This is a genomic window from Clostridium muellerianum (assembly GCF_012926525.1).
GTDB lineage: Bacteria > Bacillota > Clostridia > Clostridiales > Clostridiaceae > Clostridium_AM > Clostridium_AM muellerianum.
In genome coordinates, this window is the sequence record NZ_JABBNI010000015.1 from 57672 (window position 1) to 103158 (window position 45487).

33 protein-coding genes (1 of these 33 running past the window's edge) are annotated in these 45487 nt (G+C 29.9%); 24 read left to right on the forward strand and 9 right to left on the reverse strand.

Annotated features, from left to right (window positions below; genetic code table 11):
- The 7 genes from kce to kamE all read left to right on the forward strand — a co-directional run.
- Window positions 1-653 carry the 3' portion of a 3-keto-5-aminohexanoate cleavage enzyme gene (gene kce, locus HBE96_RS09340; protein WP_169297506.1) on the forward strand. The gene continues 163 nt to the left of window position 1, outside the view, so 653 of the gene's 816 nt are visible here — the last part of the coding sequence; its start codon lies beyond the left edge, outside the window; the stop codon is at window positions 651-653.
- 123 nt (window positions 654-776) lie between these two features.
- Complete coding sequence (kdd, locus tag HBE96_RS09345) at window positions 777-1811, forward strand: L-erythro-3,5-diaminohexanoate dehydrogenase (RefSeq protein WP_169297507.1); 1035 nt, start codon at window positions 777-779, stop codon at window positions 1809-1811.
- A 399-nt stretch (window positions 1812-2210) separates the two neighbouring features.
- Window positions 2211-3464: a lysine 2,3-aminomutase gene (kamA, locus tag HBE96_RS09350; RefSeq protein ID WP_169297508.1), complete on the forward strand. Its 1254-nt coding sequence runs from the start codon at window positions 2211-2213 to the stop codon at window positions 3462-3464.
- Window positions 3465-3499: 35 nt separating this feature from the next.
- A complete protein-coding gene (kamB, locus tag HBE96_RS09355; RefSeq protein ID WP_169297509.1) occupies window positions 3500-4531 on the forward strand; it encodes a lysine 5,6-aminomutase reactivase subunit KamB in 1032 nt (343 codons plus the stop codon).
- Window positions 4524-6002: a lysine 5,6-aminomutase reactivase ATPase KamC gene (gene kamC, locus HBE96_RS09360; protein ID WP_342590167.1), complete on the forward strand. Its 1479-nt coding sequence runs from the start codon at window positions 4524-4526 to the stop codon at window positions 6000-6002. Before kamB ends, kamC begins: the two co-directional genes overlap by 8 nt.
- Window positions 6003-6025: 23 nt before the next feature.
- Window positions 6026-7582, forward strand: a complete 1557-nt coding sequence (gene kamD, locus HBE96_RS09365; protein WP_169297510.1) for a lysine 5,6-aminomutase subunit alpha — start codon at window positions 6026-6028, stop codon at window positions 7580-7582.
- Complete coding sequence (gene kamE / locus HBE96_RS09370; RefSeq protein WP_169297511.1) at window positions 7582-8370, forward strand: lysine 5,6-aminomutase subunit beta; 789 nt, start codon at window positions 7582-7584, stop codon at window positions 8368-8370. The genes kamD and kamE overlap by 1 nt, the downstream gene beginning before the upstream one ends.
- A gap of 909 nt (window positions 8371-9279) precedes the next feature.
- Here the strand turns inward: kamE and HBE96_RS09375 are convergent.
- Together HBE96_RS09375 and HBE96_RS09380 are read right to left on the reverse strand one after the other, a co-directional pair.
- Window positions 9280-9804, reverse strand: coding sequence for a chromate transporter (locus HBE96_RS09375; protein ID WP_169297512.1), 525 nt, complete (start codon window positions 9802-9804; stop codon window positions 9280-9282).
- Entirely contained in the window at window positions 9805-10347 is a 543-nt protein-coding gene (locus HBE96_RS09380) for a chromate transporter (protein WP_206154874.1), read from the reverse strand. It lies immediately after the preceding gene.
- A gap of 164 nt (window positions 10348-10511) precedes the next feature.
- On the opposite strand from HBE96_RS09380, the gene HBE96_RS09385 reads away from it, so the two are divergent.
- Together HBE96_RS09385 and HBE96_RS09390 are read left to right on the forward strand one after the other, a co-directional pair.
- Window positions 10512-12425: an NAD(+) synthase gene (locus tag HBE96_RS09385; RefSeq protein WP_169297538.1), complete on the forward strand. Its 1914-nt coding sequence runs from the start codon at window positions 10512-10514 to the stop codon at window positions 12423-12425.
- A gap of 128 nt (window positions 12426-12553) precedes the next feature.
- Window positions 12554-13528, forward strand: coding sequence for a 3D domain-containing protein (locus HBE96_RS09390; RefSeq protein WP_169297513.1), 975 nt, complete (start codon window positions 12554-12556; stop codon window positions 13526-13528).
- Window positions 13529-13679: 151 nt separating this feature from the next.
- Here the strand turns inward: HBE96_RS09390 and HBE96_RS09395 are convergent, their stop codons facing one another.
- On the reverse strand, window positions 13680-14102 hold the full coding sequence (locus tag HBE96_RS09395; protein WP_169297514.1) for a YaaR family protein: 423 nt from the start codon (window positions 14100-14102) through the stop codon (window positions 13680-13682).
- Between the two features lie 808 nt (window positions 14103-14910).
- On the opposite strand from HBE96_RS09395, the gene HBE96_RS09400 reads away from it, so the two are divergent.
- Window positions 14911-15660, forward strand: coding sequence for a SagB/ThcOx family dehydrogenase (locus HBE96_RS09400; protein WP_169297515.1), 750 nt, complete (start codon window positions 14911-14913; stop codon window positions 15658-15660).
- Window positions 15661-15950: 290 nt separating this feature from the next.
- Here the strand turns inward: HBE96_RS09400 and HBE96_RS09405 are convergent, their stop codons facing one another.
- Window positions 15951-16145: an alpha/beta-type small acid-soluble spore protein gene (locus tag HBE96_RS09405; RefSeq protein ID WP_169297516.1), complete on the reverse strand. Its 195-nt coding sequence runs from the start codon at window positions 16143-16145 to the stop codon at window positions 15951-15953.
- Window positions 16146-16507: 362 nt separating this feature from the next.
- Between HBE96_RS09405 and HBE96_RS09410 the strand changes: the two genes are divergently transcribed.
- The 9 genes from HBE96_RS09410 to HBE96_RS09450 all read left to right on the forward strand — a co-directional run bounded on the left by HBE96_RS09410 (window position 16508) and on the right by HBE96_RS09450 (window position 29241).
- The gene (locus HBE96_RS09410; protein WP_169297517.1) at window positions 16508-17476 is read left to right on the forward strand and encodes a glycosyltransferase family 2 protein; all 969 of its coding nucleotides are present in this window, start codon (window positions 16508-16510) and stop codon (window positions 17474-17476) included.
- A complete protein-coding gene (locus tag HBE96_RS09415; protein WP_169297518.1) occupies window positions 17460-17879 on the forward strand; it encodes a GtrA family protein in 420 nt (139 codons plus the stop codon). Before HBE96_RS09410 ends, HBE96_RS09415 begins: the two co-directional genes overlap by 17 nt.
- Window positions 17880-17893: 14 nt before the next feature.
- Complete coding sequence (locus tag HBE96_RS09420) at window positions 17894-20026, forward strand: glycosyltransferase family 39 protein (protein ID WP_169297519.1); 2133 nt, start codon at window positions 17894-17896, stop codon at window positions 20024-20026.
- Window positions 20027-20148: 122 nt separating this feature from the next.
- Entirely contained in the window at window positions 20149-21081 is a 933-nt protein-coding gene (gene galU / locus HBE96_RS09425) for a UTP--glucose-1-phosphate uridylyltransferase GalU (RefSeq protein WP_169297520.1), read from the forward strand.
- A gap of 281 nt (window positions 21082-21362) precedes the next feature.
- Complete coding sequence (locus HBE96_RS09430; protein WP_169297521.1) at window positions 21363-22040, forward strand: response regulator transcription factor; 678 nt, start codon at window positions 21363-21365, stop codon at window positions 22038-22040.
- Window positions 22037-23542, forward strand: a complete 1506-nt coding sequence (locus HBE96_RS09435; RefSeq protein WP_169297522.1) for a sensor histidine kinase — start codon at window positions 22037-22039, stop codon at window positions 23540-23542. Before HBE96_RS09430 ends, HBE96_RS09435 begins: the two co-directional genes overlap by 4 nt.
- Window positions 23543-23658: 116 nt before the next feature.
- A complete protein-coding gene (locus HBE96_RS09440) occupies window positions 23659-24045 on the forward strand; it encodes a FlxA-like family protein (RefSeq protein WP_169297523.1) in 387 nt (128 codons plus the stop codon).
- Between the two features lie 1199 nt (window positions 24046-25244).
- Window positions 25245-26774 (forward strand): glycosyltransferase family 4 protein, encoded by a 1530-nt coding sequence (locus HBE96_RS09445; RefSeq protein ID WP_169297524.1) that lies wholly within the window; start codon window positions 25245-25247, stop codon window positions 26772-26774.
- A 25-nt stretch (window positions 26775-26799) separates the two neighbouring features.
- The gene (locus HBE96_RS09450; protein WP_169297525.1) at window positions 26800-29241 is read left to right on the forward strand and encodes a sugar phosphate nucleotidyltransferase; all 2442 of its coding nucleotides are present in this window, start codon (window positions 26800-26802) and stop codon (window positions 29239-29241) included.
- Between the two features lie 218 nt (window positions 29242-29459).
- Here the strand turns inward: HBE96_RS09450 and HBE96_RS09455 are convergent, their stop codons facing one another.
- The 5 genes from HBE96_RS09455 to HBE96_RS09475 all read right to left on the reverse strand — a co-directional run bounded on the left by HBE96_RS09455 (window position 29460) and on the right by HBE96_RS09475 (window position 34428).
- Complete coding sequence (locus HBE96_RS09455) at window positions 29460-30155, reverse strand: response regulator transcription factor (protein ID WP_169297526.1); 696 nt, start codon at window positions 30153-30155, stop codon at window positions 29460-29462.
- 10 nt (window positions 30156-30165) lie between these two features.
- Entirely contained in the window at window positions 30166-31608 is a 1443-nt protein-coding gene (locus HBE96_RS09460; protein WP_169297527.1) for a sensor histidine kinase, read from the reverse strand.
- A 9-nt stretch (window positions 31609-31617) separates the two neighbouring features.
- Window positions 31618-32370, reverse strand: a complete 753-nt coding sequence (locus HBE96_RS09465; RefSeq protein ID WP_169297528.1) for an ABC transporter permease — start codon at window positions 32368-32370, stop codon at window positions 31618-31620.
- Window positions 32357-33082: an ABC transporter ATP-binding protein gene (locus HBE96_RS09470; RefSeq protein ID WP_169297529.1), complete on the reverse strand. Its 726-nt coding sequence runs from the start codon at window positions 33080-33082 to the stop codon at window positions 32357-32359. The genes HBE96_RS09465 and HBE96_RS09470 overlap by 14 nt, the downstream gene beginning before the upstream one ends.
- A gap of 74 nt (window positions 33083-33156) precedes the next feature.
- Window positions 33157-34428 carry a hypothetical protein gene (locus HBE96_RS09475; protein WP_206154875.1) on the reverse strand — a complete coding sequence of 424 codons (1272 nt, stop codon included), beginning with the start codon at window positions 34426-34428 and terminating at the stop codon, window positions 33157-33159.
- 530 nt (window positions 34429-34958) lie between these two features.
- Here HBE96_RS09475 and HBE96_RS09480 point away from each other — a divergent pair.
- The 5 genes from HBE96_RS09480 (at window position 34959) to surE (ending at window position 44852) form a co-directional block, all read left to right on the forward strand.
- Window positions 34959-36728, forward strand: a complete 1770-nt coding sequence (locus tag HBE96_RS09480) for an ABC transporter ATP-binding protein (RefSeq protein ID WP_169297530.1) — start codon at window positions 34959-34961, stop codon at window positions 36726-36728.
- Entirely contained in the window at window positions 36697-38436 is a 1740-nt protein-coding gene (locus HBE96_RS09485; protein ID WP_169297531.1) for an ABC transporter ATP-binding protein, read from the forward strand. The genes HBE96_RS09480 and HBE96_RS09485 overlap by 32 nt, the downstream gene beginning before the upstream one ends.
- 184 nt (window positions 38437-38620) lie before the next feature.
- Window positions 38621-39466 (forward strand): polysaccharide deacetylase family protein, encoded by an 846-nt coding sequence (locus HBE96_RS09490; RefSeq protein WP_169297532.1) that lies wholly within the window; start codon window positions 38621-38623, stop codon window positions 39464-39466.
- Between the two features lie 533 nt (window positions 39467-39999).
- Window positions 40000-43446 carry a helicase-exonuclease AddAB subunit AddB gene (addB, locus tag HBE96_RS09495; protein ID WP_169297533.1) on the forward strand — a complete coding sequence of 1149 codons (3447 nt, stop codon included), beginning with the start codon at window positions 40000-40002 and terminating at the stop codon, window positions 43444-43446.
- 653 nt (window positions 43447-44099) lie between these two features.
- Entirely contained in the window at window positions 44100-44852 is a 753-nt protein-coding gene (gene surE / locus HBE96_RS09500) for a 5'/3'-nucleotidase SurE (RefSeq protein ID WP_169297534.1), read from the forward strand.
- The last annotated feature ends 635 nt before the right edge of the window (window positions 44853-45487 follow it).

Consider the following 45487-nt stretch of genomic DNA (forward strand, 5'->3'; position numbering starts at 1 on the left):
CCCCAACACAAGATAGAGAGAGATTTAGATTATGTATGGAAGAAATTAAAAGAAGATGTCCAGAAGCAATAATTCAACCATCTACAGGTGGAGCTGTTGGAATGAGCAATGAAGAAAGATTACAACCAGTAGATTTAAAACCAGAGATGGCAAGCCTTGATGCAGGAACTTGTAATTTTGGTGGGGACGATATCTTTGTAAACACTGAAAATATCATTAAGGATTTTGGAAATAAAATGATAAGTCTTGGAGTTAAGCCTGAAGTTGAAGTATTTGATAAAGGTATGATAGATATGGCTATAAGGCTTCATAAAAAAGGATTTATAAAAGCTCCTATGCATTTTAACTTTGTAATGGGTGTAAATGGTGGCATAAGTGCTACACCAAGAGATTTAGTATTCATGGCAGGGAGCATCCCAAAAGATAGTACATTCACAGTTTCAGGTATAGGGAAAAACGAATTTCAAATGGCAGCAATGTCAATAATAATGGGCGGACACGTAAGAGTCGGTTTTGAAGATAACGTTTGCCTTTCAAGAGGAGTTTTAGCAAAGTCAAATGGAGAGCTAGTGGAAAAGGTCGTACGGCTTGCTAAAGAATTAGGTAGAGAAATAGCTACACCTGCTGAGGCAAGACAAATTTTAGGATTGTAAACTTTAAATTGTTAGATATATTTTTTTATACTTATAAAATAAAATTTTTTAATGATTTCAGAAAACATAAAAACCATGATATATAAATAAATAATAAAAATAAATTAAGGGAGGAAGTTAATTATGAAAAAAGGATGTAAATACGGATCTCACAGAGTAATTGAACCACAGGGGGTTTTAACTCAAGCAGCTCTAAAAATTGATAATAATATGGAAATTTATGATAACGAAATTCTTATTGATGTCAGCTCATTAAACATAGATTCAGCTAGTTTCACTCAAATAAAAGAGGAAGCTAATGGTGATGTAGAAAAAATAAAAGCTAAGATATTAGAAATAGTAGGAGAAAGAGGAAAAATGCAGAACCCTGTAACTGGATCAGGTGGAATGTTTATAGGAACAGTTTTACAAATAGGAGAAGCGTTAAAAGATAGAGATTTAAAAGTTGGGGATAAAATAGCTTCATTAGTTTCATTATCTTTAACTCCACTTAAAATAGAAGAAATTCGAGATATTAAAATTGATATAGATAGAGTAGAAGTTAAAGCTAAAGCTATATTATTTGAAAGTGGAATATATGCTAAGCTTCCAACTGACATGTCAGAAGCATTAGCACTTGCAGCCCTAGATGTTGCGGGAGCACCTGCTCAGGTAGCTAAACTTGTTAAACCTGGACAAAGCGTATTAGTACTTGGAGCAGCAGGAAAATCAGGAATGCTTTGCTGCTACGAAGCAATGAAGAGAGTAGGACCAACTGGAAACGTTATAGCTATGGTTAGAAAAAAAGCTCAAGCTGATAAATTAAAGGAGTGGGGATTATGCCACGCAGCTATAGTGAGTGATGCTCAAAAACCAGTGGATGTTTTAAACAAGACTTTAGAGGCTAATGAAGGAAATGAAGTAGATTTATCAATTAGCTGTGTAAATATACCAAATACTGAAATGGCCTGCATATTACCAGTTAAGGATAATGGTACTGTTTATTTCTTCTCAATGGCTACAAGTTTTACAAAAGCAGCTTTGGGTGCTGAAGGTGTTGGTAAAGATGTAACTATGATAATAGGAAATGGATATACTAAAGGACATGCTGAAATAACATTATCAGAGCTTAGAGAGAGCAAAACATTAAGAAAAATATTTGATGAATTATATATCTAATAATTGTGAGCTCAACTTTCGCAGTTTAAAAATTATGCGATGCAACCTTTTTTCAGAGGACAATTGACAGATGACAGAGGACAATGAAGGTAAGTTTTCCTCCTTACGTCAGAAAACTAATTTATTTTAAATCTTATTTTGCTAACGCAAAACAATCTTGGAATTTATATACGTCAGCAATGTTTCGCTTTAGCGGAACGATCTATCCAAAACTTAATTAAAGATTTTTCGTAGTGTAATGGAGAAAAATCCTCCTTCACTGTCAATTGTCCTCTGTCCTATGTCCTCTGAAAAAGTTGTGTAGCAATTTGCCTGTATTAAATCAAAATTGTATGTGCGAAAGTTGAGTTATGAATTATCTATGTGGCAGTAAGCATTTAATATATTGGAGGGAATAAAGTGAAAGTAAATAGGAGATTTGAAATTTTCAAAGACGTAACTGATGAGCAGTGGAATGATTGGAAATGGCAAGTTGAAAATAGAATTGAAACTGTGGATGAACTTAAAAAATATATACCATTAACAGAAGAAGAGGAACAGGGTGTAAGACAATGTTTAAAAACATTGAGAATGGCAATAACTCCTTACTATCTTTCTTTGATAGATATAAATGATCCGCATGATCCAATAAGAAAACAAGCTATACCAACTGTGCTTGAGGTTCATCAGGGGCATGCAGATCTTTTAGATCCACTTCACGAAGATGGAGATTCACCGGTTCCAGGACTTACACATAGATATCCTGACAGAGTGCTTTTATTAATTACTGATCAATGTTCAATGTACTGCAGACATTGTACAAGAAGAAGATTTGCAGGAAAAAATGACAGTGCTATGCCGAAGGAAAAAATAGATAAGGCAATTGATTATATTGCAAAAACACCAGCAATAAGAGATGTATTGCTTTCGGGGGGAGATGCTCTTTTAGTTTCAGATGAAAAACTTGAATACATTATAAAGAAACTAAGAGAAATTCCTCATGTTGAAATAATACGAATAGGATCAAGAACTCCAGTTGTTCTTCCACAAAGAATAACACCAAAACTTGTTAATATGCTTGCAAAATACCACCCCATTTGGTTAAATACACATTTTAATCACCCAAATGAAATTACAAAGGAATCAAAGGCAGCTTGTGAAAAAATAGCTAATGCAGGAATTCCTCTTGGGAACCAATCAGTTCTTTTAAAAGGTGTAAATGATTGTGTACATGTAATGAAAGAGCTTGTACACAAATTAGTTATGATAAGAGTGAGACCATACTATATTTATCAATGTGACCTATCAATGGGGCTTGAACATTTTAGAACTTCTGTTTCAAAGGGTGTAGAAATAATTGAAGGACTTAGAGGACATACTTCTGGTTTTTGCGTGCCAACCTTCGTTCTTGATGCTCCCGGTGGTGGTGGCAAAATACCAGTAATGCCAAATTACGTAATATCACAAAGTCATAACAAGGTGGTACTAAGAAACTTCGAAGGAGTAATTACAACCTATGAAGAACCATTAAACTATGTTCCAGGCTGCAATTGTGAAATTTGTAGAGGAGAAAAAACAGTTAAAGAGGTTGGAGTTGCAGGATTATTGAATGGACAACAAATGTCACTTGAACCAGCAAGTCTTGCAAGAAACAAAAGAAATGCACATCAATAATAAAGAAAATTAATTATCTATAAGGAAGTAGTAGTATGAATGATAGAAATATTTTTGAAATGATAAAGAAGTATAATACTATATCCATTATAGGTATGGATAAAAATGTGGGTAAAACCACAGTGTTAAATTACATTTTGAGTAAGGCCAGGGGAAAGGTTCGCCTTGGTCTTACATCAATAGGAAGAGATGGGGAAGAAGAGGATAGTGTAACGGAAACAGAAAAACCAAGAATTTATGTAGAAAAAGGTACTTATATTGCAACAAGTAAACAGTGTTTATATAATAGCGACATTACAAAGGAAATAATCAGAACTACAGGAATTAACACTGCAATGGGAGAGGTTATTATTGCAGGTGCCTTAAGTGATGGATATGTTGAGCTTGGCGGACCATCTTTGAATTCATATATGAGGGATATATGTAAAATGTTAAAAGATATTGGAAGTGAAATAGTGATTGTGGATGGGGCACTTAGCAGAAAAAGCTTTGCATCTCCAGCTATTACAGAAGCTACAATACTTTCAACTGGAGGTGCATTATCTAGAAATATGGATAAGGTAGTAGAGCAAACAAGTCATTGTATAAGGCTTTTATCATTAGAAAAGGAAAATAACGAGAAAGTTCAGAGCCTTTGTAAAAATATTCCTATAACTCATCGGGTAAGTATTATAAATAAAGATATGACCGTAATAAATTTAAATTTAAAAACATCCTTGGAAGCCAGTAAAGAAATTGCTGAAAGCTTAAATGAACATACGGCTTATGTTTTAATCAGGGGTATAATATCAGATAAACTTATAGAGGGAATAATGAACTCTACTGATAGGTATAAAAACATAACTTTTCTATGTGAGGATGGAACTAAATTATTTATTACTTCTGACACGTTGTATAAGTTTGAAAAGCAAGGTGGAAAATTAAAGGTATTAAATTCAATAAATATTATTTGTATTACCTCAAATCCTACGTCCCCTTATGGATATGAGTTTGATGGTGATAAATTTTTGAAGAAGCTTAAAAGTAAAATTAGTTTACCCATATTTGATGTGAAGGCAGGTGAGTAAAATTAAATTTTTAGATAAAGAGCAGAGAATACAAATTGGATTCACCTATGTTATGGATAAGCTAGAGGTCATGACGCCTTATGGATTTGAACAGAAGAGTAAAATCAAACCTTTTGGTACAGCTCGTGGAAAAGAGCTGCATACAGAACTTAATAATACAGAAATTATTATAAATAGTATTAAGGAAAATAAAAGGAAATATGATGAAATTGAAAGATGTTTTTGTAGAATAAAGGATATTAAAAACTCTTTAAAGAGAAGTGTAAATTTAGAGGTGCTAGATGAAGTAGAATTGTATGAAATAAAGTATTTTTCAATGGTTATAGATGAACTAATAGGAATATATAAGGAATTAAATATTGATATAACCAATATAAATTTTCAGTCTCTTGAATATATTTTTAAGCTACTAGATCCAGAAAATAAGAAAATACCAACATTTTATATCTATGATAAGTATTCTGAGAGATTAAGAGACATAAGAAAAGAAAAAACAAAATTAGAAAATAAAATTTTCTTTGAGGAAGATGAAGAAATAAGTGCCGCTCTAAAGGAATCAAGACTTGATATGGTTATTCTCGAAGAGGAAGAGGAATTAAGAATAAAAAAGCTTTTATCAGAGGAAATTTCTAAATATATTAATGTATTTAAAGAAAATATTGAAGCCATAGGAAGCCTTGATTTATTAATGGCTAAAAGCAAACTTGCCATAAAGTATAATGCCGTTAAGCCAGAACTAACAGATAATATGGAAATAAATTTAGAAGGTACATTAAACCCTGAAATAAGTGAAGTATTAAAAGCTAAAGACAAAACTTTTACCAGTGTAAGCTTAAATTTAAAAAGTGGTACTACGGTAATCACTGGAGCTAACATGGGAGGTAAAAGTGTAACTTTAAAAACCATGGTGTTAAATGTATTGTTAGGGCAGATGGGTTTCTTTGTATTTTGTAAAAAAGCTGCTTTTCCTGTAGTAGATTTTATATATTTTATATCTGATGATATGCAAAATATCTCCAAGGGGCTTAGTACATTTGGAGCAGAAATAATTAAGCTAAGTGAAATGGTTGAATGTGTTAAAAAAGAAAAAGGATTTCTTGTCCTAGATGAGTTTGCAAGAGGTACAAATCCCAGAGAAGGGTTTTATCTTGTGGCATCGCTATGCAAATATTTAAATAAATTTAATTCTATAAGTGTAATTTCAACTCATTATGATGGGGTAGTTCAAGATGATATGACACACTACCAGGTTGTGGGACTTAAAAATGTTAACTTTAATTCCTTGAAATATAAAATCAACTTAAACAACAAGCATTCAGTTGAAATAATTCAAGAAAATATGGAATACAGGTTAGAAAAGGTAGGTAAAGAAAGTATGGTTCCAAAGGATGCTCTTAAGATATCAATGTTGCTTGGTTTAGATGAAGAAATTTTAGACATAGCTAAGGATTATTATAAGGCAGAAAAATGAATTTCAGTACAGGGGGGAAATGTATGGAAAGTAAACTAAATTTAAATTTTGAAGTCGTAAAAAGAGCAAGAGAATCAGCAAGGAATATTGCAAAGAACACCCAAGAATTTGTTGATAAACATACTACGGTAACTGTAGAAAGAACAATATGCAGATTACTTGGAATAGATGGAGTAAATGAATTTGAAGTACCACTACCAAATGTAGTAGTAGAAAATATAAAAAAAGGTAATGGTCTTGAAATCGGGGCTGCGATGCTAATTGGTAATGCTATGGTTAGTACTAAACTTACTCCACAGGAAATAGCAGAAAAGATAGATAGGGGAGAATTAGATTTAACAAAGATTCCTATGATGGATGATTTCGAAATAAAAATGGCTGTAAATGCTATAGCTAAAAAAACAGTAAAAACAATTAAAAATAATAGGGAAAAGAGAGAAGAATATTTAAGAAGATTTGGAGATAAAACAGGTCCATATCTTTATGTAATAGTGGCTACGGGAAATATATATGAGGACATTATTCAGGCAAAGGCAGCAGCAAAGCAAGGAGCAGATATCATTGCTGTTATAAGAACCACAGGACAAAGCCTGCTTGACTATGTACCTTTTGGTGCAACCACTGAGGGATTTGGAGGAACTTTTGCAACTCAAGAAAACTTTAGGTTAATGAGAGAGGCACTTGATGAAGTTTCTGAAGAATTAGGAAGATACATTAGACTTTGCAATTATTGTTCAGGGCTTTGTATGCCAGAAATAGCTGTCATGGGAGCATTTGAAAGATTAGATGTAATGCTTAATGATGCTTTATATGGAATTCTTTTTAGAGATATTAATATGAAGAGAACTATTATTGATCAGTATTTCTCAAGAGTAATAAATGGTTTTGCAGGAGTTATTATAAATACAGGAGAAGACAATTATTTAACAACAGCAGATGCTGTAGAAGAAGCTCATACTGTGCTTGCTTCACAGTTTATGAATGAACAATTTGCACTACTTGCTGGTTTACCAGAAGAACAGATGGGATTAGGTCATGCCTTTGAAATGCAGCCTGATCTTAAAAATGGTTTTTTACTTGAACTTGCTCAGGCACAAATGGCAAGAGAAATTTTCCCAAAGGCACCACTTAAATATATGCCTCCAACTAAATTTATGACTGGAGATATATTCAAAGGACAGGTTCAAGATGCACTATTTAATATGGTAACAATAATGACAGGACAAAAATTACATCTGCTTGGTATGCTTACAGAAGCTATACACACACCATTTATGGCTGATAGGGCTATATCTATAGAAAATGCAAAATATATTTTTAACAACATGCAGGATTTAGGAAACGAAATTTTTTATAAAAAAGGTGGAATAATTGAAAAAAGAGCTGATGAAGTTTTAAATAATACAGCTAATTTATTAAATAAAATAGAAAAAATGGGGTTATTTAAAACTCTAGAAAAAGGAATTTTTGCAGGAATTAAAAGACCAATAGACGGAGGAAAAGGCTTAGATGGAATTGTTCTAAAGGATAAGAGCTACATGAACCCATTTATAGAACTTATGTTAGGGGGAAATAATTAATGAGTGCTGGATTATATTCAACAGAAGTAAGAGATTATGATACAAATCTTGATTTAACAAAACTTAAACCCTATGGAGACACTATGAATGATGGTAAAGTACAAATAAGCTTTACCTTGCCAGTAGCAGATAGTGAAAAAGCAGTGGAAGCAGCAAAACAACTTGCAAAGAAGATGGGATTAAGTGAAGTTAATGTAGCTTATCATGGAGCATTAGATAAAGAATTTACAATGTTTGTTATATACGGAAGCCTAATTCATACAGTAGATTTTGAAACAATACACGTTGAAACTGTGGAAGTTGAAACAATGAGCATGCATCAGGTAGATGAATATATAAAAGAAAATATCAAACGTAAAATAGTAGTCGTTGGAGCAAGCACTGGGACAGATGCACATACAGTAGGTATTGACGCAATTATGAATATGAAAGGACTAGCAGGGCACTATGGACTTGAAAGATACGAAATGATAGAAGCTTACAATTTAGGTAGTTCAGTAGAAAATGAAGAATTTATAAAGAAGGCTATTGAACTTAATGCAGATGTACTTTTAGTTTCGCAAACAGTAACTCAGAAAAATATCCATATAGCCAACTTAACAAATCTTGTAGAGCTTCTTGAAGCAGAAGGACTAAGAGATAAGGTTGTGTTAATAGCAGGTGGATCAAGAATAACTCATGAACTTGCAAAAGAACTAGGATATGATGCTGGTTTTGGACCAGGAAAATATGCAGATGATGTAGCATCATTTGCAGTAACAGAAATGGTAAGTAGAAATCTTATTTAACTCAACTTTTACACATTGTGACTCAAGTAACCGAAGAAACGTTAAGCTGTATTCCGGCTGATATATGTTGTGCAGAAACACTTACTTCATTAAGAAGTTCTAATTGCTTGAGATATTGAAAAATACCTACCTCTTCAAATGCGACGTCCTGTCGCTTTCAGAGCTTTTGCCGTCCTGGCAAAAATTACGGTATTTTTCAATATCTCAAGCAAAGAACTTCTAAAATTTGCTCGAATGTTCCTGCACAACATATATCAGTCTTCATACAGCTTAACGTTTCTTCTTACTTCAGTCTACATATATACTATTATCTATATATTTTAAGTTATCTATTTTAATCATAACCTAAGGCGCAGCCTGGAAATAGTAGTAATTTCATTAATTGTATACTACATAAAAATACAAATTCTTTTCAAGATATTTTTGTCAAGTCTTTTAGAATTAAAGATTTATGCATTTTGAAATTGCAGTTTAATATTGTTGAATTAAAATTAAATTTATTATATTGAACCATGAGGCTCCACCTTAATTTTAAAGATATAAATTATAAAATTATCAACATTAATGTGTGTGCAACTGAAGTTACTAGTTTGGATTTTAACTTTTATGTAGTGATATAGGGTAAGTGTTTCATCACATTAGCTAAATTGTTTCTTATTATTCTTAGCGAAAAGTTTGTGAAAGCCTTAGAACTTTAGTCTTGTTTGAGGGAACCGAGTTTGACAAAGTTCTTAGGCTTTCACAAATTTTGAGCTTTAGAATAATTAGAAACATTTAGCAGTGATGAAACACTTACCCTATATCACGTAGTAAAAGTTAAAATCCAAACTTTCACTGCACTTTGCGTCACATTATTTTTAGTTCATGTATATTTTAGTAGATTGAGATATCTACTGAAAAACAAGAAAGTTATCTATAAAAGATTATTCCTAAAACACCTGCTATAACTATTATAAGAATAGGGTGGATTTTTTTAGATAAGAGTAAGACCATGATAAATATACCCATAATAATACTTTTGGCATCATGATAAGATTCTTTAGCAAGGGATAAAAATGCACAGATTATAAGTCCTATAAGTGCAGGCCTCATTCCCATAAGGGTTGATTTTATAAGTACAGATTCTTTAAATTTTAGTATATAGTGAGTAGCTATGGAAACTAAAATAAAAGAAATGGTAACTACTCCTATAGTAGCACATAAACTTCCCCAAAAACCTGAAACTTTATAACCTACAAAGGTAGCTGAGTTTATAGCAATGGGTCCTGGTGTCATTTGAGAAATTCCTATTATATCTATAAATTCTTTATAGTTTATCCAGTGATGATTAGTAACTATTTCTCTTTCAATTAATGGAAGCATAGCGTAACCGCCGCCAAAGCCGAAAGCACCTATTTTAAGAAAGCATAAAAACAACTTTATTAGTAAGGACATTTACTCCACCTTCTTTCTAAAGAAAAGGCATCCGTAGATTCCTGATAAAATTATAATTAAAACAGGGTGAAATTTAAAAACTTCAATACATAATATAGTTACAACTATTATTATTAAATTTGTATAATCTTTTTTTATAGATTTAGACAAGCTAACTACAGCAATTAGAACTAACATAGGAACTGCAGCAGCGATACCTTTAAAGACTAAGTCCACATAATAATTACTTCTAAATTGAACAAAGAAAGAAGCTATAAATAGAATTATAAAAAATGATGGTAGAACAGTTCCTAAAAGGGCTAAAACAGCACCTAGCATTCCACCTATTTTATATCCTATAAAAGTAGAGGTATTAACAGCAAGAGCCCCTGGAAATGACTGAGATATAACTAAAATATCAAGAAACTCATCTTTATCAATCCAACCACGGTTGTCCACAACTTCCGCCTGAATAAGAGGAATCATGGCGTAACCACCGCCGAAAGTAAAAGCACCTATTTTGAAAAATGTCCAGAACATGGAAAATATTTTTCTTATTTCCATATAAATCACCTCGTTCCATTAGTTATTATTTTACAATATAATTTTTATTAAATAAAGGAATAATACATTAATTAGGTAATTTGACAATTCATATTTTCTAAATGATAATTAAATTGGATAATGTTAGATGGCGTATTAATAATATAAAAGAAAGGGATGATAATATGACAACTAAAGGATTCATAAGGGTAGCAGCAGCTAGTCCTATAACTAATGTAGCTGACATAAAATTTAATTTGAATAATATAAATAATTGTATAGATAATGCACTTGATCAAGGTTCAAAGCTGATAGTTTTTCCTGAACTTTGTATAACTTCATATACATGTGCTGATCTTTTTGCACAGCAGCTTTTGCTTAATAAAGCTGTAGAAGGAGTAGAAGATGTATGTGAATATTCTAAAGGAAAAGATATACTTATAGCAGTAGGTGCATCACTTACATATAATAATTGCTTATATAATTGTGCCTACATAATTTTCAAAGGAAAAGTGCTTGGTATAGTGCCTAAAAGTTATATTCCTAATTATACAGAGTTTTACGAAAAAAGATGGTTTACAGAAGGCCTAGGCATTATAAATAAAAAAGTAGATTTATTTTTTCAAAAAGAAATTCCTTTTGGAACTAACTTGATATTTACCTGTGGAGAATTTAAATTTGGGTTTGAGGTTTGTGAAGATCTTTGGGTAACTATCCCACCAAGTAGTTATTTAAGTTTAATGGGAGCAAACATAATAGGAAATCTTTCTGCTTCAAATGAAATTGTAAGCAAAGCTGATTATAGAAAAGATTTAATAAAATCTCAAAGTGCTAGATGTATTTCATCATATATATATGCATCTTCTGGAGTATTTGAATCTACTACAGATTTAGTTTTCAGTGGTGACTTACTTATAGGTGAAAATGGCAATCTTTTAAAGCATAATGATAGATTTCAAAGACAAAATGAGGTAATAACTTCAATTGTGGATGTAAATAAATTAAACAGTGAAAGACTGAGAAATGTAAGCTTCAGAGATAGTGTTAAATTAATACCTTTTGAACCTTTACAAATAAATTTTGAATTTGAAAGTGTAGATTATAAAAATTTTGATAGATATATAGATAAGCATCCTTTCGTGCCTTCAAATAAAGATCAAAGAAATATTAGATGCAAAGAAATATTTAATATACAAACTTCTGCACTTGCAAAGAGAATAACTCATACAGGATTAAAAAAGACTGTAGTAGGTATATCAGGAGGATTAGATTCCACATTAGCCCTTTTAGTTATGATAAAAACATTCCGTATGTTGAATATTCCAAGTGAAAATATAATAACTGTAACTATGCCTGGTTTTGGAACAACAGATAGAACATACAATAATGCTGTAAGTTTATGTAAAGATCTTGGAACAGAACTTAGAGAAATAAATATAGTTCCTGCTTGTTTGCAGCATTTTAAAGATATAAATCATGATGTTGAAAAACACGATGTTACTTATGAAAATGTTCAAGCAAGAGAAAGAACTCAAATTCTTATGGACATAGCTAATAAAGAAGGAGGACTACTAATAGGAACAGGAGATTTATCAGAACTTGCCTTAGGATGGTGTACGTATAATGGAGACCATATGTCTATGTATGGTGTTAACTGTTCCATACCTAAAACATTAGTGAGATATTTAGTTAAGTATGTAGCTGAAACAGAAGTATCTAAAGAAGTTTCTGATATATTAATAGATATTCTGGATACTCCTGTAAGCCCAGAACTTCTTCCTAAAGATAAAAGTGGGAAGATTGCACAAAAAACTGAGGATATAGTAGGTCCTTATGAGCTTCATGACTTTTTCTTATATAATTTTATAAGGCAGGGTGCAGAGCCAGACAAAATATTATTTTTAGCAAAAGAAGCTTTTAAAGATGATTATGATAGCGTAACTATAGAAAAATGGTTTGAAACATTTATAAAAAGATTTTTTACCCAACAATTTAAACGTTCAGCTATACCAGATGGCCCAAAGGTAGGTACCATAAGCCTTTCACCAAGGGGAGATTTTAGAATGCCTTCTGACGCAAGTTACAATCTTTGGAAATAATAGGTGATTTTTATCCAAACATTTCCAAGGGGGGTTGAGTTTTTATATATTTTAATGATATAATAGAAAACATTAGCAAGTTTAAAATAAAAAATAACTTGATAATTAGGCTTAAGGAGGAAAGTGTATTGAATAAAAAAGCGTTATCTGTTATTATGATGCTGGTATTGATAATAATGACAAATAGTACCACTCTCGCTGCCCCGAGTACTAGCACATCAGATGAATTAAAACAAGTTCAAGAAAATAAGAAAGCATTGGAAACAAAAGTTAATGACATAAATAAACAAATTGACGATGTTATGAAAAAAATTGATAGTAATAAAAAAGACATGAATAAAGCTGCACAGGAAATTAAAGATACACAAGCAAAATTAGATGAGGTAGAAAAAAATTCAAAGGCTCAAGATGATTTATTCAAGAAAAGAGTAAGAGCTATGTATGTAAACAATAGCGATGGTTATCTTGATGTAATTTTGTCATCAAATAATTTAAGTGATTTTATATCTAAAATGGATATGATATCAAAAGTAATGGATTTTGATAGAAATCTTATTAACAAGTTAAAAGAACAAAAACAAACAATAACAAATCAAAAGAAAGTTTTAGATGATAAAAATGCTAAGTTACAGCAGCTAAAAGCAAGTAATGAAACTGCTTTAGCAAGTTTAAGTAAAGACATAAAGGAACAAAAGCAGCTTTTAAGCCAGGCAACTGAAAAAGAAAAGCAGTTAGTGGCTGCTCAAACTGTACAAGCCTCTACTGCTAGCAGTGTTTCACAGAGTGGTACTTTATCTCGAGGAATGTCAAAATCAGTGTCATATTCACAAGCATTAACTATGACAGCTACTGCATATTCAGGAGATGCTATTACTGCTTCAGGAACTGCAACTGCAAGAAATTCAGGTGGTTATAGTACTATAGCCGTAGATCCTAGAGTTATACCATTAGGTTCTAGAGTTTATGTAGAAGGTTATGGATATGCTGTTGCAGAGGATACTGGAGGAGCTATAAAAGGAAATAGAATAGATTTATTTTTCCCAACAGAGGGCGAGTGTGAAAGTTGGGGAGTAAGATCTGTTAAAGTTTATGTGCTTAATTAAATGTTGATTATGTATTTAACTAACATTTGATTGATAAATACGAAAATATTAATAAATTTAGGCTGTACTTTTGGTACAGCCTTTTAATTTTAGATTAATATAAAATATTTTTATTAAATGAAGCGTTTCATTATACCTGTCTAATGATAACTTATTTATAAATATCTACCATGAGTCCTGTAATATCATCAATGGTAGCTGCTACATTTAAGTTATCTTTTTGTTCACTCATAAGCATTTGAGTAAGTTCTTCTAATTTTTGATCTATAGTTTCTACTGTTATAAAGTATTGAGTTTGCCAAAAGCTTATATCTTTTTTTACACTGTACATGTAATTTAATATAGAACTAAGATATTCTTTAATCATTCTTTTATAAGCTTTAACATCTGCATAACATTTTGTTATGGAAAGTCTATTTCCCTTTTTCTTTATGTTATCAAACATTTCTTTAAGCTGTTCTTCAGATTTTTGTTCTCTATGAGAATTAAAGCTTTGGGAAAAGTCTTTTTTTACAGATGTAGTTTTCTTTTCAGTAGGAACTGTAGAAGGTCTACTTACTCTGGATATTTCCATAAAATTACCTCCAATAAAATATAAATTAAACTATGTTTCGTAACTCAAGAATTTTATTTATATTCATTATATCGTAATTTTTATAAAAGAACAAAAGGTTATTGAATGAAATTAAAAAATTTCCAATTTAATTTTTGCAATTTAAAAATGATAGGTGCAAGGGTGTAGTGAAAGTTTGTATTTTAACTTTTACTCCGTGATATATGATAAGTGTTTCATCACTGCTAAATGTTTCTAATTATTCTAAAGCTCAAAGTTTTTGAAAACCTAAGAACTTTGTCAAACTCGGTTTCCGCAAACAAGACTAAAGTTCTAAGGCTTTCAAAAATTTTTCGCTAAGAATAATAAGAAACAATTTAGCTAATGTGATGAAACACTTATCATATATCACTACATAAAAGTTAAAATACAAACTAGTAACTTCAACGGTACACATATAATTAAATTGTCATAAATTATTTTAGTAATTGAAAATTATATTTATCAATACTTTATAATGCTTAAAAATTAAGACATTAGAGCTCTTTAATGGATGGTTGGCTTTTATATACCATATATTCAATACTGATTCCACTTAAAAATTTGCGTTGCAATGTGAAAAATTTGCGATGTAACTTTTGAATGCAAGAATATGAACAATGCTCTTTGAAAATGGAATAATGCAGTGTTGAAAATGCTTATATTTTTTATATAATCATGAAAATGTGTAGAAAACGTGGTATAATTTTGATATCAGTTAAGTAGCAATCGTTACTTTACACGGCTTAACATATATATTGAAAATAAATTAGGTATAAGAGGTGTAGAAATGAGTGAAGTTAGTATTTATAGAGATTTTTTAAAATCAAATATAGGGTTAACTGATAATATTTCAGATAGGAAAAAAAAGATACCACATCCACAATTACAAAAAAATATAGACAAAAGTGATATTATCATTAATTTACCTTCGGTAAGTGAATTGTTGATAAAAGATAGAGATATTTATAATTGTATAAAAAAGAGACGAAGTAGAAGGATGTTTTCAGCGGAAAGTTTATCTGTAGAAGAACTTACATATTTACTTTGGGCTACCCAAGGTGTAGAAAAAGTACTTCCTGATAACTCAAGAATTTATAGAACAGTTCCATCAGCAGGAGGAAGACACCCATTTGAAACATATTTAATCATTAATAATGTAGATGGAATAGAAAAAGGCATTTACCGTTTCCTATCATTAACAAATCAATTAATCTTCTTGTTCTATGATGAAGATTATGTGGAAAAGTTAAACAAGTACACATTTGGGCAAAAGTTCATCGGACAAGGCTCAGTAGTATTTGTATGGAGTTGTATCCCTTATCGTTCAGAATGGGAATATAATATAAGTGCACATAAGGCTATATTACTTGACGCAGGCCATATGTGCCAAAATCTATATCTTGCCTGTGAGAGTATTGGACTTGGCACATGTGCAATTGCTTCATATATGCAAAAAGAGATGGATAAATTTTTAAAACTTGATGGTGACGAAGAATTTGTTATCTATTTAGCTCCAGTAGGAAAATGTAAGAAATAATATGGCTACATTTAGTTTTAAAACTCTATAACTTAATGGTGATTAGAAAAATTCAAGTAAATTAAATCACAATATGCATATTTAGCATAACAACTGAAAAAACGAATAATTTTTGTGAACACTGCATTATTCAATTTTGAATTCTGCAGTGTTTTTGCGTCGTAATACAAATATTATGTATATATATTATAAATTTATGATATAAAGACTCTTCCTTAATTTTGTTGAAGCATTAAATAAGGACTTTGTTCAAAAATTAGAACAAAGTCCTTATCTTTATTTATATTGTATTATAGTCCTTTTTCGTAAGCTTCAACCATTTTTTTAACCATGTTTCCACCTACAGATCCAGCTTCTCTTGAAGTTAAATCTCCGTTGTATCCTTGTTTTAAATTAACGCCTACTTCATTAGCTGATTCCATTTTAAATTTGTTTAAGCCTTCCTTTGCTTCTGGAACTAATACTCTATTACTTCTATTTGACATAATAAATTCCTCCTTTTAAATCTTTATATTATTTTTGAATCCTATTAAAAGTTTGTACAGTTTTAAAATTAATACTCTATTAAAATAGATGTAAAACATGAAGGATTTTCTACTTCAATTAAAATTATGATTAATATTTATAATTTTAATTGAAGTGGAAAATAAAAGATTTTAATATTGATATATTTCACTTATTAACAGTGCATTAAACACCAATAATGATTTGTATTTTTAATAAACATTTATGAAATTGTATTTAAGTTGTAACTAAACTGTGATAATCAAGGTTTAAAATAATCATATAGATTCAAGGCTTAAGAAAATTTAAATTAAATAATATTAATAAATTGAGGTGAATTATAATGAATAGTAAAATAATCTATTCTATAGTAGTACCGTTGTATAATGAGGAACTTGTTGTTAAAGAAACTTATAGAAGATTAAAATCGGTTATGGATAGTACAAAAGAAAATTATGAAATTGTGTTTATAAATGATGGAAGTAAAGATAAAACAGTAGATATAGTAGAAGATATCTGCAGAGAGGATGAAAAAATAAAGCTTATTAATTTTTCACGAAACTTTGGCCATCAAGCTGCTATAACAGCAGGAATGGATATGGCTCTAGGATCTGCTATAGTTGTAATAGATGCAGACCTTCAAGATCCTCCGGAAGTTATATTAGAGATGATTAAAAAATGGAAGGAAGGATATGAAGTTGTTTATGGTAAAAGAGCTAAAAGAGAAGGTGAAACATTCTTTAAGAAGTTTACTGCAAAAGCATTTTATAGAATTTTGAAAAGTATGACAAGTGTAGATATTCCGGTAGATACAGGAGATTTTAGGCTTATAGATAGAAAAGTATGTGATGCCTTAATAGCACTTCCTGAAAAAAATAGATATGTAAGAGGTTTAGTTAGCTGGGTAGGTTATAAGCAAACTTGTGTGGAATTTGTAAGACAGGAGAGGTTTGCAGGAGAAACTAAATATCCATTAAAAAAGATGATCAAACTAGCTTTAGATGGTATAACTTCGTTGTCTTATAAACCACTGGTTATTTCCGGATACCTTGGTATGGTAACATTTATAGCTGGGATAATTTCAACTATGGGTGTTATTATAAATCAATTGATTAATGGAACAGAAATTATAAGTTTACCATTAATCCTAGCAGTAAATGTAGCTATGTTTGGTTTAACACTTGGCTGCATAGGTATAATGGGTCAATATATTGGAAGAATTTTTGATGAGAGCAAAGGAAGACCTATATATATAATAAAGGATACAATAAATTATAAGAGAGTTGATAAGAGATATGAAATTAGTTGCTAGTATAACAAATCACATTTTTGATGGAAAATTTAAAAGTTTAAGTAGATTTTCCTTAGTTGGTATATCAAATACCCTTATAGACTTTATAGTATTTACAATATTTCAAAGTTTAGTTGGAGTAAGTTATACTTTAAGTCAGGTATTAGGATATAGTTTTGGCGTTATAAACAGCTTTATATTTAATAAAAAATGGACATTTCAAGGGGGTAAGTCTAATAAGAAGGTTTATCATGAATTGTTTCAATTTATTATAGTTAATGTATTGTCACTTTCTATTACACTAATATGTATGAAGCTTTTGGTAAAAGATTTTAATTTAAATGTATATTTAGCAAAAATAATTGTAACATTTATAGCTCAAGTAACCAATTTTATTGCATATAAGCTTTGGGTATTCAACTAAGGAGGAGATGGAGAATGAAAAAGAAGATAGAATTTACAAAAGAAAATTTAGCACTATCATTAATTGTAATATTATCTGCAGTATTGAATTTTGCTAATATAAGTATAGATGGGTATGGAAATCAGTATTATGCAGCAGGTGTAAGAAGTATGACTATGAGTCTTAAGAATTTTTTCTTTGTATCCTTTGATCCATCATCCTTTGTAACAATTGATAAACCACCTTTAGGATTTTGGATTCAAGCTATATCTGCAAAGATATTTGGATATAGTGGTTGGAGTATACTTTTACCCCAAGCATTGGCAGGAGTAATATCTGTTGTATTGATATACCATATTGTTAAAAGATCTTTTGGAAGTGCAGCAGGTTTAATTTCAGCATTATGTCTTGCTGTAACACCAGTTTTTGTAGCTGTAAGTAGAAATAATACTTGTGATAATTTACTTGTTGTAACATTACTTTTTGCATGCTTAGCTCTTTCTAAAGCAGCTGAAAGAGGAAAAGTAAAATATCTTTTAATAAGTTTAGCATTAGTAGGTGTTGGTTTTAATATAAAAATGCTTCAGGCATATATGATAGTACCAGCTATATATTTAACATATTTACTTTCTAATGCAGTTTCTATAAAAAAGAGAATAGTACATTTAACTGTAGCTTCGGTTGTTTTATTATTAGTTTCATTTTCTTGGGCTTTTGCTGTAGATTTAATACCAGCATCAAGCAGACCCTATGTAGGAAGTAGTACGAATAATACAGAGATGGAACTTATAATTGGTCATAATGGATTAGAGAGACTTGGTCTTAGCAGTTCAAGTACTTCAGGCGGTGGAAGTCAAAAGTCAACACAATCAAAAAATGATAATGGGCAAATGCAGGCACCACCTAATGGTCAGAGTCAAAGTTCAAATAGCAGTAAACAGGGAACACAGCAAAATAATTCTCAGGGAAATATGGCACCTCCATCAGTTGGTATGACACCTCCATCGGGCGACATGGATAAAGGTGGACCAGGAGGTAATGGCAGCAAAGGTGGTGGCGGAGGAACTTTTGGTGGTAATGAAAAATCCAGTATTACAAGGTTATTTTCTAATAATAGCTTGTCAGATCAAATAAGCTGGTTTTTACCTCTTGCTGCATTAGGATTTATAGCAGCAGCAATAAAAGAAAAATTGAAAAATCCATTTGATAATAAAAGAAAATTATCATTAATATTATGGTCTACATGGTTATTACCTGAATTTATATATTTTAGTTTTACAAAAGGATTATTTCATCCTTACTATTTAACTATGCTTGCAGCACCAATTGCGGCATTAACTGGAATTGGAATTGTATCTATGTGGCAGCTTTATAAAGAAGGTGGATGGAAATCCTGGATATTACCAATATCACTTATTTTAAATGGTTCAGCTCAAATGTTATTGTTATATTATTACAATACATTAGGTGCTGCTAAAATTTTAATGATAATATTGTCAGTTTTATGTTTTGTATCTTCAGTTGTACTTATCATTTTAAAATTAATGAAAAAGGAAAATATAAAACTTAAGAAAGTAGTATTAAGTTTAGCTTTGATAGGACTTTTAGTAGCACCAACGTTTTGTTCTTCTACTGCTATATTTTATGGAATGAGCGGAACATTTCCATCTGCAGGATTGTCCTTAATGTCGCAAAAAGGAATGGGCGGTCAAGGTATGGGTAGTTCTAATAGCAGTAGTAATACAAAGCTTATAGAATTCTTAAAAAATCATAAAACCACTGAAAAATATATTCTTGTAACTTCATCTACTAATGGTTATGCTTCAGATATAATAATAAAAACAGGAGAATCAGTAATGGCTCTTGGAGGGTTCTTTGGAACGGATAAAGTAATTACTTTAAATGAGTTTAAGCAGTTAGTTAGTAAAGGTGAAGTTAGATATGTAATGGTAGGAGGCATGGGTGGCGGAAACTCAAGCAACGATATTATGACATGGGTTAAAACAAACGGTAAAGTTGTATCAGAAAGTGAATGGAAAAATTCTAGTACAACAAATAAGCAAACAACAAATAAAAATAGTGATAGTAATTCTAAAAATTCAGGAAATCAAGGACATGGAGAAATGAATTCAGAGCAGCTATATGATTTAAAAGGTAGCGTTAAATAAAAAATCTAATAAGAAGTAAAAATTAATTCAGGTGAGTTAAATGCCTAAAGGGCATTTAACAACCCTACCTGGATTTATAAGTTTATTTTTGAATATAAATTTGGTGAAAGGGATGAATTATTATGAAAGTAAGAAAAGCAATAATTCCCGCTGCGGGATTAGGAACAAGATTTTTACCAGCAACTAAGGCTCAACCTAAGGAAATGATGCCAATAGTAGATAAACCTGCTATTCAATATATAGTTGAAGAAGCTGTTGCTTCAGGAATTGAAGAAATATTAATAATTACGGGAAGAAATAAAAGAGCTATAGAGGATCATTTTGATAAGTCTGTTGAGCTTGAAGATGAATTATACAATAATAATAAGGAAGAATTGCTTAAAGTAGTTAAAGATATAAGTAATATGGCGGATATTTATTATATACGTCAAAAGGAACCTAAGGGTCTAGGTCATGCTATAAGCCGTGCTAAAAACTTTGTAGGAAACGAGCCCTTTGCTGTAATGTTAGGTGATGACATAGTTGACAGCAGAGAACCTTGTCTTAAACAATTAATAAATTGTTACAATAAATATAAAACTTCTGTTTTAGGAGTACAGCCAGTTGATAAATCAGAAGTGTTCAAGTATGGAATTGTTAATGGAATGAAACTTGAAGATAAGATTTACAAGGTTAATAATATGGTAGAAAAGCCTAAAGTAGAAGATTCACCATCAAATATTGCTATTCTTGGCAGATACATCATAACACCTGAGATATTTGAAATATTAGAAAACACTAAACCGGGTAAGGGTGGAGAAATACAGCTCACTGATGCGTTAAAAGAATTGTCAAAACAGGAATCTATATATGCTTATTCTTTTGAAGGAAAGAGATATGATGTTGGAGATAAGTTAGGTTTTTTAAAAGCTAATATAGAATATGCCTTAAAAAGAGATGAGCTAAGGGAAGATCTTCTTTCATATCTTTTAGGTATAAAGGGTGGAAACAATTTTAAAATAAATGAAGAAATTTATCATAAGCTAGAATCTAGAAAGATGGCTTTGGCTAAATAAAAGTCTTGTAAAATGGTTAGTATCAATGAATCTTACTTAGTGAGAGTTTTTTTTCTCACTAAGTTTAGATGAATTATCCAGGGGTGTAGCTACCGTTAACTTCTGCTTTGAAAGAAGTAGAAGTATTACGGTAGGTAGCCATCGGATAGAAAATACTAGCCATTTTTTATGCAATAAATAAGGGTAGATTTACAAAACTTATTGAATTATAGTTAGGGTTGTGACAGAATTGTAACAAAAATAATTTATAATAAAATTAGTAATTTTACGGAGGAATATTTATGAGTGGTAAGAAGATATTAGTAGTTGATGATGAACCATTAATAAGAAAACTTGTAACAGATTTTTTAAAAAGAGAAGGATATAATACTGTTGAAGCAGAAGATGGACGAAAGGCTTTAGAAGTATTTTCATCAGAAAAGGATATAGATTTAGTAGTTCTTGATGTAATGCTGCCAGAGTATGATGGGTGGACTGTATGTAGAGAAATAAGAAAGAAATCCAGTGTTCCTATTATAATGCTAACTGCAAGAGGAGAAGAATTTGATGAACTTTTTGGTTTTGATATAGGAGCAGATGAGTATATTGCCAAACCATTTAGTCCCAATATATTGGTAGCCAGAGTAAATGCGGTGTTAAGAAGAACTGTTCCTGTAGAGAGTAACTCTAAGGAATTTGGTGGATTAACTATCGACAATAATGCCCATGAAGTGAATATTGATGGTTGTGTAATTGATTTAAGTCCTAAGGAATATGATTTGCTAATTTATCTTACTGAGAATTATGGTAAGGCCGTAAGTAGGGAACAGATATTAGATAAAGTATGGGGATATGATTATTATGGAGATTTAAGAACTGTAGATACTCACATAAATAGATTAAGAATAAAATTGGATTCCAAAAGTAATTACGTGCAAACCGTGCGGGGATATGGCTATAGGTTTGAGGTAGAAAGATGATTAAATCTATAAGAGCAAAATTATTTATGTTTATAACATTATTACTTATATGTTTTATTTCCCTTATATGGATATTGAATAGTATGTATCTTGAAAAATACTATATAAATAAGAAGAAAAATATACTTAAACAAAATGCTAATACTATAGTAAGTATGTATAAGGGTAATATAAGCAGTATACAAAATGAATTAGATAGAATAGCTAATATAACAGGAAGTAATATTGATATACGTGATAAAAATGGAAAGATAATTTATATGTCTGCAAGAAGACCTCCAGAGGAAAAAAATACAGATAATAATTCTCAGCAAAAACCGCCACCAGATAAACCCCGTAATCTAGATGATTATAATGCTAAAGCGAAAGAATATCCAATAGGCAAAATTAGTTTTGAAAACAGAATGGATGTTCAAATGAAAATAGAATTTCTTACTCTTGTAGTAAAGCTTAGCAATGAAGATATAATGGCTATAAGAGTACCAATAGTTTCTATAAAAGAAAGTGTAGATATTGCAAATAGATTTGTTATAATAATAGGTTCTATAATAATATTTTTAGGTAGTATAGGAGCCTACTTATTTTCAAGGAAATTTACAAAGCCAATATTAGAAGTAAATAATATTGCGCGAAATATGGCTAAGTTTGATTTCAGTCAAAAATGCAGTATAAGTGGTAGTGATGAGATCGGACAATTAGGACAGAGTGTTAACTATCTTTCAGAGGAGCTGGATACAGCAATTACAGAATTAAATATAAAAAATAAAAAGCTTGAGGAAGATATTGAAAAAGAAAGAAAAATAGATGAAATGAGAAAAGAGTTTATATCCAGTGTTTCTCATGAATTAAGAACACCATTATCCTTAATACAAGGATATGCAGAGGGTCTTATTAGTAATGTCAATGAGAGTGAAGAAGACAGAAATTTTTATTGTGATGTTATTATGCAGGAAACAATTAAAATGAATAAGTTAGTAAGAGATTTACTAAATTTATCTCAAATAGAATCAGGATATTTTCAAATTGAAAAAAGTGAATTTGATATAATACACCTAATAAAATATGTACTTACTAAATATAAATCTATATTTACAGAAAAAGGTATTGAAGTACAAACTCAGCTTGATGAAAGTTATATTGTTTATGGAGATATGGTAAGAATTGAACAGGTACTTACAAATTATATAAATAATGCTATTAATCACATTGATGAAAATAGAGTTATAAAAATAACAAGCAGTATTGATAAGAGTAAAATAAGAGTAAGCATATTTAATACTGGAAAGCATATACCAGAAGATTCACTTAAAAAGTTGTGGAATAGTTTTTATAAAGTTGATAAAGCAAGAACTAGAGCTTATGGAGGATATGGATTAGGACTTTCTATAGTAAAAGCCATTCAGGATCTTCATAAAAGTGGTTATGGTGTAGAAAATGTTGAAAGTGGAGTAAGTTTTTGGTTTGAAATTGGTAAAAAGAAAAGTAAAGATTTAACAACATAAATTTTACTTATATGTTCAGATAACTTTAGAGGAATGATTAGCTAGTTTAATAGTTTTACCTGATGTTTTTCTGAAATTATCTTAATAATAAAAATTAGAATAGGAGGGAATATAGGATGAATATTTCATCATCAGTATCACATTCAGCAATGTCAAGTTTATCAGCATCAAAAACAAGCAGCAGTAGCTCAAGTAGCAGTTCAAGCAGTAGTTCAAGTAGTAGCAGTACAAGTAGTCTTGAACAACAAAAGTCTAGTATTGAACAGCAAATTCAACAGGAAAGTGCTAGTAATGATAAGGCAGATGTAAAACAACAAAAAATTCAAGCACTACAGGCAGAATTGCAACAGATTGAGGCTGAAATTCAACAAGCAGAACAAGCGCAGCAAACAAAGCAAACTAATAAAACAGCAGAAGTATCTAATAATCAAGCAGAATCAGTAAAAAGCATAAGTAATGAATCAAATATTAATAGTGATAATATAATAGATGTATATGCTTAATTTATTTTAATAAAGTCTTATTTATACATAAGAGGGGTAATTTGCTCCTCTTTATTTTTATGTTTATTTTAAGGTAGTTTCAAAAAAATAACAGGGACAAATGTTAGTCTGTTTTTTTGTAATACTGCGTCGACAGAACCTTTAGATTGGGGAACCTGTCTTGCTGTATTATAAAAAATATCCGGCACATAGTGAACTTGTTATTTTCTTTTAAGTGCCTAAAATATGAAGTCAATGTTAATAAATAAAAATGTTGAATAAGTTGATTATAAAAATATTGAAAAATTAAAATTTACAGAAATAATTTTTAAAAATTCAAAGGAGAGAAAATTAATACATTTATTAGGTAATAAGTAAAATTAAAGAAAAGATAAAGTTAGGTATAGAAATAAGGTTTTAGTGAAACAGATTACATAAAATTCAACCAAGATTTATATAATGTTTTATCCTATGGATGCCATCCATAATACTTCAAGTAATGGATGATACACCTTTGGATAAGTTATTTCAACATTCAGGTGAGGAGAAATTAATTGCCTAAATGGTATTTAATGTGAATATTTGATGGTAATCAATTTACCTGGTATTACAGGAAAACTTCATCTGAGTTTAGGAATTACTTGATGTTATATGAGTCCTGGTTGAGTTTTTTATATAATAAAAGGTTGCTATATGAATGTTATGAACAATTGTATATTCATTTATATACATTCTATAGAAACACCTTTATAACAATATTTACCACCTTATTTCCATATAAAAAATAGAATTCTGTAAAATATGAATGCATACTGTTAAAAAAAATGATGCTAATTAAAGCAATTTAGATAGAAATGGAAAAATAATAATTTATTTATACATAGTTAATGATATTGAGCTAATATTATAAAAAATAATTTAAAACAGTTGATTTTTTAAAAAAAACACTTATAATGATTATAGAGTTAAAAACCAAATATATCCATTTTTACAATTTAAAAGGGAATTTAAATGTGCAAAGGTTGAGTGAATTACTTTATCAGATCGCTATTATTTCTAATACCCCACTTTATTCAAGTGGGGTATAAGCACTACTACGCGCCTGGATAAGTTCTTCTAAGACTCAGATGAAGAGAAGTATTCCTCACAGGCAAACTCTATCTGAGTCTAAGAATCACTTGATAACTAAAAATACTATTGAAAAATTGGAGGAGTTTAAGATGAAAATTTTAATGATTTCTTGGGAATATCCGCCTAAAAATGTAGGGGGATTATCAAACCATGTTTATTATTTATCCCAGGCTTTAAGCAAAAAGGGACATGAGATACATGTAATAACTTGTGAAGAAGGTGCTGCACCTGCAGAAGAAAATGATAATGGGGTATTTGTTCATAGAGTTTCACCTTATAAAATAGATACAAATGATTTTACAAAGTGGGTTATGCAATTAAATTTTGCAATAATAGAGAAAGCAGCAGATCTTATAATGAGGTTTGGAAAATTTGATTTAATACATGCACATGATTGGCTATCTGCTTTCAGCGCAAAAAATTTAAAATGGTCTTTTAAGATTCCTATGGTATGTACTATTCATGCTACAGAGTATGGCAGGAATGGTGGTATAAAAACAGATATGCAGAAATATATATCTTCTACTGAATGGATGTTAACTTATGAATCCTGGAAAGTAGTTGCTTGCAGTAATTATATGAGACAGCAAATAAGCGATATATTTGAATCACCTTGGAATAAAATTTGGGTTATACCTAATGGGGTAGATATACAGAAATTTAATTTTGAATTTGATTGGATTAATTTTAGAAGAAGATTTGCTAGTGATAATGAAAAAATTGTGTTTTATGTTGGAAGGCATGTATTTGAAAAAGGAATACATTTGCTAATAGAAGCATGCCCTAAAATATTAGAGAACTACAATGATACTAAAATTATTATTGGTGGTAAAGGGCCTATGACAGAAGAACTAAAAGATAGAGTACAACAAATGGGTATAGAATCAAAGGTAATTTTTACAGGGTATATAAGTGATAAAGATAGAGACAAAATCTACAGGGTAGCAAATGTAGCAGTTTTTCCTTCATTATATGAACCTTTTGGTATTGTAGCTTTAGAAGCTATGGCAGCAGGATGCCCGGTAGTTGTGTCAGAAACTGGAGGATTGGGTGAAATAGTTGATCATGAAATAAATGGTCTAAAAGCTATAACATCTTCTGCCGAGAGCTTGGCAATTAATGTAAGTAGGCTATTATTAGATGATGCTTTATCTAATTATGTAAAAGAAAATGCATTAAAGACTGTTCATGAGAAATATAGTTGGGATAAAATAGCAGATTTAACCATAAACATGTATAGTCAGGTTCAAGAAGAAATAAAAGGCAGTCAGTGGGAATTAGAAAGTGAGGATAAAGTCAAAAATGATATTATAAAGAATTTAACTGAAGAACTTAGAGATAAGGTTAAGGAAAAATTAAAATTTGAATTAAAGGATAAGGTTGAAAAAAGGTTAGAGGAAGAATTAAAAGAAAAAGTAGAAAAGACTTTAATAGATAGATTAAAAAATAAAATAACTGATAAAACAAAAGATATAGTAGGAGATGCTGTAGATATAAAAGATAAAATAACAGCTCAAACTATTGAAGTTTTAGAAGAAGTTAAAAATTCAAAAACTGTAGAATCTGTACAGAAATTGAAAAATTCTAATGTGATAAAAAATAAAACTAAAAAGAGCTAAAAAGAAAATAAGGGGATGGTATTAAATGAAAGCTATAATAATGGCAGGGGGAGAAGGAACTAGATTAAGACCGTTAACATGTAACATACCAAAGCCAATGATGCCTATAATGGATAAACCTGTTATGCAGTATGCTATAGAACTTTTAAAGGAAAATGGTATAAATGATATAGGAGTAACGCTGCAGTATTTACCAGATGAAATTATTAATTATTTCGGAGATGGAAAAGAATTTGGAGTAAATATAAGATATTTTATAGAGGAAATGCCATTAGGTACAGCAGGTAGCGTGAAAAATGCCGAAGGATTTCTTGATGATACTTTTATAGTTATAAGTGGAGATGCTCTAACTGATATAGATTTATCTAAGGCCATTGCTTATCATAAAAAAAAGCAATCTATATCTACCTTAGTTTTAAAAGAAGTTGCTGTACCATTAGAGTTTGGTGTAGTGGTAACGGACAATGATGGAAAGGTAACAGGATTTTTAGAAAAACCAAGCTGGAGTGAAGTTTTTAGTGATAAGGTAAATACAGGAATATATATATTAGAACCTGAAATATTTTCATATTTTGAAAAAAATCAAAAGTTTGATTTTAGTAATGATTTATTCCCAATACTTTTAAGTGAAAAAAGACCTATGTTTGGATATGTAGCAGAAGGATATTGGTGCGATATTGGAAATATTGAGCAATATATAAGATGTCATTTTGATATACTAAAAGGTTTAGTAAAAGTAGATATTAAAGGTGAGAAATATAAAGATGGTATATGGATTGGCCAAAACTGTCAAATAAGCAAGAATGCTTTAGTATCTGCTCCTGCCTATATAGGGAGTGGAAGCAAAATATATGATAGCTCGGAAATTGGCCCATATACTATTCTTGGAAAAAATAATATAGTATCTAAGGATGCTACTATAAAAAGAAGTGTAACTTTTGATAATTGCTATATAGGTAGTAAGTCCCAGGTAAGAGGTGCTGTTCTTTGTAAAAAAGTTCAAATGGAGCCAAGAGCTTCTGTATTTGAAGGGGCAGCTATAGGAGATGATACTCTTATAAGAGAAAGAGCTATTGTAAAACCTAATATTAAAATATGGCCTAATAAAGTTATTGAGGCAAGTACTGTAGTAAAATCAAATGTAATTTGGGGAGGAAAGTTTTCAAAATCATTGTTTGGTAAGCGGGGTATAACCGGTGAAGTCAATGTAGATATAACGCCAGAATTTGTATCAAAGCTAGGTGCTGCATATGGATCACTTTTAAAGGCAGATTCAAAGGTTGCTATAGCTTGTACTAATAATGGTGCTGCTCAAATGTTTAAATATTCTCTTGCTACAGGATTACTTTCTATGGGAATTGAAGTATTAGATTTGCATAGAATGCCAAGGCCAGCAGTAAGACAGGCTACTTTATTTTTTGGAGTACAGGGAAGTATTCATGTCTATATAGACAACGAGAATTCTGAAAAAGTTAATATAGTATTTATGGATGAGAATGGTCTTGATATAGATAAAGGTATAGAAAGAAAGATAGAAAACAGCTTTATAAGGGAAGATTTTAGAAGAGTTAGAACAGACTGTTTTAAACAGATTAATCACATGGATAATTCTATAGAATATTATATAAGACATCTTGTAAATGAATTAGGAGTTCGCAGTATAAGAAAGCAAAAATATAAAGTAGTTTTAAGTATTAAAAACCCTATGGTACTAAATATAGTTCAGAATATATTCCAGGAATTAAAAATAAATGTTAAGCTCTATAATGAATTTAATAATATTTTAGGTTTGAAAAAAGAAGTAATAGAAAGTAGTTCAAATTTAGGTATAAGTATTGATGATGGGTGTGAAAAAGCAATTTTCATAGATGAAAAAGGAAATATTATAAGGGATGAAGCTTATGATGCAATAAATGCCCTTGTTATGTTGAAAACAACAAACCTAAGTACATTAGTTGCTCCTGTAACTGCATCTTCTACTATGCAGGAAATTGCTGATATGTGTGGATGCAAATTTGTAAGAACCAAAACTTCGCAAAAATTTATATTAGATGCTTATTTAAAAAATGAAAGTAGAATTACTAGAAGGGAAGTTGTAGATTCTTATTTAATGACACTAGATGCTATATGTGTGGCTGTATTAACTATTAACTTTATGGCAGGAAGTAATTTACCACTTTCCACTATAGTATCACAAATTCCAAGATATTATACAGCTAAAGAAGAAGTAAAATGTCCATGGAACTTAAAAGGAAAGGTAATGAGAAATCTTATAGAGGAAAATCATTCAAAATCTGTGGATTTGATAGAAGGAGTAAAGCTAAATTTCAATGATGGTTGGGCTTTAGTGCTGCCAGATGCAGATGAACCTCTTTGCAGAGTTTATGCAGAATCTAAGGATTCAGATGAACTAAAAAAACTTACAGATGAATTATTAAAAAGAATTGAAGCAATAACATTAGAATAGAGTTTTTCAGGCTGTTGCGCTAATTAATGTAACAGTCTTTTTAACATATATACATGTTTTTAAATAGCTAAAAGTTGACAATGCACAATTGAAAGTTGTTGTTCATTGTCAATTCTTATTTTTTTAGTATAAGTGAAATTTTGCTATTATGCATTTATAAAATTATTATTGAAACAACTTTTTTAGAGATCATGGAGTGAAAACAGGGTGATATTTGATTAAACTTTAATTCTATACCCAGCACCCCAAACAGTTTCAATATACTGAGGATTAGATGGAGAGGCCTCTATTTTTTCTCTTATTCTTCCAATATGTACTGTAACAGTAGATGTGTCTCCAATAGCATCAAGCCCCCAAACCTTTTCAAATAATTCCTCTCTGCTGAATACTCGATTAGGATTTTCAGACATGTAAAGTAGTAGATCAAATTCTTTTTGAGCTAAAGTTACTTCATTACAATTTACAAATACTTGTCTAGAATCTTTTCGTATTTCTAAACCTCTTATTAGGATAGTATCATTTTTTTTATTATTATCAAATTTACTTTTTATTCTTTCATAATTTTTTATGTGAGATTTAACTCTAGCCACTAGTTCTGCTGGACTAAAAGGTTTTGTGATATAATCGTCGGCACCAAGGTTAAATCCTTTTATTTTGTCAATTTCTTCTTTCTTTGAAGAAACAATCAAAATAGGAATATCTTTGGTATCCTGTATGCTGCGTAGAATACTAAAACCATCAATTTTAGGAAGCATAATATCAAGAATTAATAGATCAAACTCATTTTCTTTTAAGCAGTTTAAAGTTTCTACGCCATCCATACATATTTTAACTTCAAATTCTGAGAGCTCCAGATAGTCTCTTTGAAGCTCAGCAATACTTAAATCATCTTCAGCTATCAAAATTTTTTTCATAATATCCTCTCTATTCTTCTGGTATTTTAGCTAATGATATCAATATGCTTGTACCTTTATTTTCATGACTTACAGCCCATATTCTACCATTATGTCCTTCTACAATTTGTTTTGCAATGGCAAGTCCCAGACCACTTCCGCTTGCACCAGTCCTTGCAGAATCACCTCTATAAAATCTATTAAATATTTTATTTGTATCATTCTTATCAATTCCATGTCCGTTATCTCTTAGTTCAATAACAATGCTGGAATTAGTTTCTCTAAGCATTATTACAATTTCACCATCATTTTTATTCATATATTTACGAGAATTATCAATAATGTTTAATATTACTCTTTTTAATCTGTCTCTATCAATCATAACATACTTGGAATGGTTCAAATCATTTTTTAAATGAATTTTTATATTAGACCTTTCAAGTTCAGGTGCGCTTTCACAAATACAATAGTTAAAGTATTCGACAATATTTGTTTTTTCAAATTTAAAAGGAATTTGATTTAAATCTAGTTTTGAATATAAAAGTAAATCATCAATCATAACATCAATTAGTTCAGCCTTTGAATAAATAGTTTTTAAATAATGTTCTGTCTTTTCAGGAGTGTTTGCAATACCATCTAAAAGGCCATTAGCATATCCTTTTATGGAAGTTATAGGTGTTTTTAAATCATGAGATATACTGGAAACTAACATTCTTCTGTTATCATCATACTTCATTTTCATATGAATAGAATTTTTTAGCTCAATTCTCATATGTTCAAAATCACTACATAATTCCCTGATTTCTTCATCACCAGTTTCAATAATTTCATAATCCAAATCTCCTTCACTAATTTTTGCAGTAGCATTTTTAAGGAGAGATATTGGATTTAATATTCTCTTGGAAAAAAGATAGGACATAAGTGTATTAACTAATATAAAACAAATAAAAAATACTGCAATAATTACTATAATAAATCTTTCAATGAATTGGGATTCATGATTATCTGGTGCTAATAATATTACATTACCAGAAATTTCATCCTTAAACTTAAGAGGTACTACTTCAACAATATAAGAAATATTATTAATTTTAATGTTTTTTTGTAGAGAATTATTTTTTACTTCTTCTAAGCATCTGGCTATATCAATTTTATTTATATTTTTTGAGGCGAATATAACATTATCCTCTTTAGTAAGTATAAATTCACCATTTATACTTAAAAGTCTTTTTGATAAATATTGCTGCAGATGCACATCTTCAATACTTGAAGAAGTTTGTTTTGATATATTTGTATTTAAATCCAATAATTCAGATTTTATGGTTAAAAGCTTTTTGAAATTATCATAACTTATATCTCTACTTAGAGATGCTGAAGAAATAAAAATAAAGATATAAGCGATAATTATTGTAACAATAAAAGGAATTATAATAGTTATAGAATTAAATGTTATTAGACGTTTTTTTATATCCATTTTTTCACCTTAAAAATCTTTTTTATCAAATAAATAATAACTTCCTGTGAATAAAAGTATATCATAACTTAACATCAATATAAATTGGCGAAGAATTTTAAAAAATGGAATAGTATTCATAGTCCATAAGGTATACCAACTGAGCATAGATGTAAAAAATATACCAGAGTATCTATAAAAAATAATTTCTAGTGCTTTAAAAATAATAAAAATGAAGATAGATATAAAAAATACACCTATACTGCTTTTGATTATGTTTGTAAAAAGTATAACAATTAAGGATAAAACCATCATAGGCATTAATGTAACAATATAGGAAACTAAAATTGTAACAATGCCTTTTAAAGTAAAGGAATTTGAATTAAAAAGAAATCCTGCTATAATAGAAAAAATCATCACAAATAGAAGATTTGCAACTACAAATAACATTATTGCAGTGAGTTTTGAGACAAAAAATTTTAATCTAGTAATAGGTCGTGTAAGTGCAATTTTCATGGTATTGTGAGAAAATTCTCCAGAAAAGCTATCTATAGTAACAAGTGCAGTAAATAAAGGTAAAATTGTATTAACAACTACAGAAAGCACAAGTATAGGAAAATCCATACTGGAAACTCCACGTAATCCAAAACCATTTCTTAAAGCAATAACAGATAATTGCCCAAGTACAATAAAAATAAGAGATATTATTGCTGCTACTAAAACTTTTTTCTTTTTATATAGTTTTTCAATTTCATTAATTAAAGCTGCTTTAAATCCTTCCATTTCGTTCCACCTCGCTAACAAAATAATTTTCAAGTGAAGCATAGTTTTTTAATATGTTTTCAGTAGTATCCACATTAAGAAGCTTTCCATCATATAATACACCAATACGGTTGCAGGTAAGTTCAATGTCATGGATAAGATGACTTGATATAAAAAATGTTGTTTTTTCTGTTTCAGCTAAATTTTTTATAATGTTTCTTATAGTTATCATTCCTTCAACATCGAGACCGTTTAAAGGCTCATCTAGAATGATAACTTCAGGTTTTGATAAAAGTGCAGAGGCGATTCCAAGTCTTTGTTTCATTCCAAGAGAAAATTTTCTCGGTTTTTCGTTTTTATATTTTAAAATACCTGTAAGTTCTAAAACTTCATCAATTCTCTTATCATCAATGTCTTTATAGTATCTTGAAAATTGTTTTAGATTTTCAAAGGCAGTTAAATAAGTATAGGATTCAGCATTTTCTATAATGCAGCCTACCTTTTCCATAGCTTGTTCAAATTGTTCTAAAATACTATAACCTAAAATTTTAACGTCACCACTGTCTGGTTTTATAAGTCCAGTCATTATTTTCATAGCAGTAGTTTTGCCGGCACCATTAGGACCCAAAAAACCAAAAATATCACCCTGACATATTTCAAGGTTAATATTCTTTATACCTCTTCCGGTTTTGTATGTTTTTGTAAGATTATTTATTTCTATAACTTTTTTCATTTATATACCTCCTTGGATTTTAATTATAAAAACAGGATAAAGATAACCTGTTTTACCAAGTTATCTTATGAGTTTTATTCAAACACTCTATTGAATGAATCATTAAATAGTACATTTCCGTCTGACCTTTGTCCATCTATATTAAAATATATAGATGAAGAATGTGGATTGATAAATATATGTCCCTTTACAGTTTTGCCTAAAGAATTAGTATAGTTAAAACTTGCATCAAGATGAGATTGTTTATTAAACTTTCCATCAAAGTTAAAATCATTTTTACTATTACCGTAGCTTTCATAACCCTTTATATATTCTTCGTGGCAATTTCCAATAACACCATCATCATTTATATTTGTAATAGTTATAATTCTTTCACCTATTTTAACGAATTTATTATCTTTTTCTATTACAAGATCACTTTTGTATTTTCCCATATACGCTTTAGCATTGGATAGTTTATTATCATCTTTTTGAACTTGTTTTTCAACTTTTTTATTAGAAAGATCAGGTTTTGTAACTGTAGTTGAATTAATATTAGTTACTTTTCCTAGGACCTCAAAAGTTAATGTATGTTCCTTGCCTTGTTCATCTTTACCAGAAAGTGTTCCTGTGAAAAGAACATTTTGTACTAATCCATCTTTATTTACATCCATAGTTCCTTTAACTTCTTTTACAAAAATATCTTTTGTGATTTTAGACATTTTTGTTTTATTAGTATTAACTTCATCAGGATTATACATTCTAAATCTGTTTTTAAATTGAAAAGATGTTACTGCATTTACAAGTGAAGGAATTTGTGCTTCAGCTAAAGAACCAAACAATTTTTTACTTCCATCAGCATTTTGAGTAACCACAACAGAATCCTTCAAATTACCTACAAGAGCATCTGATATTTTTTCAAGATCTCCTGCTTGTTTTTCTTCAAAAGGATCTGTAAAAATTTTCATATCTTTGGAATTTTTTGATTCGATTACACGATAAAAATCTTGATTACTATCATGTATGATAGTAGAATTTTTATCATTGTAGTAGTAGCTTTCTCCTGAGCCATTAGGATCTAAAGTATTAGTAGATTTTGATATTTGTTCTTTAGCACCTTTGGATAAGTCATATTTATTTAATGTATTTGTAGAAGAAACAACAGTATTATTATCTTTAATAACAAATGACGTATCAATAGTATAACTTGAAAGTTTACTACTGAAGCTATTACACGTATACTTCAAAGAATCTTTCAGTTGATCATAACCACTTTTAGATGCAACTTCTGCCATAGCGGTGCTGGCAAACATTAAAGTACCTACAGTAAAGCTTAAAATAGTAGCCAGCTTTTTATTAATTTTCATTTTAAGACCATCTCCCTTAAATTTTATATGGTAAATCTTTCATAAAGGCACATTCAAGAAAATAACTAAGAATTCAGTTACCATATTTTGCTTAATATTGAGTCAGCAGAACCCTTTGATAGAACAACTATCAGAAGAAACTGATTCCTTGTCTGGCACAAAATAGACTAACATCTTTAAATTGTTATTTTCTCTCATGTGCCTAATTCTATTTTAAAACAAGTGTCTTGATTTTCCATAAACTAAATATAAACAAAGTATAAACAAAGTTCTTAGCTTCAGCTGGATTTCAATCCAGCTGAAGCCTATAAATTGTTATCCAGGGACATACCTGGTCTTTAATCTAACTTGAAAAGTTAAATTATTAGAACAGGTAGTTATCGTATAAACAAAGTTCTTGAATCCATATAAATTTTATATGGATTTGATACTTAATAAGTATTTTTAATATACTATTTTCTTTGATATAATGTTACAAGAAATTGTCTTAATATAAAAAGGTTATGTTAAGTTCAATAGGAGGGATGATTTTGTTTAAGTTATTACATTTTTTAAAACCATATAAAAAACAAGTTATATTGGGTCCTATATTTAAACTATTAGAAGCTATTTTTGAGCTTATGATACCAACAATTATGGTAGTTCTTATTGACAGGGGCATAAAATACAATGATATTTCATGTGTTTTGAAAATAGGAGGGCTAATGATAATCATGGCTATAGCTGGGGTTATGTCATCTTTTACCTGTCAGTATTATGCTTCAATAGTTTCTCAGGGGTTTGGAACTAGACTTAGGAATGCTTTATTTGATAAAATAGGAACATTTTCACACAATGAAATTGACAGTTTTGGAACATCATCATTAATTAATCGTATAACAAATGATGTTAATCAACTTCAGGTGGCAGTGGCCATGCTTATCAGATTAGCTATACGTGTGCCATTTTTGTGTGTAGGAGGAGTTATAATGGCTATGTTTTTAGACATTAAGCTTTCCACAATTATGATACTTACACTGCCATTATTTGCTTTTGTTTTATATTTAATAATGAGTAAGTCCATTCCATTATATAAATTAGTTCAAAAAAAGCTTGATGCTTTAGCACTAGTTCTTAGAGAAAATCTTTCAGGAATTAGGGTTATAAGAGCGTTTGCCAGGGTAGAATATGAAAAAGAAAGGTTTAAAAATTCAAATGAAGATTTTGCAAATACAGCAATTAGAGTTGGAAAAATTTCTTCTTTGATGAATCCTATGACTAATATATTAATGAACTTTTCAATTATTGCTATACTGTGGTTTGGAGGAATGCGTGTAAATATAGGAGCAATGACTCAGGGGCAGATAATAGCATATATAAATTACAATACATTAGTTTTATCAGCGCTTATTATAGTAGCAAATTTAGTAGTTATATTTACAAAAGCATTTGCTTCAGCATCGCGTGTAAATGAAATTTTCGATACAGTACCTTCAATAACAGATAATTTATGTTTTGAAAATGATATAAAAGTGAATAAAGATGATCCAGTAATTGAGTTTAAGAATGTTTCTTTTATGTATAAAGATTCTAAGGAATATGCCATAAAGAATATTTCCTTTGAGATAAAACGAGGACAAACGGTTGGCATAATAGGAGGTACAGGCTCAGGTAAAACTACACTTATAAATTTAATTCCACGTTTTTATGATACATCAGAGGGAAAAATAATGTTTAATGGAATTGAAGTTAAGAATTATATGCAGACTGAGCTTAGGAATAAAATAGGATTAGTTCCCCAAAAGGCAGTTTTATTTTCAGGAACTATAGCTGAAAATATAAGATGGGGACTTAAGGAGGCTTCATATAGTGAAATAAGACAGGCAGCTAAAACTGCCCAGGCTTCTGATTTTATAGAAAAACTATCTAAAGGATATGATACTAATATTTCTCAAGGTGGAGTGAATTTTTCAGGAGGTCAAAAACAAAGACTTACTATTGCAAGAGCATTAGTGAGAAATCCAGAATTATTAATATTAGATGATAGTTCTAGTGCACTGGATTATGTTACAGATGCTGCTTTAAGAAAAGCTGTTAGAAATAATAAAGATAATATGATAGTTATAATGGTTACTCAAAGAGTCAGCACTGTAAAAGATGCTGATATGATAATTGTTTTAGATAATGGAGTGATGGCTGGAACTGGAAAGCACCATGAATTAATTAAAAATAATGATATTTATAAAGAAATCTGCCTTTCCCAATTAGAAAAAGGGGGGAATGAAAAAAATGAGAAACAAGACACTGCTCAGGTTGTTTAAATATTTGGGTAAATATAAGATGCAAATGTTTGCTGTTATAATTTGTGCATTTGTAAGTAATGTATTAATGGTAATAGGCCCCTTACTGGTGGGAAGAGGAATAGATTATATTATAGGTTATGGAAAAGTAGATTTTAATTATTTAGCAAAGCTAATATGCACATTAGCTTTACTCTATGTAATTAGTGCAGTATTTTTATGGATTTTTTCAATGATAGCAAATGTTATAGCATTTAATACTGTACAGGATATAAGAAAGGAAGCATTTGATAAAATTAGCATACTTCCTTTAAAATATTTTGATACAAATCCTCATGGGGATATTATGAGTAGACTAACAAATGACATTGATGCTATATCAGATGGAGTGTTTCAAGGTATTTCGCAATTTTATCCAGGTATTGTTACAATAGTATCATCATTAATTTTAATGGTTATTTTAAGTCCTAAAATAACATTAGTTATTTTACTTATGACTCCACTTTGTTTTTTAATTGCGTCATTTATTACTACTAGATCTAATAAAATGTTTAGGGAGCAGCAAAAAACTGTAGGTGAACTAAATGGTTATATAGAAGAAATAATAGGCAGTCAAAAAGTTGTAAAAGCTTTTGGGTATGAAAAAAGATCTCAAGAAGTATTTAAAGAAATTAATGAAAGACTTTATAAATGTGGGCGTTTTGCACAGTTATATTCATCTTTAACCAATCCTTCCACAAGATTTGTTAATAATATTACGTATATTTTGGTTGGTGTAGTTGGAGGAATATGTTCGGTAGTAAGTGGGTTAAGTATAGGTAAAATATCAAGTTTTTTAACATATTCAACACAATTTTCACAGCCTATTAACAATATAACTAGTGTTGCTACTCAACTTCAAGCGGCTATTGCTGCTGCTGAAAGGGTATTTTCTATTTTAGATGAAATACCAGAAACTTTAGATGCAGAAACTACACCAATGTTAAAGGATTGTAAAGGAGAGATAAGCTTTAAAAATGTATATTTTTCTTATAAAAAGGATGAGCCTTTAATAAAGAATTTTAATATAAACGTAAAACCTGGAAGTACTATTGCTATAGTTGGTCCTACTGGAGCAGGTAAAACAACTATGGTAAATTTATTGATGAGGTTTTATGATATAGATAGTGGAGGGATTTTTGTAGATAAAATGAATATAAAAGAAGTAACACGTGATAGCCTCAGACGTTCATTTGGTATGGTACTTCAGGATACATGGTTTTTTACAGGTACTGTTAAAGAGAATATAGCTTATGGAAAGATAGAAGCAACTATATCGGAAATAGAAGAGGCTGCAAAAGCTGCTCATATTCATAATTTTATTAAAAAATTACCTAAAGGATATGATACAATAATTACTGAAGGAGGGGGAAACCTTTCTCAAGGACAAAGGCAGCTTTTAACTATAGCTAGGGTAATGTTAATAGATCCTCCAATGCTTATATTAGATGAGGCAACTAGTAATATTGATACTAGAACTGAACTTAGCATACAAAAAGCATTTTTATCTATGATGAAAGGTCGTACAAGCTTTATAATAGCACATAGACTTTCTACTATTCGTGATGCTGATTTAATTTTGGTTATGAATAATGGAGAAGTCATTGAAAGCGGCAACCATGAAGAACTTATTAGTAAAGAAGGCTTTTACACAAAGCTTTATAATAGTCAATTTGAACTTTCTAATTAAGGCACATTCAATAAAATAACTAGTCAGTATGTTAGCCTATTTTGCATCATACTGCGTCAGCAGAACCCTTTGATAGAACAACTATCAGCGGAACCTGCTTCCTTGTCTGATACAAAATAGACTAACATCTTTGACTAGTTATTTTATTGAATGTGCCTAAATAAAAACGTAGGAGATGATTTTCATGAAGGACCATGAAGAAGTAACTAAAAAGAGTAAAATTATAAGAAGAAACAGAATAATTGCAGGCGTTTGTGCTGTAGCTGTTTTAGGTACTGCGTTTTTTGCAGTAAATAAAATAGCAAATAAGAGGAAGAGTGCAATTGTAAATGCTGCAAATGCCGCAAATGAAAAGAAGGAATCTGAAAACAAAACCAAAAATCAAGTTTCTAAAGAAGAGAAAAGTGTACCTGCGGGAGCATATAAACCATGGTCAGCAAAAAGGACTGATGGAAAAAAGGTAGCTTATTTAACTTTTGATGATGGTCCATCACCCAATACTACTAAGATATTAGAAATATTGAACAAAAATAATATAAAAGCCACTTTCTTTTTAATTGGACAAAATGCTGAACGAAATCCAGAACTTGTAAAGAAGGAAATAGCAGCAGGAAATGTAGTGGGAAACCATACATATAGCCATCAATTAAATTATAAAGAAGGCCCACAAAAGTTTGTAGAGGATTTGGATAGAGGTAATGCTGCAATTAAATCTGTAATAGGAGATAAATATGATTCAAAGCTTATAAGATTTCCAGGTGGATCTTTTGGAAATAGATTAGCACCTTTTAGAGATGCTGTTACAAAAGCAGGATATCATTATGTAGATTGGAATGACGAAACAGGAGATGCTGAACATAGTAATGTTCCAGTTGAAGCTTTACTTAGTAACCTTAAAAAATATACAAACTCAGATACTGTGGTAATTTTAATGCATGATGCTGGAGCTAAGGTTACATCAGTACAAGCTCTTCCACAGGTTATAGATTACCTAAAATCAAAAGGATATACTTTTGACACATTAAAATAAATTTATAATAAGTAAAAAAGTTTTAGTTGAATTTAGTTTAGCTAAAGCTTTTTTATTATTTTAAAATATTAAATATGAGTAAATGATATAATATAAGAAATAATTAATTTAACTTTCGCACACGAAAAACTTTAATTTAATATAAAAAGCAAATTGCGAAGCAACTTATTTTCAGAGGACAGAGGACAGAGGACAATGAAGGTGAGTTTTCTTCCTTACGTCAGAAAACTAATTTATTTTTACGCTTGTTTTGCTAAAGCAAAACATAGCTTAATCAGGAAGCTAAACTCTATTATTTTCAGATAATTTTGCTTGCTTAGAAAGCATATTTCTTAAAAACAAAAAAGTGAGCTTTTTTAAAATTAAAGATTTTTCGTAGTGTAACGGAGAAAAATCCTCCTTCACTGTCCTCTGTCAATTGTCCTCTGTCCTCTGAAAAAATAATACTTCGTATTATTTTTAAACTGCGAAAGTTGAGTTAAAAATTGATATTGAAAAGTTGAGGATAATTACATATTTAAGGAGAATATATTATGAGTTTGAGATTTATATATGGAAGGGCAGGCAGCGGCAAAAGTCATTTTTGTCTAAATGATATAAAAAAAAGAATAGATGAGGGGGGAAATAATCCTCTAATTCTTTTAGTACCTGAACAATTTTCATTTCAAGCAGAAAAAAATCTTATAAAGACCATTGGAGAAGCAGGAATGCTTAAAGCACAGGTTTTAAGTTTTAGAAGAATGACATATAAAGTGTTAAATGAAGTTGGAGGACTTACAAGAAAGCATATAAATAATTCGGGAAAGAGTATGCTTATCTATAAGATAATGGAGGAAAATAGTAATAAGCTTAAGGTTTTTAAGAAGGCTGTAAAAAGACAGGGGTTTGTTACTACAGTTTCTGATATTATAACAGAATTTAAAAAGTATGATATTACCCTGGAAAATTTAAATAGTACTCTAGATAGAATAGAAAATGAAAATTTAAAAAATAAACTTCATGATTTAATTTTAATCTTTTCGCAGTTTGAAGAAAGGCTTCATAAAAAGTATATTGATTCTGAAGATGATCTAATCATGTTGTCAGAAAAAATGTCAAAATCACATATGTTTGATGAAGCGGAAATATGGATAGATGAATTTGTAAGTTTTACGCCCCAAGAATATAAAGTTTTAGAAAAGCTTATGATTAAAGCTAAAAGAGTTAACATAACCTTATGTACAGATTATTTAAATTCCAGCTCAACTGATAATAGTATGGATCTATTCTTACCTACTAAAAGTACAGAACAAAAAATTTTAAGAATCATTGAAGAAAATAGTATGAAATATGATAAACCAATTGAATTAAGCTGCAGCCCTTGTTATAGATTTAAAGATACTAAGGAACTTCAACATTTAGAGAAATATATATTTTCTTATCCGTATAAGGTTTATAAAGAAAAGAGCCATGATATAAGCATTTTTAAAGCATTAAATAAGTATACGGAAGTAGAAGATACAGCAAGAGATATAGTAAGAATGTGCAGAGATAATGGATTTAGATTTAAGGATATTGCAGTAATAAGTGGAGATTTAGATGGGTATGAAAGTTTATTTAGGGCAATTTTCGCAGAATATGATATACCTTATTTTATAGATAAAAAAAGAAAAATTAATGATAATCCTATTATAATGTTAATAATGTCAGCAGTAGAGATATTATCTAAGAGCTGGAGCTATGAAGCTGTATTTAGATATTTAAAAACAGGGCTTTTAGATTTAACAAATGAAGATATAGATTTAATAGAGAACTATGTACTTAGCAATGGAATTAAAGGAAGTGCGTGGCTTAAAGAAGAACCCTGGAATTTTGGGTTGACCTATAGTTTTGAAGAAAAAGAAGAGATATCAGATTATGAAAAAGAGACTCTAGATAAAATAAATTTACTTAGGGATAAAATAAGAGAACCTATCATTAAATTGTCTTTGGATATAAAGGGAGGAAAAAAAGGAAGAATCATATGCGAAAGTCTTTATAACTTTATATGCAATATAAAAGTAGATGAAAAAGTGGAGAAATGGATAGAGTATTTTAAAGAAAATGATGAATTAGATAAAGCTAATGAATACAGCCAAATATGGAATATTGTAATGGAAGTTTTAGATCAAATAGTAGAAGTTATGGGAGAGGAAAAACTAAGTATAGCAACCTTTTCACAGATTTTATCTAAAGGATTTGATGAATATGAAATAGGGGTAATTCCACCTGCTTTAGACCAAGTTTTAATTGGAAGTGTTACTAGACTTAAAAGCCACGATGTATCTGTATTATATATAGTTGGAGTAAACGATGGTATTTTTCCAGCTGCTGTACTTAACGAGGGGGTTTTAACAGATACTGATAGAGAAATTTTAAAGGAAAAGGGAATGGAAATTGCAAAAGACACTAGAAGTAGAGCTTTTGAAGAACAATTTTTAGTATATACTACTTTAACAACTGTAAGTAAATATTTGCACTTGAGTTATTCTGTATCAGATGAAGCTGGAAAAACAAAGAGGCCATCTATAGTAATAGGTAGAATTAAAAAGATATTTAGTAATATAGAAGAAGAGAGCAATTTAATAGAAGAAGATGATGATGAAAAGCTAAAATTTGTAACAGGACCTAAAGCAACTTTTAATAAACTTATAGAAAATGTTAAGAAAGATTCTAAAGGATATATAACTCCTATGTGGTTAGATGTGTATAAATGGTATGATAAAAATGAAAAGTGGAGCAACAAACTTGATAATGTGTTTAATGGTTTTTCTTATAGTAATGAAGCGGAAATTGCAGATACTAATAGGGTAAGAAAACTTTACGGAAGACATTTAAATATAAGTGTATCCAGGCTTGAAAAGTTTGTAAATTGTCCATTTTCTTATTTCATACAATATGGACTAAATGCAAAGGAAAGAAAAGTGTATAAATTAAGTTCACCAGACTTAGGAAGCTTTATGCATAATGTACTTCAGACATTTTCAACCAAACTTAAGGAGGAAAATTTAAGCTGGAATGAACTTGAGGATGAATGGTGTGAGAAAGAGGTTTCCAGTATTGTAGATGAAATTTTAGAAAAGATGCCTAGTTCTATATTTAATAGTTCTAAAAGATATAAATACATAACTAGTAATGCAAAAAGAATTCTTAATAGATCAGTTTTACTTATAGCAGAGCACATGAGAAGAGGAGGATTCCAGCCAGCTGGGTATGAACTATCCTTTAGTAATTCAGGAGATTTTCCTCCTATTTCGGTAGAACTTCATTCTGGTGAAACTGTAAGTCTTGTTGGAAGAGTAGATAGAGTGGATAGTATGAATGATGAGGCAAATACTTATTTAAGGATAATAGATTATAAATCTGGAATTAAGGAGTTTAAGCTTTCGGATGTATACTATGGTTTGCAAATGCAGCTTCTAATATACTTAGATGCTATGCTTACAGAACTTGAAAAAAGAATGGATAAAGATGCTATTCCAGGGGGAATTCTTTATTTTAAATTAGACGATCCAATAATAAAAACTAAAGGTGATATTAGTGATATTGAAATAGAAGAAAGAATAATGAAAGCTTTAAAAATGAATGGACTTTTATTAGATGATCCTTACCTTATAAGAAAGATGGATAATGAAATGGAAAAAAGTTCTGATATTGTACCAGCATCTATTAAGAAAGATGGTACATTATCTAAAGCTTATTCTTCAGTTGCTACAGTAGAGCAGTTTAAGCTTTTAAGAAAGTATGTAAAAGATACTATAGCTTCTTTATGTGAGCAAATATTAGAAGGAAACATATGTGTAAGTCCTAATAAACATAAAAATGGAGATGCATGTGCATACTGCATTTATCCATCTGTATGCCAGTTCGATACATCTATGAAGGAAAATAAGTATAGGGTAATGAATGATAAAAGTGATGAAGAAGTTTGGAATGAAATAAAAAGTAAATACAAGGAATGATATAATAGTGAGCTCTAAGTTAAATTATTCAATTTAACCTAGAGCTCATTTATAAGATTGGAGGTGATAGGGAAATTTATCAATATATGGGGGTACTTAAATAATAAATTAGTCTATATAGTTATTATATGAAAAACACAAATTTGTGTGAATGAAATTTAAAATTTATTAAATTAAATTTTATATACTTATGTATGTTAGAATATAATTAACTCAACTTTTACAGTTTAGAAATGTTGCGAAGCAAGTAACCGAAGCAACTTTCAGATGTATTACGCCTGATATATGTTGTGAAGGAACACTCGCTTCATTTAAGAAGTTCTAATGCTTGAGATATTGAAAAATACCTACCTTCTCAAATGTGACGTCCTGTCACTTTCGGAGCTTTTGCCGTCCTGGCAAAAATTACGGTATTTTTCAATATCTCAAGCATAGAACTTCTAAAATTCGCTCGAATGTTTCTTCACAACATATATCAGCCTTCATACATCTGAAAGTTGCTTCTTAGTGCATTGTGTATAGCATTATTTAAAAGCGTAGATTTCAAAACTTTCACTAAACATTGCATCGTATTATGATTATGTTAAATCTAAATTTTGTATGTTAGGAAGTTGAGTACTTAATAATCAATTTGTAATTTTGGAGGTTAAGATATGAAATTATTGTTGACTAATGATGATGGTGTTAATGCAAAAGGAATATATACTTTAGCTAAAGAATTAGAGAAAAATCATGAAGTAATTATTGCGGCTCCAAGTGCTGAAAGAAGTGCGTGCAGTCATTCTATAACTATGAGGGAACCGCTAATTATTAAAGAAGTTAATCTTAGTGGAATAAAATCAAAAGCTTATAGTGTTAGTGGTACACCAGCAGATTGCGTAAAGGTTGCATTAGATAAGTTAATAGATGGAAAAGTAGATATGGTGTTGTCTGGAATAAACAATGGTACAAATGCTGGAATTGATGTGCTTTATTCAGGAACAGTTTCTGCAGCTATTGAAGCTGCTATTTATAAAATTCCATCTATGGCTGTTTCATCAGAAATCAAAGATGGTGAAGATAATTATGAAGTTGCAGCAGAATATGCAGCAGAGCTACTAGAGAAAATTAAAGACAAATATCTTAAAGATGATATTGTGTGGAATTTAAATGTTCCTATGGTTAATAAAGAAAAAATAAAAGGAATCAAGGTATGCAGAGTAGGTGGTAGAACTTACAATAATTATTTTGAAGAAAAAGTTTTAGAAAGTGGAAGCAAAAGCTTTCAGTTAAAAGGTGAAATAAATAATTCTGAAAATGCAGAAACAGATGTGTACTTTGTAAAACAAGGATATGTTACATTAACACCGCTTCATTATGATTTAACAAACTTTAAAATATTAGAGGAAGTTAAAAGTTTATTTTAGTATAACATAAGTACATTGCGACACAACTTTTTAGGTGGAGTCCGCATTGAATATATGGTGTAAAAAAGCTGACCGTTTATTTAGGAGCTCTAATGCCTAAAATTGAAAAAATCCCTACCCGCTCAAATGTCTCGTCCTGGGACTTTTGCGGCTTGAATCGTCCTGATTCAAATTACGAGATTTTTTAAATTTTAGACATAAGAGCTCCTAAATTTTCTCAAAAGCTTTTATACACCATATATTCAAAGCTACCCCCACCTAAAAAGTTGTGTAGTAACTGTTGTAATTCTAATATAATGAAGTTAATTTCAATTCAATAGTATAAAATCTCATTTCAAAATGCATAAATTCTTGATTCTAAAAGATTTGAAAAATAGGAAGTCAATATGTATTCAATGTTATATTTTGTAAATTGTGTTATAATAAGTACTATTCAAAACTATAATCAAATGAAAAATAGTAAAATATAGTGCAAATTAGAAAGGTTGTATTGAATAAATTTATGACCAATAATGAAAATTTTACGACGTAACTTTTGGATATAAAGATACGAACAATGTTCTTTGAAAATCAAATAATGCGGTGTTGAGGAGTAAAAGTGACTTACATTTAGATTTATAACATTCAGTATGAAA

Bases quoted from the DNA above. Each gene is read 5' to 3' on its own strand.
- addB (WP_169297533.1), top strand. From the start codon at position 40,000: ATGAGTTTGAGATTTATATATGGAAGGGCAGGCAGCGGCAAAAGTCAT.
- HBE96_RS09460 (WP_169297527.1), bottom strand. From the start codon at position 31,608: ATGGATATAAAAAAACGTCTAATAACATTTAATTCTATAACTATTATA.
- HBE96_RS09420 (WP_169297519.1), top strand. From the start codon at position 17,894: ATGAAAAAGAAGATAGAATTTACAAAAGAAAATTTAGCACTATCATTA.
- HBE96_RS09385 (WP_169297538.1), top strand. From the start codon at position 10,512: ATGACAACTAAAGGATTCATAAGGGTAGCAGCAGCTAGTCCTATAACT.
- kdd (WP_169297507.1), top strand. From the start codon at position 777: ATGAAAAAAGGATGTAAATACGGATCTCACAGAGTAATTGAACCACAG.
- HBE96_RS09405 (WP_169297516.1), bottom strand. From the start codon at position 16,145: ATGTCAAATAGAAGTAATAGAGTATTAGTTCCAGAAGCAAAGGAAGGC.
- HBE96_RS09450 (WP_169297525.1), top strand. From the start codon at position 26,800: ATGAAAGCTATAATAATGGCAGGGGGAGAAGGAACTAGATTAAGACCG.
- HBE96_RS09440 (WP_169297523.1), top strand. From the start codon at position 23,659: ATGAATATTTCATCATCAGTATCACATTCAGCAATGTCAAGTTTATCA.
- HBE96_RS09380 (WP_206154874.1), bottom strand. From the start codon at position 10,347: ATGGAAATAAGAAAAATATTTTCCATGTTCTGGACATTTTTCAAAATA.
- HBE96_RS09465 (WP_169297528.1), bottom strand. From the start codon at position 32,370: ATGGAAGGATTTAAAGCAGCTTTAATTAATGAAATTGAAAAACTATAT.
- surE (WP_169297534.1), top strand. From the start codon at position 44,100: ATGAAATTATTGTTGACTAATGATGATGGTGTTAATGCAAAAGGAATA.
- HBE96_RS09375 (WP_169297512.1), bottom strand. From the start codon at position 9,804: ATGTCCTTACTAATAAAGTTGTTTTTATGCTTTCTTAAAATAGGTGCT.
- HBE96_RS09455 (WP_169297526.1), bottom strand. From the start codon at position 30,155: ATGAAAAAAATTTTGATAGCTGAAGATGATTTAAGTATTGCTGAGCTT.
- galU (WP_169297520.1), top strand. From the start codon at position 20,149: ATGAAAGTAAGAAAAGCAATAATTCCCGCTGCGGGATTAGGAACAAGA.
- HBE96_RS09400 (WP_169297515.1), top strand. From the start codon at position 14,911: ATGAGTGAAGTTAGTATTTATAGAGATTTTTTAAAATCAAATATAGGG.
- kamB (WP_169297509.1), top strand. From the start codon at position 3,500: ATGAATGATAGAAATATTTTTGAAATGATAAAGAAGTATAATACTATA.
- HBE96_RS09490 (WP_169297532.1), top strand. From the start codon at position 38,621: ATGAAGGACCATGAAGAAGTAACTAAAAAGAGTAAAATTATAAGAAGA.
- HBE96_RS09410 (WP_169297517.1), top strand. From the start codon at position 16,508: ATGAATAGTAAAATAATCTATTCTATAGTAGTACCGTTGTATAATGAG.
- HBE96_RS09415 (WP_169297518.1), top strand. From the start codon at position 17,460: ATGAAATTAGTTGCTAGTATAACAAATCACATTTTTGATGGAAAATTT.
- HBE96_RS09435 (WP_169297522.1), top strand. From the start codon at position 22,037: ATGATTAAATCTATAAGAGCAAAATTATTTATGTTTATAACATTATTA.
- HBE96_RS09470 (WP_169297529.1), bottom strand. From the start codon at position 33,082: ATGAAAAAAGTTATAGAAATAAATAATCTTACAAAAACATACAAAACC.
- HBE96_RS09485 (WP_169297531.1), top strand. From the start codon at position 36,697: ATGAGAAACAAGACACTGCTCAGGTTGTTTAAATATTTGGGTAAATAT.
- HBE96_RS09445 (WP_169297524.1), top strand. From the start codon at position 25,245: ATGAAAATTTTAATGATTTCTTGGGAATATCCGCCTAAAAATGTAGGG.
- HBE96_RS09430 (WP_169297521.1), top strand. From the start codon at position 21,363: ATGAGTGGTAAGAAGATATTAGTAGTTGATGATGAACCATTAATAAGA.
- HBE96_RS09395 (WP_169297514.1), bottom strand. From the start codon at position 14,102: ATGGAAATATCCAGAGTAAGTAGACCTTCTACAGTTCCTACTGAAAAG.
- kamD (WP_169297510.1), top strand. From the start codon at position 6,026: ATGGAAAGTAAACTAAATTTAAATTTTGAAGTCGTAAAAAGAGCAAGA.
- HBE96_RS09475 (WP_206154875.1), bottom strand. From the start codon at position 34,428: ATGAAAATTAATAAAAAGCTGGCTACTATTTTAAGCTTTACTGTAGGT.
- kamE (WP_169297511.1), top strand. From the start codon at position 7,582: ATGAGTGCTGGATTATATTCAACAGAAGTAAGAGATTATGATACAAAT.